The sequence below is a fragment of the Xanthomonas indica genome (genome assembly GCF_040529045.1).
In the GTDB taxonomy this organism is placed as follows: domain Bacteria; phylum Pseudomonadota; class Gammaproteobacteria; order Xanthomonadales; family Xanthomonadaceae; genus Xanthomonas_A; species Xanthomonas_A indica.
Genome location: NZ_CP131914.1, coordinates 364486 through 419351, shown reverse-complemented (window position 1 = coordinate 419351; position 54866 = coordinate 364486). Strand labels below are relative to the sequence as shown.

Sequence of the window (54866 nt, the reverse complement as noted above, 5' to 3'; positions counted from 1 at the left end):
GGCTTCCACGCGCACGTCGGCCGCCGGATGTGCGGCCAGGATCGCCAGCCGCGCAGTCTCGGCCTTGCCAGGGTTGCGGGCGGCCAGCACCACGCTGGCGCCCGCGCCGGCCAGCGCCAGCGCGGTCTCATAGCCGAGGCCGCCGGGGCTGGCGCCGGTGACGATCGCGATCTTGTCGCGCTGCGCCGGCAGGTCGGCCAGGGTCCAGCGGCTCATGGCGCCACCGCCTGCGCCAGTGCGCGCCACCAACGCTCGCCGCTTGCCGGCTGCGTCAGGTCGACGCGCTCGCCCATGCGTGGTGTGGCCAGTGCCACGCCGGCGGCATCGGCCAGCGCCGCGAGGCGTTCGAAGGGTTCGTGCCAGGCGTGCATGGCCAGGTCGAAGGTGCCGTTATGGATCGGCAGCAGCGTGCGTCCCCCGATGTCCAGGTGCGCCTGCAGGGTCTGCTCCGGCTGCATGTGCACGTGCGGCCAGTCCACGTCGTAGGCGCCGTTCTCGATCAGGCTCACATCGAAGGGCCCCAGCCGCTCGCCAATCGCCTTGAAGCCTGCGGAGTAGCCGCCGTCGCCGCTGAAGAACAGCTTCAGTTCCCGCGTCTCGATCGCCCACGAGCACCACAGCCGGCGCCCGCGGTCGAACATGCCGCGCCCGGAGAAATGCTGCGCCGGGGTGGCGGTCAGCGTCACCCCGTCCACCGTGGTCGACTGCCACCAGTCCAGTTGCCGGATCTTGTCCGCGGCCACGCCCCAGCGCTGCAGCAGGTCACCCACGCCCAGCGGCGTCACGAAGGTCCCGACGCGCTCGGCCAGGCGGCGGATGCTGGCCCGGTCCAGGTGGTCGTAGTGATCGTGCGAGAGGATCACCCCGGCGATCGGCGGCAACGCGTCCAGCGCGATCGGCGGTGCGTGGAAGCGGCGCGGGCCGGCGAACGGAAACGGCGAGGCGCGTTCGGAGAACACCGGGTCGGTCAGCCACAAGCGCTCGCGCAGCTTGAGCAGCACCGTGGAATGGCCGAGCCGGTACAGGCTGCGGTCGGGCGCCGCCAGCAGCTGGGCGGCGGTCAGCGGCAGCACCGGCAGCGGCTGCGCGGGCACCGCCTCGGGCGACTTGCGGGTCAACAGATGCCACAGGATCCGCAGGGTTCCAGCCAGGCCGGGCGCGCCGCTGGTGCCCGGGGTGGCGTTGCGGAAGCGGCCGTGGCGGTACTGCGGCGACTCCCGATACGAGGGCGGAACAGGGGATAGCGAGGAAGCGGACGCGGACATGGCAGCAATCCTTGGAAGACGAGCGCGAGAATTACACTACACAGTGTAGTTTCCTTTTCGTGAAAGTAAACTGGCCGGTGTAACATCCGAACATGGCTTCTCTTTCCACGCCCGCATCGGCACGGCTGACCGAGCGCAAGCGCCAGGCGATCCTGGAGGCGGCGATCGCCGAGTTCCATGGCCATGGCTTCGAGGCCACCAGCATGGACCGCATCGCGGCCAGCGCCGGCGTGTCCAAGCGCACCGTCTACAACCATTTCCCCAGCAAGGACGCGCTGTTCGACGCGATCCTGCTGCAGCTCTGGCAGCGCAGCCTGGACACCGTTGGCGTGCCTTACGACCCGCAGCAGCCGCTGCGCGCGCAGTTGATGCAGTTGCTGCAGCAGAAGCTGCAGATGTTCGACGATCCCGCCTTTCTCGGCCTGTCGCGGATGGCGATGGTCGAGGGCCTGCGCGCGCCCGAGCGCGCGCGCGAGCTGGTCGCGCGCCTGGGCAGCAAGGAGGAGGGCACGCTGGTGTGGTTGCGCGCGGCCCTGGCCGACGGGCGGCTCAAGCCGCTGCAGCCCGAGTTCGCCGCGCAGCAGTTGCATGCGCTGATCAAGGGCTTCGCGTTCTGGCCGCAGTTGAGCATGGGCCAGCCGCCGCTCAGCCCTGAGCAGCAGGCCCAGGTCGCCGCGTCGGCGACGGACATGTTCCTGGGGCATTACGCGCGGGATCCGGACTAGCCCGTCCGCGTCACCGCGCGTGCGCAGCGGGCATCAGCCCTCGCACCACACCGCCAGTTCGTAGCCGTCGCGGTCGGCGAAGTGGAAACGGCGCCCGCCGGGGAAGTCGAACGCGGGGCGCACGATGCGGCCGCCAGCGGCCTCGATGCGGGCCTGGGTGGCGGCGAGATCGTGGGAGTACAGCACCACCAGGGCGCCGCCGGGCTGGGCGGTGCCGTGGAAGAAGCCGCCGCTCAGGCGGCCGTCGCGGAATTCGCAGTAGTCCGGGCCGTAGTCCTGGAAGGTCCAGTCGAAGGCCTGGCCGTAGAAGGCCTTGGCCGCGGCGATCGAGGCGACGGCGAATTCCAGATAGTCGATGCGGTGATGCTGCTCGGCGCGGGACATGGGCGGCTCCTGTGGAAGAGCCGGCAGTGTCCTTCATCCGGGCGGCGCCGGCTTGGCGAAAACGGTCAACTCAGCGCGCGTGCCGTTGCACCAGTTCGCTTGGGCTGAGCCCGGTCAGTTGCCGGCTGTCGCGCACCAGATGCGGCGCGTCGCCATAGCCGGCCTCGAGCGCCGCCGCGGTCAGGCTGGGATGCTGGCGGGCCAGGCCCAGGAAGCGTTGCAGGCGCAGGATGCGCTCCAGGGTCTTGGGGCCGTAGCCGAATGCCTCGTGGCTGCGCCGGCGCAGCGTGCGTTCGCTGACGCCCAGTGTGCCGGTCAGCACGGACAGCCGCGGCGGCGTCGCGCCGGCGAGTTGCGCGAACAGCCAGGCCATCGCGTGGTCTCGGTGCAGCGGCCGGCTCGCGCAGAGGGCGTGCAAGGTCGCCAGTGGGTCGGCGGCATCCTCCAGCCGCGCCTGCCAGTCGCGGCCGCGGATACCCCACAGCGCGTCCAGCGGCACGCGCTGGTTGGCGACGGCATGCAGCGGCACGCCGAGTAGGCTGGCGCCGGCCCCGGCCGCGAGGCGTACACCGGTCAGCACCATGCCCGGCGCCAGCGTGGCGTCGCTGGCGCGGCGGTCCGGCCCGGCCACGAACAAGGTGCGGACGTTCCAGATCAGGTCGACGCAGCCATCGGGCAGCACCTGCGCCGGCGCTGCCTCTGCTTCGCCCTGGCGGAACCGCCAACTGCAGCGCACCCGGTCGCGCAGCGCCACTGGCGCATCGCATTCGGCATAGCGGGAGGGCAGGGACATGCGGCGGCAAGGCGACGGGAGCAGCCGCCACGGTAGCAGGCCGCGTCGTCGCGCAGGCATGGCCGTGCCGGCGCGACGCGCGCTGCACCAGCACCGCCGCCGCGCCGGCGGATCAGACGCCGCTGCGTGGCGCCGGCGCCAGGTGCGCGACGAACCAGTCGCGTGCGGCGCCGCTGGAGGTCTCGAACTGTTCGACGTAGGGCACGAAGTGGCCACCGCGCAGCATCAGCAACTGCTTCGGTTCCAGTGCCTGCGCGTAGGCTTGCAGTTGGAAGTCGGTGCCGGAGATGTAGTCGCGGTCGGCGACGATCATCAGCAACGGCGTCGGGCTGATCGCCGCGGCGAAGATCGCCGGCTCGTAGCCGCGGCTCCACTCCGCCGAGCGCAGGGTGGTCCAGTTGCGCCAGTTCGGTGCGATCGCACCGGCGCCCTCGAAGAAGGCGCGCGCGTCGTCGCTGGGAAAGATCGCGTCGGTGGCACCGACCACGGCCTTGCGTGCCGGCTCGCCCCCGCGCAGCACCGCCAGGCGATCCGCGGCGAACGCCGCCTGCAGGGCCTCGGCTCGCTCGTAGCTGCCGCGGCGCAGCCCGTTGCGATAGCCGGCCAGGCCGGGCACCTGCGCGACCACCGCCTTGACCCGCCGATCGGTGGCCGCGACCTGCATGGCGTGCGCGCCGCTGTAGCTGGTGCCCCACACGCCGAGGCGCATCGGGTCGATGCCGTCCAGGCTGCCGGCATAGGTGATGGCGTGGCGGCAATCCTCGATCTGGCGCCAGGGATCGATCTCCTGCCGCGGGGTGCCGTCGCTGTCGCCGAAGCCGCGGTGGTCGTACACCAGCACGGCCAGGCCGGCGGCGGCGAATACCTCGGCATAGCGATCCAGGTACGCCTCCTTGACCAGCGACCAGCCGTGCGCCATCACCACGATCGGCGCGGGCGTGGCGGTGGTTGGTGTGGGCCGGTACAGCCAGCCGCGCAGGGTGACGCCGTCGGCGTCGAAGGCGGTGTCGGCGCGGGAATGGGAATGCATGGGACAGGCTCCTGTGCAGGGCCGCGGTGCCGCGGCGGGGCACTCACCATGCACGCGCACCGCTGCAATCCGGCATTGCGTAAACTGCAACGATGCACGATTTCGAACGGATGTTCGGCCAGTTGCAGGCGTTCCTGGACGTGGTCGAGGCGGGCAGCCTGTCGGCCGCGGCGCGTCATCGCGGCGTCGCCACGTCCTCGCTCAGCCGCAGCCTGGATGCGCTGGAAAAGGCGCTGGGCACGCAGGTACTGATCCGTTCCAGCCGCAGCCTGAGCCTTACCGAGGCCGGACGCGTGCTGCAGGCGCGTGCCGCCGCGCTGCTCGGCGGCCTGGCCGAGACGCGCGCGGAACTGGCGCAGCTGCAGGGCGAGGTGGCAGGCACCTTGCGCCTGAGCTGCCTGCCGTCGTTCGGCCGCACGCAACTGATGCCGTTGCTGGCGGCGCTGTCGCGGCGGCACCCGCAGTTGCACGTCGACCTGGACCTGGTGGAGCGGTTCGACATCCCGCTGCGCCGGCGCCTGGATGCGGTGATCCGGCTCGGCCCGGATCCGGCGCCGGCCGGCGCGCTGCGGCTGGCCCCGTTGCGGCGGGTGGTCTGCGCCAGTCCCGCCTACCTGCATGGCGCCGGGCCGGTCGAGCGCTTGCCGGCGCTGGCCACGCACGCGTTGCTGGACAAGCGCCACGACGACACGGTCATCAGTTGGCGGCATGTGCTCGGCGCGGACGCGGCGCTGCCCGCGCGGCGGCTGCGCTGCGACGATCTGGAAACCCTGCGCCTGGCCGCGCTGGATGGCCTGGGCGTGGCCTGCCTGCCGACCTGGCTGGTCGGCGAGGACCTGCGCCGGCATCGCTTGCGTGCGCTGTTCCACGAGGCGGCATTGCCGTCCGGGCCGCAGCAATGGCTGTGGCTGGTGCCGAGCCAGACGCCGCTGCCGGCGCGGGTGGCGCGATTGGCGCATGTGCTGCGGCAGGCGATCGGCCAGCCGCCGCACTGGGATCGCCCTGGCTGAGCGGCGCCATGCGAGCGACGGCGTGCGCCGCCGCGCTCAGCGCTCCGACGGCCCGCTCTCGTCGTAGCCGCGCGGGGTGAACAGGTCCGGCTGGATCAGTTCGATGAAGGCGCGCGCCTGCGGCGACAGGTACTTGCCCTTGCGCACCACTACGCCGTAGCTGCGCGCCGGGAAGTAATCGCCCAGCGCGCGGGTGGCCAGGCGCGCGCGGTCGGCGTCGGTGAGGCAGATCGAGCTGACGATGGACACGCCCATGCCCATCGCCACGTACTGCTTGATCACCTCCCAGCCCCCCACTTCCAGCGCGACGGTGTAGGGCACGCGCGCTTGCTGGAACACCAGGTCGACCAGGCGGTAGGTGACCTGGCGCCGCGGCGGCAGGATCAGCGGGTACGGCGACAGGTCCTCCAGGGTCAGCGTCGGCTTGCGTGCCAGCGGATGGTCGTGCGGGGCGATCAGCAGCTGTTCGAACCGGTACACCGGGGCGTAGCTGAGGTCGGCCGGCACGTCGAGCATGGAGCCGACCGCCAGGTCCACCGCGTCCTCGCGCAGCAGGTCGGTGCCGTCGGCGCTGATCGCGTTGTGCAGGGTCAGCCGCACCTGCGGGTGGCGGGCGCGGAAGGCCTCCACGATCTTCGGCAGCAGATAGAGGATGGTGGAACTGTTGGCGGCGACGTTGAGCTCGCCGGCGTCCAGCCCGCGCGCCTTCTCGCGGAAGTCCGCCTCCAGCCGGTCCAGGCTCTCCACCAGCGGCTGTGCCATCTCGTACAGCAACTGGCCCTCGCGGCTGGGCACCAGGCGGCGGCCGCTGCGCTCGAACAGCACCACCCCCAGCTCCCGTTCCAGCGCCTGCAACTGCAGGGTCACCGCCGGCTGGCTGACGAACAAGGCCTCCGCGGCGCGCGATACCGCGCCCAGGCGCACCGTCTGGCAGAACGCGCGCAGCGGTTTGAGCCGGTCGGATTTGTAGGGAAATCGCGGGGTTGCAGCGCTGCCCGTGGCCATGACGTGACGGATATAAGTCTTACTTATATAAAGCATTGACAAAACTGCTTTGTCAAATACATGCCATGGAAGCACGGTGGAGCCCCGGAAACATCGAGGAATCCCCACATGTCCGCCCCCGCTTTCGCTGCCGTTCCCGACCCGTCCACGCGTTCCACGCCGGGCATCGCGCTCACCGCCTCGCTGGCCGGCCAGGACGCCCTGCTGCCGCCGCCGCTGCTGGGCCTGCTGGTGTCGCTGCACCGGGCGATCGAGCCGGAGCGCCAGGCGCGGCTGGCGGCGCGGCGCGAGCGCCAGGCCTTCTTCGACGCTGGCGGCCTGCCGGACTTCCGTGACGACACCCGGGCGATCCGCGAGGGCGACTGGCAGGTGGCGCCGCTGCCCGAGGCGCTGCAGGACCGCCGGGTCGAGATCACCGGCCCGACCGATCCGAAGATGGTCATCAACGCGCTGAACTCCGGCGCCAAGGTGTACATGGCCGACTTCGAGGACTCGACCGCGCCGACCTGGCGCAACCTGGTCGCCGGCCAGCGCGCGCTGGCCGAGGCGGTCGCCGGGACCCTGACCTTCACTGCGCCGGCCGCGCGCGACGGCACCCCGGGCAAGCGCTACGCGCTGCGCCCCTATGAGGAACAGGCGGTGCTGATCGTGCGCCCGCGCGGCTGGCACCTGGACGAGAAGCACGTGCTGGTCGACGGCCAGCCGCTGGCCGGCGGCCTGTTCGACGCGGCGCTGTTCGCCTTCCACAACGGCCGCGCGCTGCAGGCCAAGGACCGCGGCCCGTACCTGTACCTGCCCAAGCTGCAGTCGATGGAGGAAGCGGCGCTGTGGGAAACCGCGCTGGCCCACATCGAGGACATGCTCGGCCTGCCGCAGGGCCAGATCAAGGTCACCGTGCTGATCGAGACGCTGCCGGCGGTGTTCGAGATGGACGAGATCCTGCACGCGCTGCGCGGGCGCATCGTCGGTCTGAACTGCGGCCGCTGGGACTACATCTTTTCCTACCTGAAGACCTTCCGCCGGCATCCGGACCGGGTGCTGCCCGAGCGCGGCCAGGTGACCATGACCCAGCCGTTCCTGAAGGCCTACTCGGAACTGCTGATCCGCACCTGCCACCGCCGCGGCGCGCACGCGATGGGCGGCATGGCCGCGCAGATCCCGATCAGCCACGACGAGGCGGCCAACGAGCAGGCGATGGCGCGGGTGCGCGCGGACAAGCTGCGCGAAGTCACCGCCGGCCACGACGGCACCTGGGTGGCGCACCCGGCGCTGATCCCGATCGCCCGCGCGGTGTTCGACGAGCACATGCGCACGCCGAACCAGCACGCGGTGCGCCGCGAGGACGTGCAGGCCGACCGCGACACGCTGATCGCCCCGTCCGCCGGCACCATCACCCGCGCCGGCTTCGAGGGCAACATCGAAGTGTGCGTGCGCTACCTGGCGGCGTGGCTGGACGGCAACGGCTGCGTGCCGATCCACCACCTGATGGAGGACGCCGCCACCGCCGAGATCAGCCGCAGCCAGCTGTGGCAGTGGCTGCATGTGGGCGGCCTGCACCTGGACGACGGCACCGCCATCGACTTCGCCCTGTTCGACGCCTGCCTGCGGCAGCTGCCGGCGCGGCTGGGCGAGCGCGCGCTGCTGCCGGGCGGGGCGCGCGTGGACGAGGCCATCGCGCTGCTCGACCGGCTGACGCGCGACGAAGAACTGGCCGACTTCCTGACCTTGCCGGCCTATCAGTTGATTGATTGATGTGACGCCGGGAATGGGGAGTCGGGAATGGGGAATCGTGGAAGCGATGTCCCTGCGCCTGACTCCTTCCATGCCGGCCAAACCCTGAATCCAGCGACACCCCACCGTTTCATCGCTGCATCCATTTTCGAGGAGAACGCCAGATGAGCACCACGCTGCAGACCGCCGAACAGATCCAGCGCGACTGGGACACCGATCCGCGCTGGGCCGGGATCACCCGCAACTACACCGCCGCCGACGTGGTGCGCCTGCGCGGCACGGTGCACGTGGAGCATTCGCTGGCCCGGCTCGGCGCCGAGAAGCTGTGGAAGTACCTGCATGAGAAAGACTTCGTCAACGCGCTGGGCGCGCTGACCGGCAACCAGGCGATGCAGCAGGTCAAGGCCGGGCTCAACGCCATCTACCTGTCCGGCTGGCAGGTGGCCGCCGACGCCAACCTGGCCGGGCAGATGTACCCGGATCAGTCGCTGTACCCGGCCGACTCGGTGCCGGCGGTGGTCAAGCGCATCAACAACACGCTGCTGCGCGCCGACCAGTTGCACCACGCCGAGGGCAAGGACGAGATCGACTTCCTGCAGCCGATCGTGGCCGACGCCGAGGCCGGCTTCGGCGGTGTGCTCAACGCCTTCGAGCTGATGAAGGCGATGATCGAGGCCGGCGCCGCCGGCGTGCACTTCGAGGACCAGTTGGCCTCGGTGAAGAAGTGCGGGCACATGGGCGGCAAGGTGCTGGTGCCGACCCGCGAGGCGATCGAGAAATTGAACGCCGCGCGTTTGGCCGCCGACGTGATGGGCGTGCCGACCCTGCTGGTGGCGCGCACCGATGCCGAGGCCGCCGACCTGGTGACCAGCGACATCGACCCCAACGACCGCCCGTTCACCACCGGCGAGCGCACCGTCGAAGGCTTCTTCCGCACCCGCAAGGGCCTGGACCAGGCGATCAGCCGCGGCCTGGCCTACGCGCCCTACGCCGACCTGATCTGGTGCGAGACCGGCAAGCCGGACCTGGAGTTCGCGCGCAAGTTCGCCGAGGCCATCCATGCCAAGTTCCCCGGCAAGCTGCTGGCCTACAACTGCTCGCCCAGCTTCAACTGGAAGAAGAACCTGGACGACGCCACCATCGCCAAGTTCCAGCGCGAGATCGCCAGCTACGGCTACAAGTTCCAGTTCATCACCCTGGCCGGCTTCCACGCGCTGAACTACTCGATGTTCAACCTGGCGCACGGCTATGCGCGCCGGCAGATGAGCGCCTTCGTCGAACTGCAGGAGGCCGAGTTCGCTGCCGCCGACCGTGGCTTCACCGCGGTCAAGCACCAGCGCGAGGTCGGTACCGGCTATTTCGATGCGGTGACCCAGGCGATCCAGCAGGGCCAGTCCTCGACCACCGCGCTGACCGGCTCGACCGAGGAAGAACAGTTCCATGGCGAGAAAGCGGCCTGACCTGCAGCCAGCCGCCTTCGATCGCCCCTCCCTGGCAGGAGGTGGGAAGCCCGGGTTCGCCCGGGCTTTTTTTGCGCGTTTGGTGCCAAGGGCGAGGCGGTGTCTACCACGTGCGACAGCTTGCGCTGGCGTCTCTCCATGGCGCGAGATTGACTGTGAAACGTATCGTGAGCGCCGCGTGTAGGTGATATGCTCCCCCGACAGGGGCCAGCGACGTCACATGAGGGGGCCGGATGAGCTGCGACAGCGCCGCATCCACCGCACGCGGCACAATTTCCAACGCTGCGGTCTCTCCGAAGCCGAACGAGCTGGCGGTGCTGACCGCGGCGGAATTGCGCCTGTTTTCCGAATTCGGCCGCGCCCGTACGGTGCGCGCCGGCGACGTGCTGTTCCGTCGCGGCGACGGCGGCAGCGCCATGTTCGTGATCACCAGTGGCGTGATCGATCTGGATTTCGGCGAGGACCTGGTGGTGAAGCATCTCGGCCATGGCGAATTCTTCGGCGAACTGGGCCTGTTGATCGGCAACCACATGCGCAGCGCCGATGCCATCGCCGCCAGCGACGGCGCGCTGGTGGAACTGGACCACGACGACTTCCAGCGCCTGGTCGAGCGCGACCCGGGCGTGGTCGCCTACTTCCTCCGCCGCACCATCGTGCGCGTGGTGATGAACGAGCAGACCCTGATCCGCCAGCTGCGCCGGCGCAATCGCGACCTGGAAGCGGCGCTGGACAACCTCTACGCCACCACCCACCAGCTGACCCAGACCGAAGAGCTGGTGCGCACCGACGAACTGACCGGCCTGCACAACCGCCGCGGGCTGATCCTGCGCCTGCAGGAATGCCGCCGCGACGGCCGCTCGCCCGGCCCGGGCCTGCTGCTGATCGACTGCGACCGCTTCAAGCACATCAACGATGCGCACGGCCACCTGGTCGGCGACCGCGTGCTGCAGAACGTCGCCAACATCCTGCGTTCGGTGGCCGGGCCGGACGATATCGCCTGCCGCCTGGGCGGCGACGAGTTCTGCCTGCTGGTGGCCGCCGGCAACGTCGAGGACCTGCGCCGGATCGGCGAGTTCGTGCTCGCCACCGTGCAGAACCTGCTGGGCGTGCCGCACCCGGCGCCGCACATCTGCCCGGTCAGCATCGGCATCAGCCGGGTCGACCCGCATTCGGACTGGAACGACTGGTACGCCAACGCCGATGCGGCGTTGTACGAGGCCAAACGCCAGGGCGGCAACCGGCTGTACTGGCACGACCTCGCCTCCGCCAACTGCTGAGCCACCGCGCCCCCGCCGAGCCGCCGCCATGACCGACGCCCCCGCACCGCCGCCCGAGGTCCCGCAGCTCCGCACCCTGCTGCTGACCGACCTGTGCGACTCGGTGGCGCTGGTGGAAAAGCTCGGCGACGCCAACGCGGCCGAGCTGTTCAAGCGGCACGACTCGCTGGTGCTGGAGCTGCAGCAACGCTGGCGCGGCCGCCTGATCGACCGTTCCGACGGCCTGTTGCTGCTGTTCGAACGGCCCATCGACGGCCTCGGCTTCGCCCTGGACTACAGCCGCGGCCTGCGCGACCTGGGCGCGCAGCGCAAGCTCGACCTGAAGGTGCGCGCCGGCCTGCACGTCGGCGAGGTGCTGACCTGGCGCAACAGCGACGCCGCGGTGCAGGTGGGCGCCAAGCCGCTGGAAGTGGAAGGCCTGGCCAAGCCGACCGCGGCGCGGCTGATGACCCTGGCCCGGCCCGGGCAGATCCTGCTCTCGGCGGTGGCCGAATCGCTGACCCACCGCGCCGCGCGCGAACTGGGCGAGCGCGGCGAACGCCTGCTGTGGAAGTCGCACGGCCGCTGGCGCTTCAAGGGCGTGCCCACCCCGCTGGAGATCTACGAAGTCGGCGAGATCGGCCACACCCCGCTGCGCGCGCCCAAGCCCACCCCCAAGGCCTGGCGCGACATCCCGCTGTGGCGCCGGCCGGCGGCGCTGGCGGCGGAAGCCGCGCTGATCGCCGCGTTCGCGGTCGGCGCCTGGTTCGTCACCCGCCCGCAGCCGGCCATCGCCTTCGCCGAACGCGACTGGGTGGTGGTGGGGGATTTGCGGAATCTCACTGGCAATCAGGTACTCGACGAATCGCTGGACCAAGCGTTCCGGATCAGCCTTGAACAGTCCCGTTACGTGAATCTGCTGAGTGACCTCAAGGTACGGGACACCTTGGTGCGGATGCAGCGTAGCCCCGACAGTCGCATTGATCGCGCCACCGCGTCGGAAATTGCTCAGCGCGACGGAGCAAAAGCCGTCCTCTTGCCGACGGTCGCTGAGGTAGGGGGGCGATTGAGGGTAAGCGTCGACGTCGTCGATCCTACAAGCGGTGCAACGGTCCTCGCGCTGTCGAAAGACGGAAAAGGGTTGGATTCAGCCTTGGCGTCGATCGACGACGTCACCGCCCAGTTGCGCGACCAGTTGGGCGAAGCCATGGATTCCATTGCCCAGAGCGCACAGCCCTTGCCGCAGGTCACCACCGCCAGCATCGATGCGCTGCGAGCGTACTCACTGGGTGTCGAGGCCTACGCCCGAAAAGAAAACGACTCGGCGCTTGAATATTTTAATCGGGCTTTGGAGCTGGACAAAGATTTTGCCCTGGCTCATGCCGCTATCATGCGGATATATGTGAGCCGTGCTGCACCCGCGTTAGCCGAATCGCACCTTTCTGCGGCATTGAACCACTTGGAACGGCTCCCAAAGCGAGATCAGCTCTATCTCTTGGCGTGGAAATCTCAATACTTTCCACAGAAGGGAGATGATCCCGCACGCAGGTGGAAGCTCCTGGCGCAGCTGTATCCCGATTATTATGCGGGCGCTGCTAATTACGCCTGGATTTCAATGGAGAATGGCGACTATCCAGAGGCCATTAAATATTTGAAATCGGCTGTCGTGGCAAACAATCCACTACGAGGCTATGCCCTCGATCAATTGGCGAGAGCGGAGCTTGCGCAGGGCAGATACCAAGAGTCCTTCGAGTACTTTCGACAATCAGAGGAGGAGTTCGGCGCATCCCCTGGTCTGGGAAGCGCGCTCGCACTGGCTGCATCCGGCGATCTTCTGGCGGCTCAACGTCTCATCGATCATCGTGTGGAAGGGAACGGGTATCAAGCTAGGCCGGCGGACATCATTACACGCATTGCCGTTCTTGCTCAGAGCGGCAATCTGGTGGAAGCCGCGTCCCTGGCGGATCAGGAGGCCAAGCAGGCCAAGCCAGAGTCTGAACTGCTGTACCATGACTTCAAGTTGATCGCCTTGTCTTTGCGCGCAACGGAAATGCAAGATGCCGATTTGCAGAGTGAGCTTCTAAAGTGCGCGAGCGAGCTATCAAAAAGTGTATCTGCAAAGCCAAGTGTTGAAAGGTCTGACTACGCGGCCTTGGCACTTGCTTCAGTGTATCTTCTGCAACGTGCCGGTCTAAAAAAGCTTCCAAATGAATTGCAAGGCCTCGTTCGCATGGCTGAGCGTTCTAGCGATGCGACAGCCAGCAGAATGGCTGGTCTGATCAGGGCAAAGCAACTGTTGCAAGAGGGAAATCCCCGATTGGCCGTCACTTTGCTTCAATCGCAAATGAATGGAAAAGAGCTGTTCCAGTCCAGGATTGTCATGAGAGATGCATTGGATCGTATTGGAGATTCTGAGGCGGTTCTTGCGCAGGATCGTGCGATCGCGGCCGCCCGTGGGCAGGGGTACGCGGAAGTTGCGGGTAGCTCTATTTTTCAGCCCCTTAATGTCGCAGATGCTGCTGCAGCAATGCGAAGAATTAAGGGGCTGAACCTCGATCGGTCAACTGCTCGTCTTTAGGTAGTTTTCAACCTTGTTTGCTTCGAAGCAATGCGGGTTGTGGAACGCCGTGTCGGAAACGAGGTAGGACAGAAGTTGCTCTCTTGCAGCGATCAGCTCCTCCTTGGATGCCATTATTCCGACTTCCAGGCAGCTTGTGTCGGCATCGGCGTCCAAAATGATGCCGATGGACGCGAGTGCAGCGACAGGGTCGCTTTGGAATGCGGCGCGGAAGGCGTCGTCGTTAATAAGAGCGTCAAGTAGCGCTGCTGCACTAACCGGATCCAGGGGAGAGGGGTGCGGGGGCTGATTATTTGCCATGACCAGTTTGCTCTGATTGTGAGATTAGGGCTTGGATTTGACCAGGTTTGCGGTGCAACGGAGTGCATATCGGCAGAAAGCCGGTAAAGTTTAGCCCCGAGGTTGCAATGAGGATGGTATGAAGCTGCGTCGCTGCGGAGTTGTATTTTTTGAGCCAAGGGAATCGGTTGGCTTCGACTTGATGTCACTGCTTGCTGGCGCAGCTGGCCTTAGTCGTCAAACCCGTTGGCTCGCGCTGGCTCCTCATCTGGACGATGAGGTCGAAGTGGATCAGGGCGAGCGGGAGGTCTTGGGCGCTGTCAGCCCAAGCAACTGGATCGACATGGCATCCGTTGTTGGGTACGGCGTAAGCTTAATTGATGGACTTTTGGAAAAAGGTCTACTGATAGGCGATACAAGCGCGCACAGCGCAATGCGCGAGCGCGATGACACTGTGCGCTCGGCGTATTGGTGGCCTGCAGCGGCGATGCTACACAAGTTTTGTCGCTGGAAGGATCTTGATAGCGTTGCTTCCATGGAGGCCAACAAGTTGACCACGGCGCCTGAGCTGCGCGACAAACTCGGTCCGCCGCCTCCCGAGGTCATCTCAAGATCGCGCTTGGGAGACGATATTGAGCTCCCCAGGCTCGCGGTCGACGAGTACGAAAAGCTGATGGCGTCGAGGACGACGTGCAGAAATTTCGATCAAGAGCGACATCTTCCGGTCGATCTCTTTTCGCGAATGATGCAGCGAGTGGTAATGGCGCAATCCGTTGTCCGCCTACAGGACGATACGGCGTTTCTAAAAAAGAATGTTCCTTCGGCCGGTGGACTGCATCCGACAGAGGTATATCTGGTAGTCCAACGGGTGGAGGGCATTGCGCCCGGTCTCTATCATTATCACCCCGTGAACCATGCCTTGGAACTGATTTCTGTCCCGTCGGCCGGTTTGGCTGACTTGGCGAGGAAGATGTTGGCGGGCCAGCATTGGTTTGCGGATGCGCATGTGCAACTCATTCTGGCCCCGCGCTATGCGCGTAGCTTTTGGAAGTACCGGCTTCATTCGAAAGCCTACCGAGCGGTGACGCTCGACGTCGGCCATATCTCTCAGGCGATTTATTCAAGTGCTACCCAACTCGGGCTCGGTGCTTTTGTCACGTCGGCCATAAACGACGTCAATATTGAGAATGCCTTTGGTCTCGACCCTTTGCTGGAGGGGCCGCTCGCCATCTGCGGCTTTGGTTGGAGGTCGAAATCGATGGTGACGACAGAGTTTGACCCCCTCAATGAGGTGTGGTCGGGCCAGCGGTAAGCTTAGCCATGGCGACCAGTTTGCGGATCTGCCTGCTTCTGCCAATACGTCAGCAACGGCCCCTCCGCCCCGAGCAGCGGATCGCTCTGCGGAAACGGCACGTTGGCGATCCGTTGCAGCCTCTCGGCGCTGGGCGGTTCCCGGCAGATATCCCAGTCCTGCCCGTCGGGATAAGCGCCGACCACCAGGAAGTCGGCGCTGGCCGATAGCCGGCAATGGCCGGTACCGGCCGGCAGCAGCAGGGCGTCGCCGGCCGCGAGCGCAACCTCGATGCCGCCCGGGCCGCCGAGCAGCACGCGGGCGCTGCCGCAGGCGACGCCCAGCACCTCGTGCGCGGTGGAATGGTAGTGGTGATAGTCGTAGATGCCGTCGCGCCATTGCGGCGGCCAGCCGTGCGCCGCGAAGCGGCGTTCGAACCCGTCGGCGTCCAGGGCGCCGGCAGACTGCCGGTAGTGCAGCACCGGCAGGAACGGGTGGTTGGGTACCCAACCGTGTGGCGGCAGTTGCCAGTGGTCCAGTGACATCGGCGGATCTCCTGCATGGCCGTTAGCCGTTCGATGCTAATCGGCCGATGTCGTTACCGTGTCACCGTGGGAAGGCGAGCGCGGCGGCGATCGCGCGGTCACCCGCGGATCGCGTTGTGGTCGATGCGCTGCGCGGTGTCGCCGCAGCGTCGACTGTCCCGGCCATGCCTCAGTGCAGAGGCACGCGCTCCACGTCGCCCCGATGATGGGTGCCCAGCCGACCGACCATCGCCGCACTGCCCGGGTTCAGTCCCACCACGTGGACCTGGGCACCGTGGCGGCGGAATTTCAGCACCACCTGGTCCAGCGCGCCGATGGCGCTGATGTCCCAGACATGCGCATGGCTCAGATCCAGGGTGACCCGCGCTGGCGCATGGGCGAAGTCGAAGGCGCCGGCGAAGCTGCCGGCCGAGGCGAAGAACAGCTGTCCGCGAACGCGATAGGTGTGGCCGCCGTCCGCGTCTTCGCTGCGGTCGATCTGCAGCATGCGCCCGACCTTGCGGGCGAAGAACAGCGCCGACAGCAGCACGCCGGTGAGGACGCCGCGCGCCAGATCGTGGGTGGCCACGGTCACCGCGACGGTGCCGAGCATCACCACGCTGGAGCTGGCCGGGTGGGTGCGCAACTGCGCCAGCGAGCGCCAGCTGAAGGTGCCGACCGAGACCATGATCATCACCGCCACCAGCGCAGCCATCGGGATCTGCCGCACCCAGGCGCCGGCAAACACCACCAGCAGCAACAGCACGCTGCCGGCGACCAGCGCGGACAGGCGGCCGCGCCCGCCGGACTTCACGTTGATCACCGACTGCCCGATCATCGCGCAGCCGGCCATGCCGCCGAACAAGCCGCTGACGATGTTGGCCACGCCCTGGCCCACGCACTCGCGGTTCTTGTCGCTGGGCGTGTCGGTCATGTCGTCGACGATCTGCGCGGTCATCATCGACTCGAGCAGGCCGACCACCGCCATCGTCGCCGATACCGGGAACACGATCCGCAGCGTCTCCAGCGTCCACGGCACCGCCGGCAGCAGCAGAGTGGGCAGGCGATCGGGCAGTTGCCCCTTGTCGCCGACGGTGGGCACGTGGATACCGAAGTACAGCGCCAGCCCGGTCAGCAGCACGATCGTCACCAACGGTGGCGGCACGGCCAGGCCGCGCGTCCAGCGGTGCCCGAGCACCAACGCCACCGCGCCACCCACGGCCACCGGCAGCAGCGTCCACGGCGCCATGCTGCCCGCCGTCAATGCCGCGCCCAGCACCAGCAGCCACAGGCCGATGCCGGGGAAGCTGCGACGCGACAGCCAGGGCAGGCCGTAGATCAGCAGCAAGCCCAGCGCCACCAGCGGATACACCGGCGCCGGCACGCCGATCAGTTCAGGCAGTTGCGCCATGAAGATCAGGATCGCCAGGGCGTTGACGAAGCCGGTGATCACCGAGCGCGAGACGAAGCGCATCAGCGCACCGAGCTTGAACAGCCCGGCCAGGATCTGCAGCACGCCGGTCAGCAGCGTGGCCGCCAGCAGGTAGGGCAGGCCGTGCTGCTTGACCAGGCCGATCATCAGCAACGCCATCGCGCCGGTGGCGGCGGAGATCATGCCGGGACGTCCACCGGCGAAGGCGATGGTCACGCAGATGCAGAAGGCGGCGTACAGGCCGATCTTGGGGTCGACCCCGGCGATGATCGAGAACGCGATCGCCTCGGGAATCAGCGCCAGTGCCACGACCAGGCCGGCGAGGACGTCGCCACGGAGATTGCCGCACCAGGATTGGCGCAGGGAAGGGGAAAGCTTCAAGGTAAACGCTCCTGACACCGCCCTGTCGCAGGGCCGTGCGTGCTGTATGCAGTGGAAAACCAACAGCCTGCGGCCTGCCGTCGAGGGTGGGCCGATGCGCGCTGCGGGTGTCAGGGTGGCGTCATGAGAAAGGCGTGATGAAAACGGCGGCGCGAGCAAACGCGCCCGGCCAGTATACGCGATGGTTGGCCACGCGCCGGCGTGCCGTAGCGTCCGCGCGGCGGCACGCTGCTCGCGACGCGCGACTCACGTTGCGCTCACTTTCGCCGCGCAAAATGTGCGGATCGCAACGCCGTATCATGGAGCCGGCCATGCAGGATCTCCGCATCGATCATGTCGATGGCGCCTTGTCCGCCCTGGACCAGGCCGACCCGCAGTACAAGGCGGCGTTGTGGCAATGGGCGTGCCTGGAAATGCTGCACGAGACACTCAGCGCCATGCACCAGCTCTCGCACCGCGTCGGCGTGGCCGAATTGGTCGCCGATGCCTGGCTGGCGCCGGTCGACGTCATCGCGCCCGAGCAGCCGTTCCTGGAGCGTGCGGTGCTGGCCGATCCCCGCGTGCCGGCCTTCGCGCTGGCGCTGAATGCGGCCGCGTCGCGGCAGTCGCGCGCCGATCTGTGGCGCAGCGGCTACGCCAGTGCGGTGCAGGCCACCTTGCAGGGGATGCAGGCGCTGGCCGGCAAGCACCGGATCGATGCGCGGCTGCCCGCGCACGCCATGGCGACTGCCTGAACACCGTGCGCAGCGCATCCTGAGCGTGTTGCGGCGCCTCCGGCCTCCGATCGGCGGCGATCCCGCGACAGGCGTTCCACGCGCAGTGAGTCGTTCTCGCCGCAAACGCTGGCCCCGGGCGGCGGACCGCAGCGCCGCCTGGGCTTCCTGAGGCAGGTCGTCGCGCATGACGCGCGCACGACATCGCGTTCACCCCCATGCGACGGCCTGCGCGACAGCCTGGGCCCATGCGCCATGACGACCGCCATCCTGCGGCTCCCCCTTCCGCATCTGCGCCGCCGCGCCGCCGCGTCCGCGATGCCAGCGGCACGTCCGAAGCTGCGGCCTGGTGGCGGCAACTGCGCGGCAGCCGCTGGCTCGGTGCGGTCGCGGTGGTGGTGTTGCTGGCGTTGGTGGTCGTGTTGCTGCTGCGTTGGTACGGGGCATGAGCGAGGCGGCGCGTCATCCCGATCCGCACGGAGCCTCCCGCATGGCCGGACCTGCCGCTTACGCCACGGTGCGCGCCTGCCAGGTGCGCGAGGCGGTGTCCGGCGGCCATGAGATGGCGACGCATGCCTGGGTGGTCACCGAAGTGGCGCGGCTGATGCGCCTGCCGCTGCACGAGGAGCCCTGCGCCCCGGGAGCGAGTGCGTTCTGCGTCCCGGATGACACCCTCACCGCTACCCAGGCCGAGCAGCTCGGCGTGCGCGCCCCGGCCGATCTGCTCGGCGGCGTGGTGCCGTATGCCTTCGTCGGCACCAAGGCGATCAGCCATCCGCTGGTCGATACCGACGCGCAGGCGCCGGAAGGCTGGCTGCCGGACCTGGGCGTGGCGCTGGCGGCCATGACGCTGCCCGGCTATACCGCCTTCAGCGCGGCTGACGCCCGGCACGCGTTCGCGCGCCTGCAGCCCGGTGGACCGGTGCGGCTGAAGCTGCCGCACGGCGTCGGCGGGCTGGGGCAGGTGCTGCTTGGCGACGCGCAGGCGCTGGATGCGGCACTGGCAACCCTGCCCGCGCACGAGCTGCGCCAGCATGGGGTCGTGCTCGAACGGCACGTGCACCAGCCGACCACCTTCAGCGTCGGCGAAACCCACTGCGCCGGCGTGACCATCGCCTACTGGGGCACGCAATCGGCCACCCGCGACGGCAGTGGCCGCGAGGCGTATGGCGGCTCCGAACTGCACGTGATCCGCGGCACCCTGGAGACCCTGCTAGAGCAACCATTGCCGCCACGCCAGCGCACCGCGGTGATGAAGGCGCGCGATTACGACCGGCTGGTGTCCGCGGCCTATCCCGGGTTTTATGCGTCGCGGCGCAACTACGACGTGATCGAGGGCCTCTTGGCCGACGGCAGCGTCGCCTGCGGCGTGCTCGAGCAGTCCTGGCGTGTCGGCGGCGCCACGCCGGCCGAATTGGCCGCGGTCGCCGCGTTCCAGCAATCGCCGACGTTGCAGCGCGTGATCGCCGCCACCGTCGAGCGCTACGGCGCGCATCCGCCGCCGCCCCCCGGGGCGCAGGTCTACTACGTCGGCGAGGAGCCGCGCACCGGCCTGTTGACCAAGTACCGCTACATGCGCAGTGTGGCCTGACCATGGAAGCGGAACTGTCCAGCATCGACATCCCGGTCGACGGCGCGGCGCTCAGCGGCACCTTGCTGACGCCGACCAGCCGCCTGCCCGGCGTGCTGTTCGTACATGGTTGGGGCGGCAACCAGCACCACAACCTGGTGCGCGCGCGCGAGGCGGCGGGCCTGGGCTGCGTGTGCCTGACCTTCGACCTGCGCGGGCACGAAGGCCTGGCCTCGATGCGCGAAACGGTCACGCGCGCGCAGAACCTGGACGACATCAAGGCCGCCTACGATCGCCTGGCGGCGTCGCCGCAGGTGGACCCGGAAGCGATCGCGGTGGTGGGGCTGAGCTACGGCGGCTATCTGGCCGCGTTGCTGACCCTGGAGCGGCCAGTGGAATGGCTGGCGCTGCGCTCGCCGGCGCTGTACAAGGACGCGCACTGGGACGGGCCGAAGGTCGCGCTGAACCGCGATCCGGACCTGATGCCCTATCGCAACCGCGTCGTGGCGCCGGCGGACAACTGCGCCCTGGCGGCCTGCCAGCGTTACCGTGGCGACGTGCTGCTGGTAGAGGCCGAACGCGACGTGATCGTGCCAAGGCAGGTGCTGCGCAACTATGCGGCCGCCTTTTCCAACGCGCGCTCGCTGACCACGCGCACGATCGCCGGCGCCGATCATGCGCTGACCGAAAAGGCGCACCAGGCCGCGTACACGCGCTACCTGATCGACTGGTTGACCGACATGGTGATCGGGCGTCGCGTGGCCCTGGCCAGCGACGTGGTCGAACAGCGCAAGCAGCGGCTCAAGCGCAGCGAGGGCGAGGCGGCGACGGCCCCGGGCAAGGGGTCGAACGCGTTCCACGGGCGCCTGGAGGCGAAGGAGCACAGCGCGTCGCCGCCCACGTCGTCGCGTTGAGCCGCATGCAGCGTGGGGGAGCGCGCGACAGCAAACCCGCGGCGCAGGCCGCGGTGTGCCATGCACGCGATGGTGTGCTGTCCTGGTGTCGCCGCCACGCCGGTACGCGGCGCCTTGCGGGCGCCTCCAGTAACGACCGAAGACTCGTCGCAGGAGCGGCTTCAGCCGCGACAGGCATTCTCGGTAACGCCCGTCGCGGCTGACGCCGCTCCTATGCGGGCCACGACGAGATGCCCCGCTGCGCGAGGCGCTCCTCAGTGACAACGCCCCGAATGTGCCAGATGCTGCCACGCGTGCCGCACCAGCCAGCGCGCCTCGTCCCATGGCACCGACAGCATCGGCGCGCACTGGTGATAGGCGTCCTGCAGCACCCGGTATAGCTGCGCCTCGCTGGCGCGCGGGTAGGCCAGGTACACGTCGTAGCCGATCTTCAGCAACTGCGCGTAGTCGGCGAAGCCTTGGTGACCGAGGCGGCCCTCGGCATGGGCCTGACGCCAATACGCCATCTCGGCGTCCAGATCGACAGTGCGGTGTGGCTGGACAGGCTGGGCAAGTGCGGAGGCGGTGTGCATGGACATCACTCCGGTGGTGGCGATCCCCTGTGCCGCCGATCCTAGCCGATGAACCAGGGCTGACCGTGAGGGATGCGTTTGCCGGGCGTGAAGCGCGGCCAGGTTGGCCTGCCGCGCGCAGCGTATTGGAATTGCCCGCACGCCGGGTCGCAGCATCGCGTGATTGCAGAGGCAGCCCGCGGTGGCCGACGCAGACCTGTCACGGCACCCGAGCATGCTGCACTGCAGCTTGCGCCGAAATAATGATGATCTATAACTATTATCAGTCCTAAGTGATCCGCTCCTTCCCCTCCCCATGCAGGCCTATCCATGAGCAGCTACCAAGACCGCTGGCAGACCGTCCAGGTCGAGATCGACGCAGGCATCGCCTGGGTCACCCTGAACCGTCCGGACAAGCGCAACGCGATGAGCCCCACGCTCAACCGCGAGATGATCGACGTGCTGGAAACGCTGGAACTGGACAGCGACGCCGAGGTGCTGGTGCTGACCGGCGCCGGCGAATCCTGGTCGGCCGGCATGGACCTGAAGGAATACTTCCGCGAGACCGACGGCAAGGAAGAGATCGTGCAGGAGCGCATGCGCCGCGACTGCTCGCAGTGGCAGTGGCGCCTGCTGCGCTTCTACAGCAAGCCGACCATCGCCGCGGTCAATGGCTGGTGCTTCGGCGGCGCGTTTTCGCCGCTGGTGGCTTGCGACCTGGCCATCGCCGCCGACGAGGCGGTATTCGGGCTGTCGGAGATCAACTGGGGCATCCCGCCGGGCAACCTGGTCAGCAAGGCGGTCGCCGACACCATGGGCCATCGCAACGCCATGCTGTACATCATGACCGGGCGCACCTTCACCGGCACCGAGGCGGCGCAGATGGGCCTGGTCAACGCCAGCGTGCCGCGCGCGCAGCTGCGCGCCGAAGTGACCAAGCTGGCGCAGGAACTGCAGCAGAAGAACCCGGTGGTGCTGCGCTTCGCCAAGCACGGCTTCAAGCGCTGCCGCGAGCTGACCTGGGAGCAGAACGAGGACTATCTGTACGCCAAGGTCGACCAGTCCAATCACCGCGATCCCGAGAAGGGCCGGCAACAAGGCCTGAAGCAATTCCTGGACGACAAAACCATCAAGCCCGGTCTGCAGACCTACAAGCGCTGACCCGTCGCGTCGCCTGCGGCCCGCAGGGGCCGCGGCGGCGCTGCCGCACGCCGTGCCGTCTCTCTCCTCCGGATGGTTCCGATGAATGCCGCTGAGTCCGTTGCCACCGCCGTGCGCTACCGTCCTGTCGGACTGAGCCACGCCGATACCGAGGTCCACCGCGATGCCGACGGCGTGCTGCGCCTGCGCGCACGCGAACCGCTGGCGCCATTGCCACGGCACCTGCTGCAACGCCTGCAGCACTGGGCGCTACATACCCCCGATGCGACCTTCGTGGCGCAGCGCGACGAAGAGGGGCAGTGGCGACGCTTGAGCTATGCGCAGATGCTCGAGCGCACCCGCCGCATCGCCGCGCACCTGCTGGACATGGGGCTGTCGGCGCAACGGCCGCTGGCGATCCTGTCCGGCAACGATCTGGAGCACCTGCAGGTGGCGTTCGCGGCGATGTACGCCGGCATCCCGTACTGCCCGGTGTCGCCGGGCTATGCGCTGCTGTCGCGCGATTTCGCCAAGTTGCGGCACGTGGCCGAGGTGCTGCGTCCGGGCCTGCTGTTCGCCAGCGACGGCGACGCGTTCGTCCCGGCGATCGCTGCCGTGTTCCCCGCCGACGTACCGGCAGTGTGCGTGCGCGGCACCGTGCGCGATCGTGCCTGCCTGCGCTTCGAGGAGTTGCTGGCGCCGCGCGCGCTGGACGCCGCCGATGCCGCCTTCGCCGCCTGCGGCCCGGACAGCATCGCCAAGTTCCTGTTCACCTCCGGCTCCACCCTGCTGCCCAAGGCGGTGATCACCACCCAGCGCATGCTGTGCGCGAACCAGCAGATGCTGCTGCAGACCTTCCCGGTGCTCGGGCAGACGCCGGTGCTGGTCGACTGGCTGCCGTGGAACCACACCTTCGGCGGCAGCCACAACATCGGCATCGCCCTGTACAACGGCGGCAGCTTCTATCTGGACGACGGCAAGCCGACCCCGGCGCTGTTCCAGCAGACCCTGCGCAACCTGCGCGAGATCGCGCCCACCGTGTACCTGAGCGTGCCGCGCGGCTGGGAACAGCTGGCGCAGGCGCTGGAACAGGATGCGGCGCTGCGCGAGACCTTCCTGTCGCGCATGCGCATGTTCTTCTTCGCCGCCGCGGCATTGTCGCAGGAGGTCTGGGACCGCCTGGAGCGCATCGCCGAGGCGCATTGCGGCGAGCGCATCCGCATGCTCGCCGGCCTGGGCATGACCGAGTGCGCGCCCTCGTGCACCTTCACCCACGGCACCAGCAACACGCCTGGCGACGTCGGCGTGCCGGCGCCGGGCTGCGAGGTCAAGCTGGTGCCGGTCGGCGACAAGCTGGAAGCGCGCTTCCGCGGGCCGCACGTGATGCCGGGCTACTGGAACGCGCCGCAGCAGACCGCCGAGGCCTTCGACGAGGAGGGCTTCTACCGCTCCGGCGATGCGCTCAAGCCGATCGATCCGCAGCATCCCGAGCACGGACTGTTGTTCGACGGGCGCCTGGCCGAGGATTTCAAGCTGTCCTCCGGCGTGTTCGTCAGCGTCGGCCCGCTGCGAACGCGCGTGCTGATGGAAGGCGCCGCCTACGTGCAGGACGTGGTGGTGACCGGCGCCGACCGCGACGCCATCGGCCTGCTGCTGTTCCCGCGGCTGGACGCGCTGCAGGCGTTGTCGGGGCTGCCGGCGCAAGCCGAGGCGGCGCAGGTGCTGCAGGCGCCACCGGTGCGCGCCTGGTTGCAGCGCCTGCTCGATACGCTCAACCGCAGTGCCACCGGCAGCGCCAGCCATGTCGCATGCGCGGCCTGGCTGGAACAGCCGCCGAGCCTGGAGACCGGCGAGATCACCGACAAGGGCTCGATCAACCAGCGCAACGTGCTGCGTGCGCGTGCAGCGCTGGTCGAACAGCTCTACGCCGGGACCGCACCGGGCGCGGTGGCGGCGCCGCCGTCATGACCGGGCCACCCGACCGCGCCGCCGGCTAGCCGGATCGCGCTTCTTCGCACCACTGGCTTCGAGACTTGGGAGGGAATCGATGACTGTGCCTCTTGCGCGCGCGCGGCGTGCGCCCCGTACCGTGTGCCTGGCAATTCTGTGCAGCGTCGGCTGCGGCCAGGCCGATGCAGAAAACAACGGCCCGCAGGGCAAGTTGCTGGCCGATCAGGAAGACTATTCGGCGTTGGCCGCGCAGCCGCGCCAGGGCTGGGAGAAGTGGAAGTACATCCCGCTCGGCGATGGCTGGCTCAGCCTCGGCGGCGAGAGCCGCACGCTGTACGACTATCGCGAGCATGCCGGCTTCGGCCGCTTCGCCACCGATCCGCACGGCTACGCGCAGCAGCGCCTGCGGCTGTGGGCCGACTACCGGCCCTCGGCGTATGTGCGTCTGTTCGGCGAACTGGCCGACAGCCGCGTGGCCGGCCTGCAGACGCGGCCGGTGCAGGCCACCGACCGCAACCCGCTGGACCTAGCGCAGGGTTTCGTCGAACTGTCCGACGGGCAGAAGGAACCCGCCTGGCGCCTGCGCGCCGGCCGCCAGCAGATCGCCTACGGCTGGCAGCGCCTGCTCGATCCGCGCGATCCGGCCAATTCGCGCATGCCGTTCGATGCGGTGCGCCTGCTGACCCGGCAGCCGCGCTGGAGCGGCGGCCTGCTGTGGGGGCGCCCGGTGCTGACCCGTACCGGCAGTTTCGACGACCGCACCAACCGCGACCAGCGCCTGTGGGGCGCACATGCCGAAGTGCCGCTGTCGCCCAGCCAGCCGAAGGCGGCGCTGCTGGAGACGCTGTACCTGGACACCGTGCAGGACGGGCGCCGCTATGGCGGGGTGGTCGGCGAAGAGCATCGGCACACCCTGTCCACGCGCCTGAGCGGCGCGGTGCAGGGCTGGGACTACGACCTGGAACTGATCGGCCAGCGCGGCCATTTCGCCGGCCAGCGCGTGCGCGCCTGGCAGGGCACGCTGTTCGGCGGCTACACCTTCGCCAAGACCGCGTGGACGCCGCGCTTGGGCTGGCGCATGGAGGCGTCCTCCGGCGACCGCGATCCGCGCGATGGCGAACTGAACACCTTCAACGGCCTGTACGCGCGCGCCTCGGTGTTCGACGGCAGCATGATCAGCAGTAACGTGCGCGCCATCGGCCCGGAGCTGGTGCTGCGTCCCAGCGAACGGCTGTGGATCGACATGTACGTGCTCAAGCTGCAGCGACAGAGCCTGCACGACGGCGTGTACGCCGCCGGCTGGCGGGTGCTGCAGCCGGGCGATGCCAACGATGCGCGCGACATCGGCACGCGCTCGGTGCTGTGGGTGAAGTACCGCTTCAACGCCTTCGCCAGCCTGGACGTGTACGCCCACTACACCCAGGCCGGGCCGTTCCTGCGCGAGGGACCGGTCCGCGGCCGCGACTACTTCTACATCGCCCCCTTCCTGACCCTGCGCTTCTGAGCCGGAGCCTTCCCATGCGCGATCCGCTGCCATCGTCTGCGCCGTACCGCCCGCTGTATGCGTGGTACGTCACCATCGTGCTGTTGCTGGCCTACACGCTGTCCTTCGTCGACCGGCAGATCCTGGGGCTGCTGGTGCAGCCGATCAAACGCGACCTGCAGCTGTCCGACTCGGCCTTCAGCCTGGTCCACGGCTTCGCCTTCGCGGTGTTCTACACGTTGATCGGGGTGATGCTGGGCCGCGTCGCCGACCGCCGCAATCGCCGCAACCTGATCGTGCTGGGCGTGGTGGTGTGGATCGCGGCCACCGCCGCTGGCGCCTACGTCACCAGCTTCTTCACCCTGTTCCTGGCGCGGGTGTTCGTCGGCGTCGGCGAGGCCTCGCTGTCGCCGGCGGCGTACTCGATGCTGGCCGACTACTTCCCGCCGGAAAAGCGTGCGCGGGCGATGAGCGTGTACACCTCCGGCGTCTACATCGGCTCGGCGGCGGCGTTCATCGTCGGCGGCCTGGTGATCGCGGCCACCAGCAAGGAGAGCACGGTGGTGTTGCCGCTGTTGGGCAGCTTCCGGCCCTGGCAGGCGGCCTTCATCCTGGTCGCGCTGCCCGGCCTGGCGGTGATCGCGCTGATGGCCACGGTGCGCGAACCGGCGCGGCGCGAGCAGGCCGCGGCGGTGCCGAGCGTGCGCCCGGACCTGCGCCACCTGCGCGACAACGCGCGGGTGTACGTGGCGCTGTTCCTGGCCAACGGGGTGATCGCGATGATCACCTTCGGCATCACCGCGTGGCTGCCGGCCACCTTCATCCGCCGCTGGCAATGGACGCCGGGCGAGATCGGCCCGGCCTACGGCATCATCATCCTCACCTTCGGCATCGCCGGCATGCTATTCAGCGGCTTCCTCGCCGACCGCCTGGCGGCGCGCGGCAGCCGCGACGCGGCGCTGAAGATCTCGCTGGTCGGGGCGGTGCTGCTGGTTGTCAGCAGTGCGCTGTTCGCGGTGGCACCGGGGCCGTGGCTGGCGCTGGCGGCGATCGCGCTGACCACGTTCGTGCTGGGCATGCCGGTGGCGCTGGCGCCGGCGATCCTGCAGGCGGTCACCCCCAATCGCCTGCGCGGCCAGGTCACCTCGATCTACCTGCTGCTGGTCAATCTGATCGGGCTGGGCCTGGGGCCGTACCTGGTGGCGCTGGGCACCGACCACGTGCTCGCCGACGAGCGCCAGGTCGGCCTGTCGCTGGGCGTGGTGTGCATGGGCGCGGCGCTGCTCGGCGCGCTGTGCCTGTGGACTGCGGCCGCGCCGTACCGCGCGCTGCTGCGGCGCGTGGACGCGGCGTTGTGACCATGCGCGGCCATGCCCCTACAATGCAACGGCGACGGTGTTGCCGGCCGGCGCCGATGGATGCGTGCGCATCCGCCGTGACCTGGTCGCAGGATGCCCCATGCAGGAAGCGCCGTGAGTTCGAAACCCAGTCCCGAGATGTCCAGCAGCGCGTTGCCCGCCGATCCGCACACGGCGGACAGCGTGGACCAGCGGCGCCTGACCAGCCTGATCGGCTATCGCATCACCCGCACCGAACTGCAGGTGCGGCGCCTGTTCCAGGAGTGCGTGCGCGCCTTCGAGCTGAAGCCGGTGGAGTATTCGCTGCTGGTGCTGGTGGACGCCAACCCGGGCATCAACCAGCGCCAGTTGGGCGAGGTGCTCAGCGTGTCGCCGCCGAACCTGGCGATCGTGGTCGCGCGCCTGGTCAAGCGCAAACTGCTGCGCCAGGTGCGCGGACGCCAGGATCGGCGCATGCAGCACCTGCATCTGACGGCGCCCGGCACGGCGCTGCTGGCGCAGGCCGAAGCCGAAGTGGTGCGCATGGAGCAGCAGCTCAGCACCGCCCTCGGCGCGACCTCGGCACGCGCATTGCTGCAGGCGTTGGACCGGCTGGACCGGGTGGACGCGCTCGAGCGTCTGTAGCGGTCCTTGTTGCCGCGGCCGGCCAGCGCCGTCCGCCCGTCTTCCTTGTTGATTCCGGACCCGCCGCCAGCGCCCCGCTGACGGCGCGCGTCGCCGCGTGGCCGCGCTCTGCGCGCGGCGGCGCCTGTCCGCGTTCCTTTCCCCCCGCTCCCCGCCGTTCTCCTTTCGCTTGGAGTGCTTGCCTGTGACCCGTGTCTGCCACCGTACTCCCTCGTCGCCGCGTGCCCACGCGCGCGTGTCCCTGCTTGCCTTGCTGACCATCGCCTGCGTCGCCCCGGCGGCCGCGCAATCGGTGCCGCAGAGCGCCACCCTGCCGACCGGCATCAATACCGGCGGCACCAGTTTCTTCGACGGTTTCAGCAAACCCGATCCGGGCTGGACGGCGATCCAGTATCTGCGCCGCTACGACTTCGACACGATCAAGGACGCGCACGGCGACGACGTGCCGGTGTTCCGGGATCCGCACATCGGCTCCTCGGTGTGGGTCACCCAGGTCGCCTACCTCAGCGACTACAAGCTGTTCGGCGGCTCCCTCGGCATCACTGCGCTGGCCGCGCTGGTCGATCTGGACACGTCGTTCGCCTACGACAGCCCGGTGGCGCTGCGCGACAACGGCCTCGGCCTGGGCGACCTGACCATCGGCCCATACCTGCAGATGGCGCCGGTGATCCGCGACGGCCGCCCGGTGTTCTCGCAGCGCTTCGAACTGGACGTGTTGGCGCCGATCGGCAAGTTCGACCGCAATCGCGACGTCAACCAGGGCTCGGGCTACTGGTCGGTGCTGCCGAACTGGGCCTTCAGCATCCTGCCCACGCCGCGCTGGGAGATCAGCGGACGCCTGAACTACCTCTACAACTTTCGCGCCGACAAGGCCTCCAACGTGCCGCAGGGCGATGGCTTCGTGTTCCGCAACGGTCAGGCCGGCGACGCCGCCTGGCTCAACTTCGCCAGCTCGCTGGAAGTGGTGAAGGATCTGCACGTGGGCATCAACGGCTACTACCTCAAGCAGTTGCGCGACAACCGCACCAATGGCGAACGCGTTGCCGACAGCAAGCAGACCCAGTTCTATCTCGGCCCCGGCCTGTCGTGGCGGATCGATCGGAAGAACATCTTCAACGCCAATTTCTACATGCCGGTGGAGGTCAAGAACGCGCCTTCCGGCCACAACGTCAACGTCCAGTACGTCCACGTCTTCTGACGCCCAACCCCGCAACGGACACGCGCTGCCATGAACCTGCACAACAAGACCCTCCTCGTCACCGGCGTGGCCTCCGGCATCGGCGCCGAGGTCGCGCGCCTGGCGCGCTTCCACGGCGCCACGGTGATCGGCATCGATCGCCAGCCGGTCAACATGACCCTGCACGGCTTCCACCAGGCCGATCTCGGCGACCCGGCCTCGATCGATGCGCTGGTGGCGCAGTTGCCCGAGCGCATCGACGCGCTGGCCAACATCGCCGGCGTGCCCGGCACCGCGCCGGTGGACGTGGTGGCGAAGGTCAACTACCTGGGCCTGCGCCACCTCAGCCAGGCGCTGCTGCCGCGCATCGTGCCCGGCGGCAGCATCATCAACATCGCCTCCATCCTCGGCGCGGAGTGGCCGCAGCGGCTGGACCTGCACAAGCAGCTGGCCGCCGCCGACAGCTACGCCGCCGGCCACGACTGGCTGGCGGCGCATCCGGTGCCGCAGGACACCTGCTACCAGTACTTCAAGGAAGCGCTGATCGTGTGGACGCTGCTGCGCTCGCGCGACTGGTTCGCCACGCATTCGGTGCGCGTCAACAGCGTCGCGCCGGGCCCGGTGTTCACGCCGATCCTGGGCGATTTCGTCACCATGCTCGGGCCCGAGCGGGTCCAGGCCGACGCCGGCAAGATGAAGCGCCCGGCCTATGCCGACGAAGTCGCCGAGGCGGTGGTGTTCCTGGCCTCCGACGCGGCGCGCTGGATCAACGGCGTCAACCTGCCGGTGGACGGCGGCTTGGCGGCCACCGCCCTCTGAACGACTTCTTCTTCCTCTTTCCACGAGAGCACACAGCATGCACAGCACCGAACCCCTGGCCGCCGCGTCCACCTGGAGCGAGCGCATCTTCAATGGCGAGTGGATCGCCGCCCAGGGCGGCGTCCTCGAGGTAATCGAACCGGGCAGCGGCACGCCGCTGCATCGCGTCGGCCAGGCCAATGCCGCCGATGTGACCGCGGCGGTGGCGCAGGCGCGCGATGCGCAGCGCGCCTGGGCGGCCACGCCGCCGCGCGAGCGCGCGGCGGTGTTCCACCGCGCCGCGCAGGTGCTGCAGCAGCATGCGGCCGCGGCCGCGGCGCTGATCGCCCGCGAAACCGGCGGCATCCTGCCCAAGGGCGAGCACGAGGTGCGCGAGGCGATCGTGCTGCTGCAGCAGGCCGCGGCGATGCCGCTGCAGGCGCAGGGCCAGGTGCTGCCGACCGCGCCGGGCCGGCTGAGCCTGGCACGGCGCCTGCCGCTGGGCGTGGTCGGGGTGATCTCGCCGTTCAACTTCCCGCTGGTGCTGTCGCTACGCTCGGTGGCGCCGGCGCTGGCGGTCGGCAATGCGGTGGTGCTCAAGCCCGATCCGCGCACGCCGTACGCCGGAGGCTTCGTCATCGCCGAGGTGCTGCAGCAGGCCGGCCTGCCGAAGGGCCTGCTGCACGTGCTGCCGGGCGGCGCGGACGCCGGCCAGGCGCTGGTCGAGGCGCCGGGCGTGCCGATGATCGCGTTCACCGGGTCCACCGCGGCCGGTCGCCGCATCGGCGAGCTAGCCGGCAAGCACCTGAAGAAGACCGCGCTGGAACTGGGCGGCAAGAATTCGCTGATCGTGCTCGACGATGCCGACCTGGACAAGGCGGTATCGGCGATCGCCTTCGGCGCCTACTTCCACCAGGGTCAGATCTGCATGGCCACCGGCCGCGTGCTGGTCCAGCGCAGCATCGCCGCCGAACTGACCCGGCGCCTGGCGGAGAAAGCGCGGCACCTGCCGGTCGGCGACCCGGCCACCGCACACGTGGCGCTCGGCCCGATCATCGACCAGCGCCAGCTGCAGCACGTCAAGGACGTGGTCGATGCCTCGGTGGCGGCGGGCGCCGTGATCGAGGCCGGCGGCACCCACGATGGCCTGTTCTACGCGGCCACGGTGCTGTCGAACGTGCAGCCGGGCATGCCGGCGTTCGAGGAGGAAGTGTTCGGCCCGGTCGCCAACGTCATCGCCTTCGACAGCGACGATGACGCGGTGGCCCTGGCCAATCAGACCGAATACGGCCTGTCGGCCGGTATCCTCTCGGCCTCGGTCGGCCGCGCGATGGCGCTGGGCGAGCGCCTGCACACCGGCCTGCTGCACATCAACGACCAGACCGTGGCCGACGAAGTCACCAACCCGTTCGGCGGCACCGGCGCCTCCGGCAACGGCACCAGCATGGGCGGCCCGGCCGACTGGGGTCAGTACACGCACTGGCAGTGGGTGACGATCCAGGACAGCGCGCCGCAGTATCCGTTCTGAGGGGATGTTCACCGGGCGCCACATCGGCGCCCGGTGATGCGTGTGGATGCATTGCTCGCAGGAGCGATGTCTGCTCGGTGGCCTGCGGGTTGAGCTACGCGCGGCCAATACGGCGTCGACCCTGCACTGTGGGAGGGACTTCAGTCCAGACGCCTCTGCGGTGACTCGCCATTGCCGCTGCGTTCGTCGCGGCTGAAGCCGCTCCTACACCGGACGACGCGGGTATCTCCCTGTAAATCCTTGTAGGAGCGACTTCAGCCGCGACCGGGCCATCTCGACGAACCCCACGCGCTCACCCCTGCGCCCGCTGCCGGAACTGGATCGGCGAACACCCGGCATGCCGGCGGAAGCAGCGGCTGAAATACGCGGCATCCGCATAGCCCAGCACCGTGGCGAGCTGCTGCACAGTCAAGGTGGTGTAAACCAGGCTGCGCCGCGCCTCGAGCATGATCCGGCGCTGCAGCAGTTCCAGCGCCGAGGCACCGGCCAGGCGCCGGCACAGCGTGTTGAGATGGCTGCGGCTCAGCCCGAGCCGGTCGGCATAACGCGCCAGCGGCCAGTGCTCGCGGTAGTGCGCGTCGATCAGCGCGGTGTAGGCGCGCACGTGGCGCGCGCCGCGGTCGGCGTCATGCGGATCGGCATGCGCCTGTGCCAGCGCGCCGCGCGCCGCCCACAGCAAGGCCTGCGTCGCCAGCGCCTGCAGCATCGGTTCGCGGCCGGGGCGGCGCTGCGTGTGTTCGGCGGCGATGGCGGCGAAGCAGGCGTCCAGCATCGGGTGCTGCTCGCCCGCCGGCAGGCAGATCGGCCGCGTCAGCGCCTCCTCCAGGCTCGGCCACTGCGCCACCAGGCGCTGCCGCAGCGGCGCCGACACCGTCACGATGTGGCCACGCACGTTGCGCTGGAAGCGGAAGCCGTGCACGCACAGCGGCGGCAACAGCAGCAGGCATGGCCCGCGCAGGCGCTGCTGCGTTCCGTCCAAGTGCAGGCCGGCGCTGCCGCGCTGCAGATACAGCAATTGCAGCAGGTCGTCGTGGCGGTGCGGGCGGATGTGCCAGTCGTGCAGGCGGCTGCGCGCGGCGATGGATTCCCAGTGCAACAGGTCCGGTGTCTCGCGGTCGCCGGTCTCGCCGTACAGGCGGAAGGCCGGGACCGTGACCGGTGACGTGGCGGCAGCTGAAGCGGTGCGGGGCATCGGCGAAAAGTACCGGAATCGATCGCAATGATCCATGTCCTCGGCACGCCGCAGCCGGAACACTGTGCGTCGGTCCCATCCTTCGGAGGACGCATGCGTACCCAGGTCGCCATCGTCGGCGCCGGCCCGGCCGGGCTGCTGCTCGGACAGCTGCTGCACGGCCACGGCATCGACACCGTCATCGTCGAGCGGCAGACGCCCGAGCACGTGCTGTCGCGGATCCGCGCCGGCGTGCTGGAACAGGGCACCGCCGATCTGCTGTGCGCCGCCGGTGCCGGCGCGCGCATGCAGCGCGAAGGCATCGTCCACCATGGCTTCGAGCTGGCGCTGGAGCAACGCCGCGAACGCATCGAACTGAGCGCGGCGACCGGCGGCCGTGCGGTCACCGTCTACGGCCAGACCGAAGTGACCCGCGACCTGATGGACGCGCGTCGCGCCGCCGGCGCCACCACCCTCTATTCCGTCGAGGATGTGCAGCTGCACGACATCGACGGGCGGCAACCCTGGCTGCGCTTCGTGCACGACGGCGCCGCGCAGCGCCTGGACTGCGACTACGTGGTCGGCTGCGACGGCTTCCACGGGGTCAGCCGCCGCGCCATCCCGGCCGAGGTGCTGCGCGTGTACGAGCGGGTCTATCCGTTCGGCTGGCTGGGCGTGCTGGCGGACACCCCGCCGGTGGCCGACGAACTGATCTATGCGCGCAACGCGCGCGGCTTCGCGCTGTGCAGCATGCGCTCGCCCACCCGCACCCGCTACTACGTGCAGGTGCCGGCGGACGAGCGGGTCGAGGACTGGTCGGATGATCGTTTCTGGGACGAGTTGCGCCGCCGCCTGCCCGACGACGTGGCGCAGGCGCTGGTCACCGGCCCCTCGCTGGAGAAGAGCATCGCGCCGCTGCGCAGCTACGTCGCCGAGCCGATGCAGTACGGCCGCCTGTTCCTGGCCGGCGATGCCGCGCACATCGTGCCGCCGACCGGCGCCAAGGGCCTGAACCTGGCCGCCGGCGACGTCGGTCTGCTCGCGCAGCTGTTCGCGCAGGCGCAGCAGGCGCGCAGCGACGCGCCGCTGCAGCGCTATTCGGAACTGGCCTTGCAACGCGTGTGGAAGGCCGAGCGCTTCTCCTGGTGGATGACCACGATGCTGCATCGCTTCCCGGACGAGGATGCGTTCAGCCGCCGCCTGCACGATGCGGAACTGGACTACCTGCTCGGCAGCGCGGCCGGCCGCGCGACCATCGCCGAGAACTACGCGGGACTTCCGTTGGCGCTCTAAGGCTGGGAGTGGGGAATCGGGATTGGGGATTCGTCGAGCCGCGTCCTGTGTTTTTTTCCTGTGCGTCGTGGTGATCGCTGGTTCCGCTTTGGCCAATCCCCAACCCCGACTCCCCGGCGTTTCAGCAGTCGAATGGCTGATCATCCCGATTGAAGCGCCATCGATCGTCGCTGCCGACGACATCGATGGGATGCGCCGATGCCCGACGAAATAGATCGCCAACACATCGCGGCGCCATGCACTGCATGCGCACCTTTAGGTGCGTGTTACTGCGCCATTTCTGAGGTCGAGGTAATTGTGGCGATTCTCCCAGACCAGGAAAAAAGCCGGTAAATCTGCGTGTTTTTCGCGGTTTCCTGCGTTGCGCAGGCCGTGCGCGTTGCTACGCTGCAGCCGCGCCGGTGCCATCGCTGCCGCGCATCGCGGCAGCGCGTCGTCATCGCGCATTTCCCCTGTTCCCCCATCGGAGAGTCTTCCATGAAGATCCGTTTTCAGGCCTGCCTGCTGGCGCTGCTGCTTGCGCTCCCCGCCGCGTCCGCGTTCGCGCAGACCGCGGTCACCGCCAATCCCAACCACGCGCAGCTGCTGCACGGCGAGGACTGGCGCACCACCGCCAACAAGCGCCTGGTCTACGATTTCTGGCGCATCGTGTTCGAAGCGGGGCACACCGAGTATGCGCCGCTGTACATGGCCAAGGACTACATCCAGCACAACCCCAACGTAGCCAATGGCCGCGATGCGTTCCTGGCGTTCCTGACCTCCTTCGTCAAGCCGACGCCGATCCAGCCGCGCGTGCAGTTGCCGCTGGTGGCGATCCTGGCCGAGGGCGACTACGTGACCCTGGTGTCGGTGCGCACGCTGCCCGATCCCAAGGACGCCAGCAAGACCTACACCACCACCTGGTTCGACATGTTCCGCATCCAGAACGGCAAGATCCAGGAGCATTGGGACGCGGCGACCAAGTGATCCCGCACGGGCGACGTTGAACGCCCGCAGGCGCCGCCCACTGCGGCGGACGGCGCCTGCGGTGCGTGCGGACGGTGCCGCGCGTGCGCGTCAGAATGCGTCGGGGCGATAGCCGGTGTCGATGCTGAGGCTGCCGCCGAGCGCGCGCGAGACGCAGGCGCAGAGCTTGCGGTTGCTGTGGCGCTGCTCGTCGCTGAGGAACACGTCGCGATGGTCCAGCGGTGCGGCGGCTTCCAGCACCTCAACCACGCACAGGCCGCATTCGCCGCGGCGGCAGTCGGCCATGACTTCCACGCCCGCCGCGCTCAGCGCATCCAGCAGCGACTCGTTTTCGGCGACCTGCACGGTCTTGCCCAGCGCCGGCACCTGCACCACGAACGGTTGCGCCGGTGCGTTGCCGCTGTTGCCGAAGGTCTCGAAGTGCAGGCGCGCGCGGGCGCGGCCGTCGTCGCGCCAGCGTTGCCGCAGTTCGTCCAGCAGCGGCAGCGGGCCGCAGGCGTAGACGTCGGCGTTGCGCGGCCACTGTGCGATCTGCGCGGCCAGCTCGAGCTGGCCCAGATGTTCCGGGCAGAACAGCTGCAGGCGCTCGCCGAGCAGGTCCTGCAGATGCTCCAGGTAGGCCATGCTGGCGCGGCTGCGGCCGGCGTACAGCAACTGGAACGGGATGCGCCCGCGCGCCAGCCGTTGCGCCATGCCCAGGATCGGGGTGATGCCGATACCGCCGGCGACCAGCACGATGTGCTCGGCGGTCTCGTCCAGGGCGAAATGGTTGTTGGGCGAGGAGATCTCCAGTTGCGCACCCGGCGCCAGCGCCCACATCGCGCGCGAACCGCCGCGGCTGTCGGGCACCGCGCGCACGGCGATGCGATAGTGGCCATCGGCGGCAGGCTCGCCGACCAGCGAGTAGGAGCGCTCGTGCCAGGCGTCACCGATGCGCACGCGCACGTCGAGATGGCTGCCTACGGTGAAGGGACGGCTGGCGCGGCCCGGATCGAGCACGATCTCGCGCACGTCCTGGCACGGCGTGGCAACGGCGACGACGCGGGCGGTGGTCCACTGGGTGTCTTTGCGCATGGCGGGGTCCGGCAGGCGGGAAGGGGAGGCGGGTACGACGCGCACCGCGATCAGGCGGGCGGACGGCGCCGCAGCAGGCGGCTGCCGGGGATCTGGCCCAGCGCGTTCTGGTCGTGCAGGGCGTGGTGCGCGTTGCGCTGCGCCAGCCGCGCGTGTTCGCGCATCAGCGCTTCGGCGCGCGCGCCTTCGCGGCGCACGATCGCGTCCAGCACCTGGCGATGCTGGTCCTGCGCGATCGACAGCACGGTGGCGGCCTGGCCGCGCTCGAGCACGAAACTGCTCGGCGAGGCGAACGGCAACTGCGTCACCCGCGCGAACTCGCGCGACAACAGCGCACTGCCGGCCATCTCGAACAGCAGTGCGTGCAGCTGCGCGTTGCAGTCGACATAGTGGGGGAAGGCCTGCTCGCTCAGCGGACGCGCCGCCAGCACGGTGTCGATCTGCGCCAGCAGCGCCTGTGCCCGTGCCAGCAGTGCCGGGTCGGCACCGCGCTCGGCGGCGCGCCGCGCCGCCAGGCCTTCCAGGGTGCCACGCAGTTCGATGGCATCGTCCACGTCGGCTTCGTCGAATGCCTGCACCGCGTAGCCGCCGCCACGCAGCGGCTGCACCAGCCCCTCCTCGGCCAGCCGCTGCAGCGCGGCGCGCACCGGTGTGCGCGAGACACCCAGGCGTTCCACCAGGGCGACCTCGGACAGGCGCTCGCCGGCGGCCAGGGCGCCGGCCAGGATCAACTCGCGCAATTCGAGCAGCGCGCGGGTGGTCTGTGCGGCGCTGGAGCGGAACGGATGCGCGGCGGACATGGCGGGTTCCTGTGCGGCAGGGTGGGGCGGGCTCAGCCGACCATGCGCAGCTGCAGGTCCTGGTTGCGCTGCTCGGCGGCGACCATGCGCTCGATCAGGCGTCGCGCCCACATGCCGCCGGCATCGACGTTGAGGTTGTAGAACACGTGGTCCGGATGTGCGTCGATGGCACGCTGCTGCGCTTCCAGCACCAGTTCGTCCTCGCCGAACACGCCGCTGACGCCGTCGCGCAAACGGGTGGTGATCGACTGCTCGTGCAGCGAATGGTTGCGCGCGAATGCCCAGAAGTAGTGGCAGGTGCGGTCGGTTTCCGGGGTGATGGTGTTGAGCACGTAGCCATTGACGCCGCGCGAGCGGTCGCCCTGCGGCGCGCCGCTGCCGGCCACCGCCACGCCGACATCGATGGCGATGGTGCACGGCGCCTCGAAACGGATGATCTGCCAGCGGTCGACCTTGCCGCGGTAGCCGTGCGCGTGTTCGATCTGCCAGGCCCAGAACGGCGGCGGGTCGATGTCGAGCATCCAGCGCGAGACCACCGTGCTGCGTTCGCCGTGGACCACGTCGAACGGCGCCTCGGCGACCTCGTCCTGGCCGATGCTGGAGCCGTGCACGAAGGTCTCGTGGGTCAGGTCCATCAGGTTGTCCAGCACCAGCCGGTAGTCGCATTTGACGTGGATGGTGCGGCCGTCGCCGGCCCAGGCCGGGTCGTCGTTCCAGTGCAGGTCCGGTACCAGCGCCGGATCGGCCAGCGCCGCATCGCCCGGCCACACCCAGACGTAGCGGTGCCGTTCCACGGTGGGGAAGCGGCGCACGCAGGCGGACGGATTGATGGTGTCCTGCGAGGGCATGTGCACGCAGCGCCCGTTCGCGTCGTAGACCAGGCCGTGGTAGCCGCAGACCACGTCGTCGCCGCGCAGCCGGCCCATCGACAACGGCACCAGGCGATGCCAGCAGGCGTCCTCGAGCGCGGCGACGCGGCCGCTGCTGGTGCGGTACAGCACGATGTCCAGATTGCACACCTTGCGCGGCAGCAGCGCGTGCTTGACCTCGTGATCCCAGGCGATGGCGTACCAGGCATTGAGCGGAAATGCCGGAGCGGACGACTGCATGGCGGCGACCTCGATTGTGTATACAACAGGCTGGGGAAAGATCCTTGCGTGTTGCGGGCGAATGGCGGGCGTGCGCTGCCATCGCGCCGTCGCCCGATGAAGGGCGACGGTCGAATGTATACAACAGGGGCAAGGCGGCGCGCCGTTGTCGCCGCGTTAAATTGTTCGTTTATCGAACTATGCATCCGATAATCGGATTGACCGCCCGCCGGAGCGGGCCTAACGTGGCCTCCCGAAGCGACCTGGAGGAGGATGTCGTGGCACACCCCGTAATGCGCCTGCGCCCCTGTGCGCTGCGCCCCCGGCCGGCGACGGCGGAGCGGCGCCGATGATCGACAAGACCATGGCCTCGTGCGCCGCCGCGGTGGCCGACATCCACGATGGCGCCACGGTGATGATCGGCGGCTTCGGTACCGCGGGCATGCCCGATGCGCTGATCGACGCGCTGATCGCACAGGGCGCGCGCGAACTCACCATCGTCAACAACAATGCCGGCAACGGCGAGACCGGGCTGGCCGCGCTGATCAAGCACAAGCGTGTGCGCAAGATCGTGTGCTCGTTCCCGCGGCAGAGCGATTCGCAGCACTTCGACGCGGCCTACCGTGCCGGCGAGCTGGAGCTGGAACTGGTGCCGCAGGGCAATCTGGCCGCGCGCATCCACGCCGCCGGCAACGGCCTGGGCGCGATCTTCACCCCCACCGGCTACGGTACCGAACTGGCCGCCGGCAAGGAGACCCGCGAGATCGACGGCCGCCACTACGTGCTGGAGTATCCGATCCGCGCCGATTTCGCGCTGATCAAGGCCTACCGCGGTGATCGCTGGGGCAACCTGGTGTACCGCAAGACCGCGCGCAACTTCGGCCCGCTGATGGCGATGGCCGCGACCTGCGCGATCGTGCAGGTGGACACGGTGGTGGAGCTGGGCGCGCTGGATCCGGAAGCGGTGGTGACCCCGGGCATCTTCGTGCAACGGCTGGTGGCGGTGAGCGCCACGCAGGAGGACGCATGCACGCATTGAGCAGCCGCGGCATCGACCGCAATGCACTGGCCGCGCGGGTGGCGCGCGACATCCCCGAGGGCGCCTACGTCAACCTGGGCATCGGCCTGCCGACCGCGGTGGCCAACTTCCTGCCGGCGGACAAGGAAATCTTCCTGCACAGCGAGAACGGCCTGCTCGGCATGGGGCCGGCGCCGCCGCCGGGGCAGGAGGATCTGGACCTGATCAACGCGGGCAAGCAACCGGTGACGCTGCTGACCGGCGGCTGTTATTTCCACCACGCCGACTCGTTCGCGATGATGCGCAGCGGGCGCCTGGACGTGTGCGTGCTCGGCGCGTTCCAGGTGTCGGTGCACGGCGACCTGGCCAACTGGAGCACCGGCGCGGCCGATGCGATCCCCGCGGTCGGCGGCGCGATGGACCTGGCGATCGGCGCCAAGCAGGTCTACGTGATGATGGAACTGCTGACCAAGCGCGGCGAACCGAAGCTGGTGAACGCCTGCAGTTATCCGTTGACCGGGCTGCGCTGCGTGTCGCGGGTGTATACCGACCTGGGCGTGTTCGCGCTTGGCCCGGACGGCGCGCGCGTGCTCGAACTGGTCGCCGGCGTGAGCCTGGACGACCTGCGCCAGGCCACCGGGCTGGCGCTGACCCTGGCCGATTCCACGGAGGCGGCATGAACGAGGCCTACATCATCGACGGCGTCCGCACGCCGATCGGCCGCTACGGCGGCGCCCTGGCCGGGGTGCGTGCGGACGATCTCGGCGCGGTGCCGCTGCAGGCGCTGCTGGCGCGGCATCCGCAGTTGGATCCGGCATGCATCGACGACGTCTACCTGGGCTGCGCCAACCAGGCCGGCGAGGACAACCGCAACGTCGCGCGCATGAGCCTGCTGCTGGCGGGCCTGCCGTTCAGCGTGCCGGGCAGCACGGTCAACCGCCTGTGCGGCTCGGGCCTGGATGCCATCGGCACCGTCGCGCGCGGCCTCCGCGCCGGCGAACTGGGCCTGGCCATCGCCGGCGGCGTGGAGTCGATGTCGCGCGCGCCGTGGGTGATGGGCAAGGCCGACAGCGCCTTCGCCCGCAACCAGCAGCTCGAGGACACCACCATGGGCTGGCGCTTCGTCAATCCGAAGATGCAGCAGCGCTATGGTGTGGAGCTGATGGGCGAGACCGCCGAGAACGTGGCCGCGCGGCACGGCATCTCGCGCGAGGACCAGGACGCGTTCGCGCTGCGCAGCCAGCAGCGCACCGCCGCCGCGCAGGCCGCCGGTTTCTTCGACGGCGAGATCGTGCCGGTGACCGCCCCGGGCAGGAAGCGCGGCGAGACCATCGAGGTCGGTGTCGACGAACATCCGCGTGCCGACACCACGCTCGAGGCCCTGGCCAAGCTCAAACCGATCTTCCGCCAGCCCGGTACGGTCACCGCCGGCAACGCCTCGGGCATCAACGACGGCGCCGCCGCGCTGCTGCTGGCCAGTGCCGCGCAGGTGCAGGCGCTGGGCCTGACCCCGCGTGCGCGCGTGCTGGGCTTCGCCAGTGCCGGCGTGGAACCGGCCTACATGGGCATCGGTCCGGTGCCGGCCACGCGCAAGTTGCTGGCGCGCCTGGGGCTGTCCATCGGCGACTTCGATGCGATCGAACTCAACGAAGCCTTCGCCGCCCAGGGCCTGGCCTGCCTGCGCGAACTCGGCGTCGCCGACGATGCCGCGCACGTCAACGCCAACGGTGGCGCGATCGCGCTCGGCCACCCGCTCGGCATGAGTGGCGCGCGCCTCGCCCTGACCCTGTTGCGCCAGCTCGAGGCCACGGGTGGCCGCCGCGGGCTGGCGACCATGTGCATCGGCGTCGGCCAGGGCGTGGCGCTGGCGATCGAGCGGCTGTAGCCGCTCGCCCCATCGACGCTGCGCCCCGCACGCCTGCATCATCCTTCCAGCCAACCGGCTCCGCGCGGAGCCAGCGAGACCGCACGATGCGCGACGACACCCCCATCGATCCCCTGCTCGGCTATCGCCGCCCGTACCCCGGGACGCAGCCGGCCTATCTGCATCCGCCCTACGCCTCCACCGGCGCGCGCGGCCCGACCCGCGATCCGATCGCGATCCCGCTGACTCTGTCCGAGGCCACCGGCCCGACCTTGGACCGAACCACCCTGGGCGAACACGCCGCCGATCTCACCGCCGGCTTCCCCGGCGCGCCGCTGGGCGAGCGCATCATCGTCAGCGGCCGCCTGCTCGACGAGAACGGCAAGCCGGTGCGCCACAGCGTGGTCGAGGTCTGGCAGTGCAACGCCGCCGGCCGCTACCTGCACGCCGGCGACCAGCACGATGCGCCGCTGGATCCCAACTTCACCGGCACCGGCCAGGTGCTGACCGACGACCACGGCCGCTACCGCTTCACCACCATCAAGCCGGGCGCGTATCCGTGGCGCAACCACTACAACGCCTGGCGCCCGGCGCACATCCATTTCTCGCTGCACGGCGACGGCATCGGCCAGCGCCTGGTCACGCAGATGTACTTCCCCGGCGATCCGCTGCTGGCGTTCGACCCGATCTTCAACTGCGTGGAGGATCCCAAGGCGCGCGAGCGCATGGTCTCCACGTTCGACTGGGAGAACACCGCCAACGAGTTCGCGCTGGGCTACCGTTTCGACATCGTCCTGCGCGGACGCAAGCAGACCCCTTGGGAGTGAGGCGATGAGTTTCCAGGCAACCCCTTCGCAGACGGTCGGCCCCTACTACCGGATCGGGCTGGAGCCGCTGTACCGCACCGAGATCGCGCCGGCGCAGGCGCAGGGCACGCATGTGGAGATCGCCGGCAGCGTGTTCGACGGCCATGGCGTGCCGGTCGGCGATGCGCTGCTGGAAATCTGGCAGGCCGATGCCGCCGGCATCTACGACCATGCCGCCGATCCGCGCCGCGGCGAACACGATCCCGCCTTCCACGGCTGGGGCCGGGTGCCGACCGACGCGCAGGGCCGCTTCGCCTTCCGCACGGTCAAGCCCGGGCGCGTCGCTGGGCCCAAGGGCCTGCAGGCGCCTCACCTGGTGGTGCTGGTGTTCATGCGCGGCCTGCTGCGCGCCGCGCCGACGCGGCTGTACTTCGGCGACGACGACCTGGACGGCGATGCGATCCTGGCGCAGGTGCCGGCCGAGCGCCGCGCCACCCTGATCGCGCAACCGCTGGCGGCGCACCGCTACCAGTGGGACGTGCGCATGCAGGGCGAGCACGAGACCGTGTTCTTCCGCTACTGAGCGCGGCGACATCCTGCACAGGCCGCAGCGGTTACGCTGCATGATCTCTCCACCGCATACGAACCGATGAGCGTCTCCGAGTCCCTGTTGCGTCCGCTGTTCGGCGATCCGGCCGTCGATGCACTGTTCGATGACCGAGCCCGCCTGCAGGCCATGCTCGACGTGGAAGCGGCGCTGGCACGCGCGCAGGCGCGTTGCGGGGTGATCCCGGCCAGTGCGGCGGCGCCGATCGCCGCGGCCTGCGATGCCGCGCGCTACGACGTGCCCGCGCTCGCCGCCGCCACCGCGCTGGCCGGCAATCCGGCGATCCCGCTGGTCAAGGCGCTCACCGCGCAGGTCGCCGCCGCCGATGAGGACGCCGCGCGCTGGGTGCACTGGGGCGCGACCAGCCAGGACATCATCGACAGCGGTGCGGTGCTGCAGCTGCGCGCCGCGCTCGACCATGTGGAGGCGCAACTGGACGCGCTGTGCGCGGCGCTGGCGGCACTGGCGCAGCGCGAGCGCGACACCGGCCTGCCCGGACGCACCTTGCTGCAGCAGGCGGTGCCGGTGACCTTCGGGCTGAAGGCCGCCGGTTGGCTGGACGCGCTGCAGCGCAGTCGTCGGCGCCTGCAGGCGCTGCGCGAGGATGCGCTGGTGCTGCAGTTCGGCGGCGCCGCCGGCACCCTGGCCGCGCTGCAGTCGCAAGGCCTGGCCGTGGCCGAGGCGCTGGCGGCGGAGCTGCGCCTGCCGCTGCCGGCGCTGCCCTGGCATGCGGCGCGCGACCGGATCGGCGAGATCGGCGCGGCGTTCGCGCTGCTGGCCGGCAGCCTCGGCAAGATCGGTCGCGACGTCGCCCTGCTGATGCAGTCGGAAGTGGCCGAGGCCTTCGAACCTGCCGCGGCGGGCAAGGGTGGTTCCTCGGCGATGCCGCACAAGCGCAATCCGGTGGGCTGCGTTGTCGCGATCGCCGCGGCCACGCGCGCGCCGGGCCTGCTCGCGACCCTGTGCGCGGCGCTGCCGCAGGAACACGAGCGCGCGGTCGGCGGTTGGCATGCCGAATGGGAGACCCTGCCGGAACTGGTGCGCCTGAGCGCCGGCAGCCTGGCCCAGGTGCGGGTGCTGGCCGAGGGCCTGGAACTGGACCGCGCGCGCATGGCCGCGCATCTGGACAGCCACGGCGGCCTGCTCTATGCCGAGGCGGTGGCGGTGACTCTCGCCGCCCATCTGGGCAAGGCTGCCGCGCACGCGCTGGTGGAAACGGCGGTGCGTCGTGCGCTGGCCACGCAGCAGCACCTGCGCGCGGTGCTGGCCGAGGAGCCGCAGGTGACCGCGGTGCTGGCGCCGGCGGATCTGGATGCGCTGTTCGCCAGCGACAGCTGGCGCGGCATGGCCACGGTGTGGATCGCGCGCGTACTCGCCGCGCAGGCGCGCGGGTGAGCGGCGCCGTGCCTGTCTGCCGCAGCGCCGGCGCCACGTTCTAGACTTGCCGGTGCCGCGCGGTTTGCTGCGCGACGGCCCAATCCCCTCTCCAAGCGAGCGCCGACCATGCCGATCCTCGACCTGCCCACGCATCGTCTGCATTACCGCATCGACGGCAGCGAAGGCCGTCCGTGGCTGACCCTGTGCAATTCGCTCGGCACCGACCTGCACATGTGGGACGCGCAGATCGCGGCGCTGGCGCCGCATTTCCGCGTGCTGCGCTACGACCGCCGCGGCCACGGCGCTTCCACCGCCGCGCCCGCGCCGTACGCCATGGCCGATCTCGGCGGCGACGTGCTGGCGCTCTGGGATGCGCTGTCGATCGAACGCAGCCACTTCTGCGGCCTGTCGATCGGCGGGCTGACCGGGCAGTGGCTGGGGCTGCATGCCGGCGAGCGCCTGCTCAGCCTCACCCTGTGCGCCACCGCGGCCAGGATCGGCAGCGCCGAGAGCTGGCAGGCGCGCATCGACCAGGTCCGCACCGAGGGCCTGGCACCGCTGTGCGAAGGCACCCGCACGCGCTGGTTCACCCCGGCCTTCGTCGAGGCGCAGCCGGCTACCGTCGAGGCGATCCTGGAGAGCTTCCGCGCCACCGACGCGCAGGCCTACATCGGCTGCTGCCAGGCGCTGGCCGAGGCCGACTTCCGCACGCGCCTGGGCGAGATCCGCGTGCCGGTGCTGGCCGTGGCCGGCCATGACGACCCGGTGTGTCCGCCGGCCGATCTGCAGGCCATCGCCGCGCAGGTGGCGCAGGGCGACGCCGCCGAGGTGCACGGCCGCCACCTGTGCAACGTGGAGTCGCCGCACGCCTTCAACGACGCGCTGCTGCGCTTCCTGTTGCAGTAGATCGCGCCCGCCTTTTCCCCACGTTCCAGGAGTTGCCCCGATGCACGAGAACGAACGCTACGCCGCCGGCCTGCAGGTGCGCCGTGCGGTGCTCGGCGATGCCCACGTCGACCGCTCGCTGGCCGCACGCACGCCGTTCACCGAGGAATTCCAGGAGTTCATCACCCGCACCGCCTGGGGCACAGTGTGGACCCGCGAGGGCCTGCCGCGGCACACGCGCTCGCTGCTGACCCTGGCGATGATGGTGGCGCGCGGCCACGACGAGGAATTCAAGCTGCACGTGCGCGCCGCGCGCAACAATGGCGTGAGCGCCGACGAGATCAAGGAAGTGCTGCTGCAGGCGGCAATCTATTGCGGCGTGCCGGCGGCCAACCATGCCTTCGCCCTGGCTGCGCCGATCCTGGCCGAGCAGGCCGCCGAAGGCGGCGCATAGCGCGCGCCGCGCGCGCTCAGCGCACCTTCCGCACGACGGTGACCGCCGGGCTCAGCCGCGTGCCGTCGGCGGCGCGCGGCAGCATGCGCGCGACCGGCTTGCCGGTGCGCGTGTCGATCAGCACCGAGTGGCGCTCGCCGTGGTCGAACAGATGCCGTTCGCCCCATTGCCGCAGCGCCAGCACCACCGCGAACAGGTCCTCGCCCTTGGCGCTCAGCGCGTACTCGCGGTAGGCGCTGCCGTCGGAGGCCTCGCGCGTCTCCAGGATGCCGGCCTCGACCAGCTTGCGCAGCCGGTCGGCCAGGATGTTGCGGGCCATGCCCAGGCTGCGCTGGAAGTCGCCGAAGCGGCGTATGCCATCGAAGGCATCGCGCACGATCAGCAGTGACCAGCGGTCGCCGATCAGGTCGGCGCTGCGCGCCACCGGGCAGGGCGACGCGGGTAGGGCAGGGCGGGACGGCATCGGCGTTTCCGGTCGGCGCTCGGCGGCAGTGGTTGCATTTTAAAACCTATCGACCTAGCCTGGAACAAGTTTCGTTTTGAAACTGGAAAGGGCAAGTCTTCGATCATGCAATCCGTCACCGCTGCGCCCTCCATGCCGCGTCGCCTGGTCTGGCTGTTCGCCATCGCCAGTGGCCTGAGCGTGGCCAACGTCTATTACGCGCAGCCGCTGCTGGATGCGCTGGCAGCGGATTTCCGCATCGGCCCGGCAGCGGTGGGCGGCGTGGTCAGCGCCGCCCAGGTCGGCTGCGCGCTGGCCCTGCTGTTGCTGGTGCCGCTGGGCGACCTGGTGGAGCGTCGGCGTCTGATGGCAGCGCAGGCGCTGGGACTGGTCGTGACGCTGGTCGCGGTGAGCCTGGCGCGGTCGGCGCCGGTGTTGCTGGCCGGCATGCTCGCCGTCGGCATGCTGGGCACGGCGATGACCCAGGGGTTGATCGCCTATGCCGCCAGCGCCGCGGCGCCGCAGGAGCAGGGGCGGGTGGTCGGTGCGGCGCAGGGCGGTGTGTTCATCGGCCTGTTGTTGGCGCGGGTGTTCGCCGGCGGCATCAGCGACCTGGCCGGCTGGCGCGCGGTCTATGCCGGCGCCGCGGCGCTGATGCTGGCGCTCGCGCTGCCGCTGTGGCGCTGGTTGCCGGCGCTCCCGGTGGCGCCGCAGCCACTGCGCTATCTGCGCCTGATCGCGTCCATGCTGACGCTGCTGCGGCAGGAGCGTGTGTTGCAGGTGCGCGGCGTGCTGGCGCTGTTGATGTTCGCGGCGTTCAACATCTTCTGGAGCGCGCTGGTGCTGCCGTTGCGCGCACCACCGTACGCGTTCTCGCACACCGCCATCGGCGCCTTCGGTCTGGTCGGCGCGGTCGGTGCGCTGGCGGCCGCGCGGGCCGGACACTGGGCCGACCGCGGCCATGCCCAGCGCACCAGCGCCGCGGCGCTGGTGGTGTTGGTGCTGGCCTGGTGGCCGCTGTCGTGGCTGCCGCAGTCGCTCGCCGCGCTGGTGCTCGGCATCGTCCTGCTCGACCTGGCCGGGCAGGCCTTGCACGTCACCAGCCAGAGCATGATCCTGCGCGACCGGCCGCACGCGCACGGTCGGCTGATCGGCCTGTACATGCTGTTCTACGCAGTGGGCAGCGGACTGGGCGCGATCGGCACGACCGCGACCTATGCCCAGGCAGGTTGGACCGGCGTGTGTCGCCTGGGGGCGGCGGTCAGCTTGCTGGCGCTGCTGTTCTGGTGGGTGACGCGACGGCTCGGCGCGGCCCCGGCGGCGCTCAGTCCAGTACCCGGCTCAGGCGCTGTGCCGCCTGCCGCAGTGCCGGCAACACCGTGCTCTGCAGGCTGCCCAGGGTCATCCGCGCCACCGAGCTGCCGACATTGAGCGCGGCCACCACGCGGTCCTGGCGGTTGCGCACCGGTACCGCCACCGAGCGCAGGCCGATCTCCAGTTCCTGGTCGACAATGGCATGGCCGTCGCGCTGCACGCGTTCGAGCAGGGCCTGGAACTGCGCACGGTCGGTGACGGTACGTTCGGTGCGCGGGCGCAGCGGATTGCGGTCCAGGTAGCTGTTCAAGGTGTCGCCCGGCTGCGCGGCCAGCAGCACCCGGCCCATCGAGGTGCAGTAGGCGGGCAGGCGGCTGCCCGCACGCAGGCCGATCGACATGATCCGCACGGTTTCCGCGCGCGCCACGTACAGCAGGTCGTCGCCGTCGAGCACGCCCAGCGAGCAGGACTCGTGCAGGTCGTCGCGCAGCGCATCCAGCACCGGCTGCGCCGCCACCGACAGGGCGGCGGTGGACAGGTAGCCGCTGCCGATGCCCAGCGCACGCGGCAGCAGCACGTAGCCGCGGCCGTGGGTGCCGGCGTAGCCCAGCTTCTCCAGCGTGTACAGCACGCGCCGCACCGCCGCGCGCGGGATGCCGGTGTCGGCGCTGAGCTGGGCCATGCTGACGTCGCGGCTGTGCTGGCCGAAGGCGCTGAGCACGGCCAGACCGCGCGCCAGCGAGGTCATGAAGTTCGGGTCGCCTTCGCACTCGCCGATGCGCCGCATCAGCTCCGCGGCCAGGCCACGCTCGGGCGGGGTGGGGGCGGTGGCGGCACGCGCGGTGCGGCGTGCACGAGGGGGACGCGGGGAATCGGACATGGAAGCGGCGGCGGCGGCAATGCGTCCGATGGTAGTGGCTGCATCCGCGGGCGTCGATGCCGCGGTGTGCGCGAGTATCGTCATCCACCAGGTGGCGGATGACGATCCTCGATCCTTGTAAGAGCGGCTTCAGCCGCGACCGGGCGTTCCCGGGGACGCCCGGTCGCGGCTAAAGCCGCTCCTACGAGGGGTTCGAGTTTCGGTCCCCGGCCTCAGTCGCCCAACCGCACCACCAGCTTGCCGAAGTTGCCGCCGCTGAGCATGTCGATGAAGGCCTGCGGGGCGTTCTCCAGCCCGTCCACCACGTGTTCGCGATAGCGCACGCGGCCCTCGGCCAGCCACGCGCCCATCTCGCGCAGGAACTCCGGGTACAGCTTGACGAAGTCGCCGACGATGAAGCCGCGCAAGGTCAGGCGCTGGCGCAGTACCTGGCCCATCAGCGCCGGGAGCCGGTCCGGCCCCGGCGGCAGGGCGCCGTTGGCGTTGTAGGTGGCGATGGTGCCGCACACCGGCACCCGCGCGAAGTCGTTGAGCAGCGGCAGCACCGCATCGAACACGTGGCCGCCGACGTTCTCGAAGTACACGTCGATGCCGTCGGTCGCGGCGGCGCGCAACTGCTCGGCGAAGTCCTTGGCGCGGTGGTCCAGGGCCACGTCCACACCCAGTTCCTCGCGCAGGTAGCGGCATTTCTCCGCGCCGCCGGCGATGGCGATCACCTTCGCCCCACGCAGCTTGGCGATCTGCGCCACCGTGGCGCCGACCGGGCCGGTGGCCGCGGCCACCGCGACGGTCTCGCCGGGCTGGGGCTTGCCGATCTCGTGCAGGCCGGCATAGGCGGTGAAGCCGGGCATGCCGTACACGCCGAGCGCGGTGCTCGGCGGCAGCGGCGAGTCGCGGTCGAGCTTGCGCCGCAGGCTGGCGCCGTCGACGACCAGATGGGTCTGCCAGCCGCCGTTCTGCACCAGCACCAGATCGCCCGGCGCGTGGTCGGGGGAATTGGATTGCAGCACCTCGGCCACGGTGCTGCCGACCATGGTCTCGCCCAGCTGCACCGGCGGCGCGTAGGACGGCGCATCGCTCATGCGCCCGCGCATGTACGGGTCCAGCGACAGCCAGCGGTTGCGCAGCAGCACCTGGCCGGGGCCGGGTGGCGCCAGCGGCGCCTGCTCGGTGCGGAAGTTGTCGGTGCCCGGCGCGCCTTGCGGGCGCGAGGCGAGCACGATGCGGGTGGTCTGGGTGGGGGCGGTCATGCGGTTTCCTCACTTGCGGTATTCAATTGCGCGATGTCTTCGGCCGACAGCTGCAGGCGCGCGGCGGCGAGCAGGTCCTGCAACTGTTCCAGGCTGGTCGCGCTGGCGATCGGCGCGACGATGCCGGGCCGCGCCATCAACCAGGCCAGCGCCACCTGCGTGGGCGTGGCGGCATGCTTGCCGGCGATGTCGTCGAGCGCGGCGAGGATGCGCAGGCCGCGCGCGTTGAGATAACGCGCGACCACGCTGGCACCGCGCGCCTGGCTCTTGCCGGCATCTTCGGCGCGGCGGTACTTGCCGCTGAGAAATCCGCTGGCCAGCGCGTAGTAGCACAGCACGCCCAGGCCCTGTTCGCGCACGAGCGGCTCCAGCTCGGCCTCGTAGCCGGCGCGGTCGTACAGGTTGTACTCCGGCTGCAGCGTCTCGTAGCGGGGCAGGCCGTACTGCGCGGAGACGTTCAGGGCCTCGCGCAGGCGCGCGGCGTTGTAGTTGGAGGCGCCGATCGCGCGCACCTTGCCTTGTTCGATCAGCCGCCCGAACGCCGCCAGGGTGGCTTCCAGAGGTACCGAATCGTCGTCTTCGTGCGCCTGGTACAGATCGATGACGTCGGTCTGCAGGCGCTGCAGCGAGTCCTCTGCGGCAGCGGCGATGTTGTCGGCGGACAGACCCGGGCGCTCGGCCCACTTTCCGACCTTGGTCGCGATCAGCACCTTGTCGCGCTTGCCGCTGCGCTTGAGCCACTGCCCGATCAGCGTTTCCGATTCGCCGCCGCGGTTGCCGGGCACCCAGGCCGAGTAGATGTCGGCGGTGTCGATGAGGTTGCAGCCGGCCTCGACGAAGGCGTCGAGCAGGGCGAAGGAGGTCTTGGCGTCGGCGCTCCAGCCGAACACGTTGCCGCCGAACGCCAACGGTGCCGCATGCAGGCCGGAGCGGCCGAGTTCGCGCGTGTGCAGCATGGAAAACGCTCCACTGTGGGGGAAGGCGACAGGATAGTCGCCAGGGGTTTGGCAACCGTCAAATGCTCGCGAAAACAGCGTTCCGCCAGCGTGATCCGCGCTAACGGGAGTGCAACATTCGGCCTTGCCGGGTCGCGTGCTAGGCTCGCGCCACCTCTCTTGCGGATGCCTGCCATGACGCTTCGAACCTCGCTCGCCTGCGCCTGCACCCTGGCCGTCGCCACCGCCTTGCTCGCTCCCGCGGCGCAGGCGATCAAGCCCGCCGACACCGCGACGCTGCCGGCGCCGGACGCATCGCTGCAGGCGGCGATCAACGGCAGCTGGCGCGACCGCGCCAACGTCGCCCGCGACGCCTATCGCCACCCCGGGCAGACGCTGGCGTTCTTCGGCATCAAGCCGACCCAGACGGTCATCGAGGTCACCCCGGGCAGCGGCTGGTATTCCGAGATCCTGGCGCCGTACCTGCGCGAGCATGGTCAGTACATCGCCGCGGTGGTGGATCCGGCAGCCGTGCCGGAAGGGCGCGGCCGCGACTACCAGCAGAAGGCGCGCGCCGGCCTGGAACAGAAGTTCGCCGCGGCGCCGGCCCAGTACGACCGCGCGCGCATCGTCGCGTATGCGCCGAACGCGCCGGTGTTCGGCCCGCCCGGCTCGGCCGACCTGGTGCTGACCTTCCGCAACGTGCACAACTGGCGCATGGCCGGGCAGGCCGAGGGCATGTTCAAGGGCTTCTACCAGGTGCTCAAGCCCGGCGGCGTGCTCGGCGTGGTCGAGCACCGCGCCAAGGCCGACGTGCCGGCCGACGACAAGAGCGGCTATGTCGGCCAGGCGCAGGTGATCGCCATGGCCGAGGCGGCCGGCTTCAAGCTGGCCGGCAAGAGCGAGCTCAACGCCAATCCGCGCGACAGCAAGGACTACCCGGGCGGCGTGTGGACGCTGCCGCCGAGCAACCAGCACGAGGCCGCCGACGACGCCAAGTACCAGGCGATCGGCGAGAGCGACCGGATGACCCTGAAGTTCGTCAAGCGCTGAGCCGGCGCGCGGGCGACGCGGCGCAGGTGCATGGGACAATGCCTGCGCCGCGCCGTGCGGCGCAGGCCCGCCGCCGTTCCCGCCGATGCTGATCGCCTTCAACAAGCCCTTCAACGTGCTGTGCCAGTTCACCGACCGCAGTACGCCGCCGCGGCGGACCCTGGCCGAGTTCGGCCTGCCTGCCGACGTGTATGCGGCCGGACGCCTGGACTACGACAGCGAAGGCCTGCTGCTGCTGACCGATGACGGCGCGCTGGCACATCGCCTCACCGATCCACGGCACAAGCAGCCCAAGACCTACTGGGTGCAGGTGGAGGGCGCGCCACAACCAGAACAATTGCAGCGCCTGCGCGACGGCGTGCTGTTGAACGATGGCCCGACCGCGCCGGCGCAGGTGGCATTGCTGGAGGCACCGCCAGCGCTGTGGCCGCGCGATCCGCCGGTACGCTTTCGCAAGAGCGTGCCCGATGCCTGGCTGCAGATCGTGCTGCGCGAAGGCCGCAACCGCCAGGTGCGGCGGATGACCGCGGCGGTCGGCCTGCCGACGCTGCGGCTGGTGCGCGCGGCGATGGGCGCGCACCGGGTGGACGGGTTGGCGCCGGGCGCGTGGCGTGCGTTGTAGTGCGTGGTGTGCCGAGTCACGCCTAGGAGCGGCTTCAGCCGCGACATGAGGATCTCGTAACCCTTCCGGTCGCGGCTGAAGCCGCTCCTACGTTGGAAGAGCGGGGGCGCAGCGAACCCATAAAAAAGCGACCGGGATCTCTCCCGGTCGCTGTGTGCGCCGCTGCGGCGGCCCTCAGGCCGCTCGCGCAACCTCACTCTTCGGTCGCGGCGTCCTGCGTGGCTGCAGCGCGGCGCGAGTTGCGGGTGCTGGCGGCGCTGCGGCGGGCGCCGGTATTGCCGCGCTTGCTGGCGGCTTCGATGCGCTGCGCATTGCCTTCGATCGGCGCGCCCTTGTCGCGCTGGCGCTTGCGGTAGATGGCGTAGCCGAGCAGGCCGACGCCCACCGCGGCGGCGGCGATGGCCACGGCCGGGTTGCGGCGCACTGCGGTGCGCGCGACCTTGGTGCCGGTCTTCACTGCACCCAGCGCGGCACCGGCCTTGAGCGCGCTCACCGCCTTGCCCGACTGCAGCCACTTGTTCGCCTGCGGGCCGAGATGCTTGAGGCTGTCGCCGGCGTGGCTGGCGAGATCCAGGGCGCGGTCGGTGATGATGGTCAGCTTGCTCATGGGCGTCCCCTACTGGCAGGAATGAAGGCCTGCAGTGTCGCCCCCGTGCCGTATACGGGGCGTTAGCGCAGCGCCGCGGATTCGTCTGCCGGCTGAATGCGGGGACGTGGGTGGCAACGCGCGATCCGCCCCGGCGTGCGCCGCGTGGGCCTGCGACGCGCTGCCGGTGGTGCGTCGCGCGGCGCCTGGCTTGTCGTCGGTTCCAGCGGCATGACGTCGGCCTTGCGCCTGCCTATTCGGTCCGATCGACCACGTTGCGTGCGTCCGCGTCGTCCACGGGCATGGACTGGCGTCCACCTCCTCCCGCTCCCCTTGCACAACTCCGCGCCATCGTGGCGCGGCGTGCTCGGGCGATCAATGACGCCTAGGTACCGCGCGGCTTGGCGCGATGGCTGGCGGTGGCAGTCCAGGGGTCGTCCGGCCAGGGGTGGCGCGGATAGCGCCCCTTCATTTCCTTCTTCACTTCCGGATAGGTGCTGGACCAGAAATTGCGCAGGTCCTGGGTGACCTGCAGCGGCCGGCCGCCGGGCGAGAGCAGGTGCAGCAGCAGCGGCACGCGGCCGTCGGCGATGCGCGGGGTGTCGGCCAGGCCGAACAGTTCCTGCAGCTTGACCGCCAGCACCGGCGGCTGCGGCTGTCCGGCGTGGTCCACGCTGTAGTCGATGCGCCGTTCCATGCCCGAGGGCACGGCGATGCGCACCGGGGCATGACGGTCGATGGCCTGGCGCCGGTCCCACGGCAGCCGCGCCTTCAGCGCCTCGCCCAGCTCGTCCTCGCCGAGCGCGTCAAGCCGGGTCTTGCCGGCGAAGGCCGGGCGCAGCCAGTCGTCGAGGCTGTCCAGCAGCGCGGCGTCGCCCAGGTCCGGCAGCTCCAGTTCCGGCATCCACTGGCGCAGCCCGGCCACCCGCGCGCGCCACTGCGCCAGGCCCTCGCTCCAGGGCAGCGCCTGCAGCCCCAGTTCGCGGACCGCCTCGGTGAGCGCTGCGGCCGCCTGCGCCGGCGCGACGCGGCCGGCGGGGCGGCTGTCGAGCACGATGCGATCGAAGCGGGTCTCGCGCAGCGCGCTCAGCGCACGCCGTTCGGGATCCCAACGCACCACGTCCTCTTGCGCGAAGCGCTGCGGGAATTGCGCGCGCAGATAGGTCTCGTCCACCGGCGCGGCGCGCAGCAGCAACGCGTCCTTGGCCTCGTGACGCAACTCGGTGGCGACCAGCCAGGGCTCGCCGCGCAGGTCGCTGTGCTCGAACAGGCGCACGCTGCGACCGTTGGCCAACTGGTAGCGCAGCGGATCGCTGGGGTGGCGCGTACCGATGCGATCGGGAAAGGCATGCGCCAGCAGATCGCCGAGTTCATGCGCCTCCAGGCTGTCCGGCGCCGCGGCGTCGCTGCGCAGGCGCCGCCGCCATTGCTTGGCGGCCGCGTCGATCGCCGCCAGCGCACCGCGGTTGGCGTCGTGCGGCACGCGGCCGCGTCGGAACGCGGCCAGGGCGCGCCAGCGCGCGGCCAGCGCATCGCCACCCTGGCGCAGCGGGTCGCGTGCTTCGATCAGGGCGGCGAGGTCGCAGGCCAGCGCCTGCGCACGTGCATCGTTCGCCGCCAGCAGCATCGCCGCCAGGCGTGGATGGGTGCCCAGCGCGAGCATGCGCCGGCCGCTGGCGGTGATGGTGCCGTTCGCGCCGAGCGCACCCAGCCGCTGCAGCAACTCACGCGCGGCGGCCAGCGCGCCGGCCGGTGGCGGATCGACGAAGCGCAGCCCGTCGCTGCCCCAGGCGGCCAGTTCCAGTGCCAGCCCGGCCAGTTCCACCTGCAGGATCTCGGCGCGGCGCTGCGCCTCCAGGCGCTGCGACTGCGGCCACAAGCGGTAGGCCCAGCCGCTGGCGACGCGGCCGGCGCGCCCGGCGCGCTGGTCGGCCGAGGCCTGGGCGATGGCGGCCACGTCCAGCCGCGAGAAGCCGCTGTTGGGATCGTAGTGCGGCTCGCGCGCCAGCCCGGCGTCGATCACCACGCGCACCCCGGGCAGCGTCACCGAGGACTCGGCGACGTTGGTTGCCAGCACCACGCGCCGCCGTCCCTGCGGATCGGGCTGCAGCACCTTGCTCTGCTGTTCCACCGGCAACTCGCCATGCAGCGGCAACACCTCCACCCCCCTCCCTTCTTCCTCCGGGAGAAGGTGGCGCGCAGCACCGGATGAGGGCGCGCCGGAAGCGGTGTCTGCTGGGGTAACGCTCGACGCGGCGGCGGATGCCCCCTCGACGCCAACCCCCGCCGTCGCCAGCGCCGCCTGCACCCGTCCGATCTCGCGCTGCCCGGGCAGGAACACCAGCACGTCGCCCGGATGCTGCTGCAGCGCATGCTCCACCGCACGCCGGGCCTGCGCTTCCAGCGATTCCTCGCGCCGCGCCGGGAAGTGCGCGATTTCCACCGGGAAACTACGCCCGGCGCTGGACAGCCGCGGCGCGTCGAGGAACTGCGCCAGGCGCTCGCCGTCCAGCGTGGCCGACATCACCACGATGCGCAGGTCCTCGCGCACCTGCGCCTGCACGTCCAGGGCCAGCGCCAGGCCCAGGTCCGCGGCCAGGTGGCGCTCGTGGAATTCGTCGAACAGCAGCGCGCCGATGCCATCAAGCATCGGGTCGTCCTGCAGCAGGCGGGTCAGGATGCCCTCGGTGACCACCTCGATGCGGGTACGCGCGGAAACCTTGTTCTCGAAGCGGATGCGGTAGCCGACGGTCTCGCCCGGCGCTTCGCCGCGCTGCCGGGCCATGAAGGTGGCGGCGCTGCGCGCGGCGACCCGGCGTGGTTCCAGCATGACGATGCGCCGGCCCTGCAGCCAGGGCGCGTCGAGCAGCGCCGGCGGCACCTGGGTGGTCTTGCCGGCGCCGGGCGGGGCTTCCAGCACCAGGCGCGGATGGGCGGCGAGGCTGTCGCGGATCTGCGGCAGCAGCGGATCGATCGGAAATGCAGCGTGCGTCATGCGCGGCAAGGATACGTGGAATGCGCCATGGCGGCGCGCGCGGCGGCGCTTGACGCAGCGTCAACCGCCGCGTCTGGCACTTGACGCATTGGTGCTGCAACGCGCTGGCGGCCGTCGCCAGACTGCACTGCATCCGGTGGCGCGCATGTCGCCGGCAACCATCACGATTTCCAGGGGACCACCAATGATCAGCATTCCCGTATCCGAAAAATCCCATGCCGTGCTGCGCAGGCTGTCCAAATGGCTGTGCCTGGCGGCGTTCGTGGTCGTGGCCGCGTTCCTCGGCCTGTCCGGCTTGGCCGGCTATCACCGGGCCAATGCGATCCTGAAGGACCACAGCGTGGTCGATGCGCCGGTGCACCTGGACCATATCGAGGAGGAGCGCGGCCGCAAGGGCCGCGTCTCGCGCACCTACCACTTCCGCTACGGGTTCGAG

At 69.8% G+C, this 54866-nt stretch carries 54 protein-coding genes (2 of these 54 only partly in view); 33 read left to right on the top strand and 21 right to left on the bottom strand.

What is annotated here, in order from left to right:
* Both Q7W82_RS01825 and Q7W82_RS01820 read right to left on the bottom strand, forming a co-directional pair.
* On the bottom strand, positions 1-216 hold the 5' end (the start) of the coding sequence (locus tag Q7W82_RS01825; protein ID WP_242159133.1) for an SDR family oxidoreductase. It extends 714 nt beyond the left edge of the window; the window shows 216 of its 930 coding nt (coding positions 1-216); the start codon lies at positions 214-216; its stop codon lies off the left edge, out of view.
* Positions 213-1265, bottom strand: a complete 1053-nt coding sequence (locus Q7W82_RS01820) for an MBL fold metallo-hydrolase (RefSeq protein ID WP_242159134.1) — start codon at positions 1263-1265, stop codon at positions 213-215. Before Q7W82_RS01820 ends, Q7W82_RS01825 begins: the two co-directional genes overlap by 4 nt.
* A gap of 92 nt (positions 1266-1357) precedes the next feature.
* Between Q7W82_RS01820 and Q7W82_RS01815 the strand changes: the two genes are divergently transcribed.
* Entirely contained in the window at positions 1358-1990 is a 633-nt protein-coding gene (locus Q7W82_RS01815; RefSeq protein ID WP_242159135.1) for a TetR/AcrR family transcriptional regulator, read from the top strand.
* 33 nt (positions 1991-2023) lie between these two features.
* Here the strand turns inward: Q7W82_RS01815 and Q7W82_RS01810 are convergent, their stop codons facing one another.
* The 3 genes from Q7W82_RS01810 to Q7W82_RS01800 all read right to left on the bottom strand — a co-directional run bounded on the left by Q7W82_RS01810 (position 2024) and on the right by Q7W82_RS01800 (position 4197).
* On the bottom strand, positions 2024-2374 hold the full coding sequence (locus Q7W82_RS01810; RefSeq protein WP_242159136.1) for a VOC family protein: 351 nt from the start codon (positions 2372-2374) through the stop codon (positions 2024-2026).
* 70 nt (positions 2375-2444) lie between these two features.
* The gene (locus Q7W82_RS01805) at positions 2445-3167 is read right to left on the bottom strand and encodes a helix-turn-helix domain-containing protein (protein WP_242159137.1); all 723 of its coding nucleotides are present in this window, start codon (positions 3165-3167) and stop codon (positions 2445-2447) included.
* A gap of 112 nt (positions 3168-3279) precedes the next feature.
* Positions 3280-4197, bottom strand: a complete 918-nt coding sequence (locus Q7W82_RS01800) for an alpha/beta fold hydrolase (protein WP_242159138.1) — start codon at positions 4195-4197, stop codon at positions 3280-3282.
* A gap of 92 nt (positions 4198-4289) precedes the next feature.
* Between Q7W82_RS01800 and Q7W82_RS01795 the strand changes: the two genes are divergently transcribed.
* Positions 4290-5207, top strand: coding sequence for a LysR family transcriptional regulator (locus Q7W82_RS01795; protein ID WP_242159139.1), 918 nt, complete (start codon positions 4290-4292; stop codon positions 5205-5207).
* A gap of 36 nt (positions 5208-5243) precedes the next feature.
* Here Q7W82_RS01795 and Q7W82_RS01790 read toward each other — a convergent pair whose 3' ends face one another.
* On the bottom strand, positions 5244-6212 hold the full coding sequence (locus Q7W82_RS01790; protein ID WP_242159276.1) for a LysR family transcriptional regulator: 969 nt from the start codon (positions 6210-6212) through the stop codon (positions 5244-5246).
* Positions 6213-6320: 108 nt separating this feature from the next.
* Here Q7W82_RS01790 and aceB point away from each other — a divergent pair, with 108 nt between their 5' ends.
* The 4 genes from aceB (at position 6321) to Q7W82_RS01770 (ending at position 13237) form a co-directional block, all read left to right on the top strand.
* A complete protein-coding gene (gene aceB, locus Q7W82_RS01785) occupies positions 6321-7964 on the top strand; it encodes a malate synthase A (protein ID WP_242159140.1) in 1644 nt (547 codons plus the stop codon).
* A gap of 143 nt (positions 7965-8107) precedes the next feature.
* Positions 8108-9403 (top strand): isocitrate lyase, encoded by a 1296-nt coding sequence (gene aceA / locus Q7W82_RS01780; protein WP_010343745.1) that lies wholly within the window; start codon positions 8108-8110, stop codon positions 9401-9403.
* 233 nt (positions 9404-9636) lie between these two features.
* Entirely contained in the window at positions 9637-10680 is a 1044-nt protein-coding gene (locus tag Q7W82_RS01775; RefSeq protein WP_242159141.1) for a GGDEF domain-containing protein, read from the top strand.
* Positions 10681-10708: 28 nt separating this feature from the next.
* Positions 10709-13237, top strand: a complete 2529-nt coding sequence (locus Q7W82_RS01770; protein WP_242159142.1) for a putative peptide modification system cyclase — start codon at positions 10709-10711, stop codon at positions 13235-13237.
* Here Q7W82_RS01770 and Q7W82_RS01765 read toward each other — a convergent pair.
* Positions 13220-13537: an NHLP-related RiPP peptide gene (locus Q7W82_RS01765; protein ID WP_160946842.1), complete on the bottom strand. Its 318-nt coding sequence runs from the start codon at positions 13535-13537 to the stop codon at positions 13220-13222. The two genes, Q7W82_RS01770 and Q7W82_RS01765, sit on opposite strands and share 18 nt — an antisense overlap.
* A gap of 118 nt (positions 13538-13655) precedes the next feature.
* On the opposite strand from Q7W82_RS01765, the gene Q7W82_RS01760 reads away from it, so the two are divergent.
* Positions 13656-14828: a putative peptide maturation dehydrogenase gene (locus tag Q7W82_RS01760; protein ID WP_242159143.1), complete on the top strand. Its 1173-nt coding sequence runs from the start codon at positions 13656-13658 to the stop codon at positions 14826-14828.
* A 2-nt stretch (positions 14829-14830) separates the two neighbouring features.
* Here Q7W82_RS01760 and Q7W82_RS01755 read toward each other — a convergent pair whose 3' ends face one another.
* Complete coding sequence (locus Q7W82_RS01755) at positions 14831-15352, bottom strand: cupin (RefSeq protein ID WP_242159144.1); 522 nt, start codon at positions 15350-15352, stop codon at positions 14831-14833.
* A 169-nt stretch (positions 15353-15521) separates the two neighbouring features.
* A complete protein-coding gene (locus Q7W82_RS01750) occupies positions 15522-17144 on the bottom strand; it encodes a SulP family inorganic anion transporter (protein ID WP_242159145.1) in 1623 nt (540 codons plus the stop codon).
* Between the two features lie 311 nt (positions 17145-17455).
* Between Q7W82_RS01750 and Q7W82_RS01745 the strand changes: the two genes are divergently transcribed.
* The 4 genes from Q7W82_RS01745 to Q7W82_RS01730 all read left to right on the top strand — a co-directional run bounded on the left by Q7W82_RS01745 (position 17456) and on the right by Q7W82_RS01730 (position 20341).
* Complete coding sequence (locus Q7W82_RS01745; RefSeq protein ID WP_242159146.1) at positions 17456-17878, top strand: hypothetical protein; 423 nt, start codon at positions 17456-17458, stop codon at positions 17876-17878.
* Between the two features lie 227 nt (positions 17879-18105).
* Positions 18106-18306, top strand: coding sequence for a hypothetical protein (locus Q7W82_RS01740; protein ID WP_242159147.1), 201 nt, complete (start codon positions 18106-18108; stop codon positions 18304-18306).
* Between the two features lie 41 nt (positions 18307-18347).
* Positions 18348-19448 (top strand): DUF3182 family protein, encoded by a 1101-nt coding sequence (locus Q7W82_RS01735; protein ID WP_242159148.1) that lies wholly within the window; start codon positions 18348-18350, stop codon positions 19446-19448.
* Between the two features lie 2 nt (positions 19449-19450).
* On the top strand, positions 19451-20341 hold the full coding sequence (locus tag Q7W82_RS01730) for an alpha/beta fold hydrolase (RefSeq protein ID WP_242159149.1): 891 nt from the start codon (positions 19451-19453) through the stop codon (positions 20339-20341).
* 254 nt (positions 20342-20595) lie between these two features.
* On the opposite strand, the gene Q7W82_RS01725 is transcribed toward Q7W82_RS01730, so the two are convergent.
* Entirely contained in the window at positions 20596-20913 is a 318-nt protein-coding gene (locus tag Q7W82_RS01725; protein WP_209030457.1) for a hypothetical protein, read from the bottom strand.
* Between the two features lie 309 nt (positions 20914-21222).
* On the opposite strand from Q7W82_RS01725, the gene Q7W82_RS01720 reads away from it, so the two are divergent.
* The 8 genes from Q7W82_RS01720 to Q7W82_RS01685 all read left to right on the top strand — a co-directional run bounded on the left by Q7W82_RS01720 (position 21223) and on the right by Q7W82_RS01685 (position 30950).
* Positions 21223-22053 carry a p-hydroxycinnamoyl CoA hydratase/lyase gene (locus Q7W82_RS01720; protein ID WP_010343733.1) on the top strand — a complete coding sequence of 277 codons (831 nt, stop codon included), beginning with the start codon at positions 21223-21225 and terminating at the stop codon, positions 22051-22053.
* 81 nt (positions 22054-22134) lie between these two features.
* On the top strand, positions 22135-24000 hold the full coding sequence (locus Q7W82_RS01715; protein ID WP_242159151.1) for a feruloyl-CoA synthase: 1866 nt from the start codon (positions 22135-22137) through the stop codon (positions 23998-24000).
* Positions 24001-24079: 79 nt separating this feature from the next.
* Positions 24080-25486 (top strand): alginate export family protein, encoded by a 1407-nt coding sequence (locus Q7W82_RS01710; RefSeq protein ID WP_242159152.1) that lies wholly within the window; start codon positions 24080-24082, stop codon positions 25484-25486.
* Positions 25487-25500: 14 nt separating this feature from the next.
* Positions 25501-26823, top strand: a complete 1323-nt coding sequence (locus Q7W82_RS01705) for an MFS transporter (RefSeq protein WP_242081493.1) — start codon at positions 25501-25503, stop codon at positions 26821-26823.
* Between the two features lie 138 nt (positions 26824-26961).
* Positions 26962-27447, top strand: a complete 486-nt coding sequence (locus Q7W82_RS01700; RefSeq protein ID WP_242081627.1) for a MarR family transcriptional regulator — start codon at positions 26962-26964, stop codon at positions 27445-27447.
* A gap of 235 nt (positions 27448-27682) precedes the next feature.
* On the top strand, positions 27683-28645 hold the full coding sequence (locus Q7W82_RS01695) for a transporter (protein ID WP_242159153.1): 963 nt from the start codon (positions 27683-27685) through the stop codon (positions 28643-28645).
* Between the two features lie 30 nt (positions 28646-28675).
* The gene (locus Q7W82_RS01690; protein ID WP_160946830.1) at positions 28676-29443 is read left to right on the top strand and encodes a coniferyl-alcohol dehydrogenase; all 768 of its coding nucleotides are present in this window, start codon (positions 28676-28678) and stop codon (positions 29441-29443) included.
* A 37-nt stretch (positions 29444-29480) separates the two neighbouring features.
* Positions 29481-30950, top strand: a complete 1470-nt coding sequence (locus tag Q7W82_RS01685; RefSeq protein WP_242159154.1) for a benzaldehyde dehydrogenase — start codon at positions 29481-29483, stop codon at positions 30948-30950.
* Positions 30951-31242: 292 nt separating this feature from the next.
* Here the strand turns inward: Q7W82_RS01685 and Q7W82_RS01680 are convergent, their stop codons facing one another.
* Entirely contained in the window at positions 31243-32142 is a 900-nt protein-coding gene (locus Q7W82_RS01680) for a helix-turn-helix domain-containing protein (protein ID WP_242159155.1), read from the bottom strand.
* Between the two features lie 93 nt (positions 32143-32235).
* Between Q7W82_RS01680 and pobA the strand changes: the two genes are divergently transcribed.
* A complete protein-coding gene (gene pobA, locus Q7W82_RS01675; protein WP_242159156.1) occupies positions 32236-33414 on the top strand; it encodes a 4-hydroxybenzoate 3-monooxygenase in 1179 nt (392 codons plus the stop codon).
* Between the two features lie 255 nt (positions 33415-33669).
* On the opposite strand, the gene Q7W82_RS01670 is transcribed toward pobA, so the two are convergent.
* Complete coding sequence (locus tag Q7W82_RS01670) at positions 33670-33861, bottom strand: hypothetical protein (protein WP_242159157.1); 192 nt, start codon at positions 33859-33861, stop codon at positions 33670-33672.
* 30 nt (positions 33862-33891) lie between these two features.
* Between Q7W82_RS01670 and Q7W82_RS01665 the strand changes: the two genes are divergently transcribed.
* Positions 33892-34380, top strand: coding sequence for a nuclear transport factor 2 family protein (locus Q7W82_RS01665; RefSeq protein WP_160946826.1), 489 nt, complete (start codon positions 33892-33894; stop codon positions 34378-34380).
* A gap of 90 nt (positions 34381-34470) precedes the next feature.
* Here Q7W82_RS01665 and Q7W82_RS01660 read toward each other — a convergent pair whose 3' ends face one another.
* The 3 genes from Q7W82_RS01660 to Q7W82_RS01650 are packed head-to-tail and all read right to left on the bottom strand — an operon-like array spanning position 34471 to position 37363.
* Positions 34471-35454: a PDR/VanB family oxidoreductase gene (locus tag Q7W82_RS01660; protein ID WP_242159158.1), complete on the bottom strand. Its 984-nt coding sequence runs from the start codon at positions 35452-35454 to the stop codon at positions 34471-34473.
* A 50-nt stretch (positions 35455-35504) separates the two neighbouring features.
* On the bottom strand, positions 35505-36254 hold the full coding sequence (locus tag Q7W82_RS01655; RefSeq protein ID WP_242159159.1) for a GntR family transcriptional regulator: 750 nt from the start codon (positions 36252-36254) through the stop codon (positions 35505-35507).
* 32 nt (positions 36255-36286) lie between these two features.
* Positions 36287-37363, bottom strand: coding sequence for an aromatic ring-hydroxylating dioxygenase subunit alpha (locus Q7W82_RS01650; RefSeq protein WP_242081485.1), 1077 nt, complete (start codon positions 37361-37363; stop codon positions 36287-36289).
* A gap of 328 nt (positions 37364-37691) precedes the next feature.
* Between Q7W82_RS01650 and Q7W82_RS01645 the strand changes: the two genes are divergently transcribed.
* The 8 genes from Q7W82_RS01645 to pcaC all read left to right on the top strand — a co-directional run bounded on the left by Q7W82_RS01645 (position 37692) and on the right by pcaC (position 44353).
* Complete coding sequence (locus Q7W82_RS01645; RefSeq protein WP_242081484.1) at positions 37692-38381, top strand: 3-oxoacid CoA-transferase subunit A; 690 nt, start codon at positions 37692-37694, stop codon at positions 38379-38381.
* Entirely contained in the window at positions 38369-39040 is a 672-nt protein-coding gene (locus Q7W82_RS01640) for a 3-oxoacid CoA-transferase subunit B (RefSeq protein WP_184502834.1), read from the top strand. Before Q7W82_RS01645 ends, Q7W82_RS01640 begins: the two co-directional genes overlap by 13 nt.
* The gene (pcaF, locus tag Q7W82_RS01635) at positions 39037-40245 is read left to right on the top strand and encodes a 3-oxoadipyl-CoA thiolase (RefSeq protein WP_242159160.1); all 1209 of its coding nucleotides are present in this window, start codon (positions 39037-39039) and stop codon (positions 40243-40245) included. The genes Q7W82_RS01640 and pcaF overlap by 4 nt, the downstream gene beginning before the upstream one ends.
* Before the next feature lie 86 nt (positions 40246-40331).
* Positions 40332-41051, top strand: coding sequence for a protocatechuate 3,4-dioxygenase subunit beta (pcaH, locus tag Q7W82_RS01630; protein ID WP_242159161.1), 720 nt, complete (start codon positions 40332-40334; stop codon positions 41049-41051).
* 4 nt (positions 41052-41055) lie between these two features.
* Positions 41056-41613, top strand: a complete 558-nt coding sequence (pcaG, locus tag Q7W82_RS01625; protein WP_242159162.1) for a protocatechuate 3,4-dioxygenase subunit alpha — start codon at positions 41056-41058, stop codon at positions 41611-41613.
* Positions 41614-41679: 66 nt separating this feature from the next.
* A complete protein-coding gene (locus tag Q7W82_RS01620; RefSeq protein ID WP_242159163.1) occupies positions 41680-43032 on the top strand; it encodes a 3-carboxy-cis,cis-muconate cycloisomerase in 1353 nt (450 codons plus the stop codon).
* A 108-nt stretch (positions 43033-43140) separates the two neighbouring features.
* Positions 43141-43920, top strand: a complete 780-nt coding sequence (gene pcaD / locus Q7W82_RS01615) for a 3-oxoadipate enol-lactonase (protein WP_242159164.1) — start codon at positions 43141-43143, stop codon at positions 43918-43920.
* Between the two features lie 40 nt (positions 43921-43960).
* Positions 43961-44353, top strand: a complete 393-nt coding sequence (pcaC, locus tag Q7W82_RS01610) for a 4-carboxymuconolactone decarboxylase (RefSeq protein WP_019799518.1) — start codon at positions 43961-43963, stop codon at positions 44351-44353.
* Positions 44354-44369: 16 nt separating this feature from the next.
* Here pcaC and Q7W82_RS01605 read toward each other — a convergent pair whose 3' ends face one another.
* Positions 44370-44816, bottom strand: coding sequence for a helix-turn-helix domain-containing protein (locus tag Q7W82_RS01605; protein ID WP_242159165.1), 447 nt, complete (start codon positions 44814-44816; stop codon positions 44370-44372).
* 132 nt (positions 44817-44948) lie between these two features.
* Between Q7W82_RS01605 and Q7W82_RS01600 the strand changes: the two genes are divergently transcribed.
* Positions 44949-46226 carry an MFS transporter gene (locus tag Q7W82_RS01600; RefSeq protein ID WP_242159166.1) on the top strand — a complete coding sequence of 426 codons (1278 nt, stop codon included), beginning with the start codon at positions 44949-44951 and terminating at the stop codon, positions 46224-46226.
* Here the strand turns inward: Q7W82_RS01600 and Q7W82_RS01595 are convergent.
* The 3 genes from Q7W82_RS01595 to Q7W82_RS01585 all read right to left on the bottom strand — a co-directional run bounded on the left by Q7W82_RS01595 (position 46120) and on the right by Q7W82_RS01585 (position 49195).
* A complete protein-coding gene (locus tag Q7W82_RS01595; protein WP_242159167.1) occupies positions 46120-46989 on the bottom strand; it encodes an IclR family transcriptional regulator C-terminal domain-containing protein in 870 nt (289 codons plus the stop codon). The two genes, Q7W82_RS01600 and Q7W82_RS01595, sit on opposite strands and share 107 nt — an antisense overlap.
* A gap of 212 nt (positions 46990-47201) precedes the next feature.
* Positions 47202-48239, bottom strand: a complete 1038-nt coding sequence (locus tag Q7W82_RS01590) for an NADP-dependent oxidoreductase (protein WP_242159168.1) — start codon at positions 48237-48239, stop codon at positions 47202-47204.
* Positions 48236-49195: an aldo/keto reductase gene (locus Q7W82_RS01585; RefSeq protein ID WP_242159169.1), complete on the bottom strand. Its 960-nt coding sequence runs from the start codon at positions 49193-49195 to the stop codon at positions 48236-48238. Before Q7W82_RS01585 ends, Q7W82_RS01590 begins: the two co-directional genes overlap by 4 nt.
* A 174-nt stretch (positions 49196-49369) precedes the next feature.
* Here Q7W82_RS01585 and Q7W82_RS01580 point away from each other — a divergent pair, with 174 nt between their 5' ends.
* Both Q7W82_RS01580 and Q7W82_RS01575 read left to right on the top strand, forming a co-directional pair.
* Positions 49370-50227 (top strand): methyltransferase, encoded by an 858-nt coding sequence (locus Q7W82_RS01580; protein ID WP_242159170.1) that lies wholly within the window; start codon positions 49370-49372, stop codon positions 50225-50227.
* Between the two features lie 85 nt (positions 50228-50312).
* Positions 50313-50849, top strand: a complete 537-nt coding sequence (locus tag Q7W82_RS01575) for a pseudouridine synthase (protein ID WP_242159171.1) — start codon at positions 50313-50315, stop codon at positions 50847-50849.
* A gap of 193 nt (positions 50850-51042) precedes the next feature.
* On the opposite strand, the gene Q7W82_RS01570 is transcribed toward Q7W82_RS01575, so the two are convergent.
* Together Q7W82_RS01570 and hrpB are read right to left on the bottom strand one after the other, a co-directional pair.
* Positions 51043-51456 carry a hypothetical protein gene (locus tag Q7W82_RS01570; RefSeq protein ID WP_242159172.1) on the bottom strand — a complete coding sequence of 138 codons (414 nt, stop codon included), beginning with the start codon at positions 51454-51456 and terminating at the stop codon, positions 51043-51045.
* A 364-nt stretch (positions 51457-51820) separates the two neighbouring features.
* Positions 51821-54430 (bottom strand): ATP-dependent helicase HrpB, encoded by a 2610-nt coding sequence (hrpB, locus tag Q7W82_RS01565; protein WP_242159173.1) that lies wholly within the window; start codon positions 54428-54430, stop codon positions 51821-51823.
* Positions 54431-54614: 184 nt separating this feature from the next.
* Between hrpB and Q7W82_RS01560 the strand changes: the two genes are divergently transcribed.
* Positions 54615-54866: the 5' end (the start) of a DUF3592 domain-containing protein gene (locus Q7W82_RS01560; protein ID WP_242159174.1), read on the top strand. 315 nt of this gene lie beyond the right edge of the window; 252 of the gene's 567 nt are visible here — the first part of the coding sequence; its start codon is at positions 54615-54617; the stop codon falls past the right edge of the window.

Bases quoted from the DNA above. Each gene is read 5' to 3' on its own strand.
- Q7W82_RS01805 (WP_242159137.1), bottom strand. From the start codon at position 3,167: ATGTCCCTGCCCTCCCGCTATGCCGAATGCGATGCGCCAGTGGCGCTG.
- Q7W82_RS01725 (WP_209030457.1), bottom strand. From the start codon at position 20,913: ATGCACACCGCCTCCGCACTTGCCCAGCCTGTCCAGCCACACCGCACT.
- Q7W82_RS01820 (WP_242159134.1), bottom strand. From the start codon at position 1,265: ATGTCCGCGTCCGCTTCCTCGCTATCCCCTGTTCCGCCCTCGTATCGG.
- Q7W82_RS01795 (WP_242159139.1), top strand. From the start codon at position 4,290: ATGCACGATTTCGAACGGATGTTCGGCCAGTTGCAGGCGTTCCTGGAC.
- Q7W82_RS01810 (WP_242159136.1), bottom strand. From the start codon at position 2,374: ATGTCCCGCGCCGAGCAGCATCACCGCATCGACTATCTGGAATTCGCC.
- Q7W82_RS01745 (WP_242159146.1), top strand. From the start codon at position 17,456: ATGCAGGATCTCCGCATCGATCATGTCGATGGCGCCTTGTCCGCCCTG.
- Q7W82_RS01770 (WP_242159142.1), top strand. From the start codon at position 10,709: ATGACCGACGCCCCCGCACCGCCGCCCGAGGTCCCGCAGCTCCGCACC.
- Q7W82_RS01790 (WP_242159276.1), bottom strand. From the start codon at position 6,212: ATGGCCACGGGCAGCGCTGCAACCCCGCGATTTCCCTACAAATCCGAC.
- Q7W82_RS01575 (WP_242159171.1), top strand. From the start codon at position 50,313: ATGCTGATCGCCTTCAACAAGCCCTTCAACGTGCTGTGCCAGTTCACC.
- aceA (WP_010343745.1), top strand. From the start codon at position 8,108: ATGAGCACCACGCTGCAGACCGCCGAACAGATCCAGCGCGACTGGGAC.
- Q7W82_RS01660 (WP_242159158.1), bottom strand. From the start codon at position 35,454: ATGCGCAAAGACACCCAGTGGACCACCGCCCGCGTCGTCGCCGTTGCC.
- Q7W82_RS01800 (WP_242159138.1), bottom strand. From the start codon at position 4,197: ATGCATTCCCATTCCCGCGCCGACACCGCCTTCGACGCCGACGGCGTC.
- pcaH (WP_242159161.1), top strand. From the start codon at position 40,332: ATGCGCGACGACACCCCCATCGATCCCCTGCTCGGCTATCGCCGCCCG.
- Q7W82_RS01670 (WP_242159157.1), bottom strand. From the start codon at position 33,861: ATGCGCGATGACGACGCGCTGCCGCGATGCGCGGCAGCGATGGCACCG.
- Q7W82_RS01735 (WP_242159148.1), top strand. From the start codon at position 18,348: ATGGCCGGACCTGCCGCTTACGCCACGGTGCGCGCCTGCCAGGTGCGC.
- Q7W82_RS01705 (WP_242081493.1), top strand. From the start codon at position 25,501: ATGCGCGATCCGCTGCCATCGTCTGCGCCGTACCGCCCGCTGTATGCG.
- Q7W82_RS01720 (WP_010343733.1), top strand. From the start codon at position 21,223: ATGAGCAGCTACCAAGACCGCTGGCAGACCGTCCAGGTCGAGATCGAC.
- pcaG (WP_242159162.1), top strand. From the start codon at position 41,056: ATGAGTTTCCAGGCAACCCCTTCGCAGACGGTCGGCCCCTACTACCGG.
- Q7W82_RS01665 (WP_160946826.1), top strand. From the start codon at position 33,892: ATGAAGATCCGTTTTCAGGCCTGCCTGCTGGCGCTGCTGCTTGCGCTC.
- Q7W82_RS01680 (WP_242159155.1), bottom strand. From the start codon at position 32,142: ATGCCCCGCACCGCTTCAGCTGCCGCCACGTCACCGGTCACGGTCCCG.
- Q7W82_RS01760 (WP_242159143.1), top strand. From the start codon at position 13,656: ATGAAGCTGCGTCGCTGCGGAGTTGTATTTTTTGAGCCAAGGGAATCG.
- Q7W82_RS01685 (WP_242159154.1), top strand. From the start codon at position 29,481: ATGCACAGCACCGAACCCCTGGCCGCCGCGTCCACCTGGAGCGAGCGC.
- pobA (WP_242159156.1), top strand. From the start codon at position 32,236: ATGCGTACCCAGGTCGCCATCGTCGGCGCCGGCCCGGCCGGGCTGCTG.
- Q7W82_RS01600 (WP_242159166.1), top strand. From the start codon at position 44,949: ATGCCGCGTCGCCTGGTCTGGCTGTTCGCCATCGCCAGTGGCCTGAGC.
- Q7W82_RS01655 (WP_242159159.1), bottom strand. From the start codon at position 36,254: ATGTCCGCCGCGCATCCGTTCCGCTCCAGCGCCGCACAGACCACCCGC.
- pcaF (WP_242159160.1), top strand. From the start codon at position 39,037: ATGAACGAGGCCTACATCATCGACGGCGTCCGCACGCCGATCGGCCGC.
- pcaD (WP_242159164.1), top strand. From the start codon at position 43,141: ATGCCGATCCTCGACCTGCCCACGCATCGTCTGCATTACCGCATCGAC.
- aceB (WP_242159140.1), top strand. From the start codon at position 6,321: ATGTCCGCCCCCGCTTTCGCTGCCGTTCCCGACCCGTCCACGCGTTCC.
- Q7W82_RS01570 (WP_242159172.1), bottom strand. From the start codon at position 51,456: ATGAGCAAGCTGACCATCATCACCGACCGCGCCCTGGATCTCGCCAGC.
- Q7W82_RS01645 (WP_242081484.1), top strand. From the start codon at position 37,692: ATGATCGACAAGACCATGGCCTCGTGCGCCGCCGCGGTGGCCGACATC.
- Q7W82_RS01715 (WP_242159151.1), top strand. From the start codon at position 22,135: ATGAATGCCGCTGAGTCCGTTGCCACCGCCGTGCGCTACCGTCCTGTC.
- Q7W82_RS01730 (WP_242159149.1), top strand. From the start codon at position 19,451: ATGGAAGCGGAACTGTCCAGCATCGACATCCCGGTCGACGGCGCGGCG.
- Q7W82_RS01710 (WP_242159152.1), top strand. From the start codon at position 24,080: ATGACTGTGCCTCTTGCGCGCGCGCGGCGTGCGCCCCGTACCGTGTGC.
- Q7W82_RS01620 (WP_242159163.1), top strand. From the start codon at position 41,680: ATGAGCGTCTCCGAGTCCCTGTTGCGTCCGCTGTTCGGCGATCCGGCC.
- Q7W82_RS01740 (WP_242159147.1), top strand. From the start codon at position 18,106: ATGCGCCATGACGACCGCCATCCTGCGGCTCCCCCTTCCGCATCTGCG.
- Q7W82_RS01595 (WP_242159167.1), bottom strand. From the start codon at position 46,989: ATGTCCGATTCCCCGCGTCCCCCTCGTGCACGCCGCACCGCGCGTGCC.
- pcaC (WP_019799518.1), top strand. From the start codon at position 43,961: ATGCACGAGAACGAACGCTACGCCGCCGGCCTGCAGGTGCGCCGTGCG.
- Q7W82_RS01700 (WP_242081627.1), top strand. From the start codon at position 26,962: ATGTCCAGCAGCGCGTTGCCCGCCGATCCGCACACGGCGGACAGCGTG.
- Q7W82_RS01605 (WP_242159165.1), bottom strand. From the start codon at position 44,816: ATGCCGTCCCGCCCTGCCCTACCCGCGTCGCCCTGCCCGGTGGCGCGC.
- Q7W82_RS01640 (WP_184502834.1), top strand. From the start codon at position 38,369: ATGCACGCATTGAGCAGCCGCGGCATCGACCGCAATGCACTGGCCGCG.
- Q7W82_RS01590 (WP_242159168.1), bottom strand. From the start codon at position 48,239: ATGACCGCCCCCACCCAGACCACCCGCATCGTGCTCGCCTCGCGCCCG.
- Q7W82_RS01690 (WP_160946830.1), top strand. From the start codon at position 28,676: ATGAACCTGCACAACAAGACCCTCCTCGTCACCGGCGTGGCCTCCGGC.
- Q7W82_RS01580 (WP_242159170.1), top strand. From the start codon at position 49,370: ATGACGCTTCGAACCTCGCTCGCCTGCGCCTGCACCCTGGCCGTCGCC.
- Q7W82_RS01815 (WP_242159135.1), top strand. From the start codon at position 1,358: ATGGCTTCTCTTTCCACGCCCGCATCGGCACGGCTGACCGAGCGCAAG.
- Q7W82_RS01585 (WP_242159169.1), bottom strand. From the start codon at position 49,195: ATGCTGCACACGCGCGAACTCGGCCGCTCCGGCCTGCATGCGGCACCG.
- Q7W82_RS01765 (WP_160946842.1), bottom strand. From the start codon at position 13,537: ATGGCAAATAATCAGCCCCCGCACCCCTCTCCCCTGGATCCGGTTAGT.
- Q7W82_RS01775 (WP_242159141.1), top strand. From the start codon at position 9,637: ATGAGCTGCGACAGCGCCGCATCCACCGCACGCGGCACAATTTCCAAC.
- Q7W82_RS01755 (WP_242159144.1), bottom strand. From the start codon at position 15,352: ATGTCACTGGACCACTGGCAACTGCCGCCACACGGTTGGGTACCCAAC.
- Q7W82_RS01650 (WP_242081485.1), bottom strand. From the start codon at position 37,363: ATGCAGTCGTCCGCTCCGGCATTTCCGCTCAATGCCTGGTACGCCATC.
- hrpB (WP_242159173.1), bottom strand. From the start codon at position 54,430: ATGACGCACGCTGCATTTCCGATCGATCCGCTGCTGCCGCAGATCCGC.